This is a genomic window from uncultured Bradyrhizobium sp., from assembly GCF_947648125.1.
In the GTDB taxonomy this organism is placed as follows: domain Bacteria; phylum Pseudomonadota; class Alphaproteobacteria; order Rhizobiales; family Xanthobacteraceae; genus Bradyrhizobium.
The window spans coordinates 1-55,874 of sequence record NZ_CANSMR010000002.1; the positions used below are offsets into that span (position 1 = coordinate 1).

The window sequence follows — 55,874 nt, forward strand, 5'->3', positions numbered from 1 at the left end:
CGCTGCAGCGAAAGAGCCGCGGCGCTCAAGACCATGCGCCTCGTCGACGACACCGGCCGCCTGATCCGCGCGCCGGAGGTGCGGTTCTCCTCCGAGGAGATCGGCCGCGAGCAGTTCGGCTTCAACATCGACAATCGTTCGCTGGTCGCAGCCCTCGAGGACCGCGCCGGCGAGATGGCGGCGCTGACGCGGTTCGACGACGAGGCCGCCTCGGTGCAGCCGGACGAGGCTGCGGTCACCGTGGTGACGCGGCAGGGCCAGACGCTCTCGGCCCGGCTCGTGGTCGGCGCCGACGGACGCAATTCACTCTCGCGCGAGGCCGCCGGCATCGAGGTGGTCAGCCGCGAACTCGGCCAATCCGCCCTCACCTTCAACATCACCCATACCCGGCCGCACAACAACATCTCGACCGAGTTTCACACCGAGCATGGCCCCTGCGTGTTCGTGCCGCTCAGCGGCAACCGGAGCAGCGTGGTCTGGGTCTCGGCGCCCAGGGAGGCCGAACGGCTGAAGGCGCTTGGCGATGACGAATTATCCGATGCGGCCGAGCGACAGTCGCATTCGATTCTCGGCCGTGTCGAGGTCCAGGGCGGCCGTCACGTGTTTCCGCTCGCCATCGAGCGGCCCCGGCAATTCGCCAAGGACCGGATCGCGCTGGTCGGGGAATCCGCCCATGTGCTGCCGCCGATCGGTGCGCAGGGGCTCAACATGGGGCTGCGCGATGCCGCCGATATCGCCGAGATCACAGGCCAGGCGATCGGCCGCGGCGAGGATCCCGGCGCGCCGAATGTGCTGTCGCGCTACCAGGCGGCACGGCGTCCGGATGTCGCCAGCCGGACCTGGGCGATCGATATAGCCAACCGGTCGCTACTAAGCGATTTCCTGGGCGTGCAGACGGCGCGTGCTGCCGGCCTGCATCTGCTCGGCGCCTTCGGCCCGCTGCGGCGGCTGGCAATGCGCGAGGGCCTCGCGCCGTCATGGCGGCGATAGCCACTACCTGTCCTACGGAAACACCAGCCGTCCGCTCTGGATGAACCACATCACGCTGGTCAGCGTGACCACCGAGGCGAAGGTGCCGATCAGCACCGCGACCGATGCCGGCTCGATCCAGGTGTCGTTCTGGCGCGCGATCACGAACACATTGAGCGCCGGCGGCAGCGAGGCCATCAGCACCGCGGTCGCAGCCCAGGGCTGCGCGAACGGACCGAACAGCAGCATCAGTCCGAAGGCCAGCAGCGGATGGACCAGAAGCTTGATCGCAACCACGCCCGGCACCTCCCACGGCACCCGCTTGAACGGCCGCAGCGCCACGGTGATGCCGAGCACGAACAGCGCCGTCGGCGCGGCGGCGTTTTGCAGGAACTGGATGGTGCGGTCGAGCGCGACCGGAATCGGGATATGAAACGCCGCCACCAGCGCCCCGAACACCGCCGACATGATCAGCGGGTTCTGCACGATCTGCCGCAGCACCACGCCGAACGCGTGCAGCAGCGAGGGATGGTCGCGGTCGGTGAGTTCGATCAGGAGCGGCACGATCGAGAACAGGAAGATGCTGTCGCAGCAGAAGATCAGCGCCGTCGGAGCCGCCGCCTTGGCGCCGAGCACGGCGAGCGCGAGGCCAGGGCCCATGTAGCCGATATTGCCGTAGGCGCCCGACAGACCCGCAAGCGTGGCCTCGCGCAGCGACAGCCCTCCGATCAGTCTGCCTGCGACCATCGACAGGAAGAACGCGATGACGGTTCCGAGCGTGGTGGCGATCAGGAATGGCGGGTTGTTCAACTCGGCGAACGGTGTCTTCGACATGATCCCGAACAGCAGCGCCGGCAACGAAACGTAAAGCAGGAAGAAATTCATCCAGGCGAGCCCGCTCTCGGGCAAACCCTTGGCTTTTCCGCATGCGTAGCCGATGAAGATCAAGCCGAAATACGGCAACGCCAGATTGAGGATATCGATCATTCTGAAAGTAGTTTCTCGGCCGGATTTCGGGTCGTTTTGCACCGGCTAGAATCGGTAAACCGGGGGTTAATTCGAGGCTTAGCCCCTAGCATCGGCCACAATGTTGGTCTATCGACGAACCATGATCAAAGCGCGCACCGCCAAGTTTCAGATCGGGCAGATCGTCCGTCACCGGGTGTTCTCCTTCCGGGGCGTGATTTTTGATATCGACCCGGAGTTCAACAACACCGAGGAATGGTGGCTGTCGATCCCCGAGGACATGCGGCCGCACAAGGACCAGCCGTTCTATCATCTGCTCGCGGAAAACTCGGAGACCGAGTACGTCGCCTATGTGTCCGAGCAGAACCTGCTGCCCGACGATTCCGGCGAGCCGATCCGGCACTCGCAGGTGGCGGAGATCTTCATCAAGGACAAGTCGGGCGGCTACCGTCCGCGCAATCCCTCGCTGAACTGACGCGCGGCGTCTGTCCGGCGACGGACGCGACGGCGCGGCTTCCGGCCTGCTCATACCCCCTCACGCGCGGCCAGCGCCGCCGCAATCGCCCAGACCGCAAAACCCGCCAGCGCCAGTCCGGCGCCGACGAGGCCGGTCGAGGTCCAGCCGTAGCCGGCTGCAACGGCCATTCCGCCGAGCCACGGCCCCAGCGCATTGGCGACGTTGAAGGCGGAATGGTTGAGCGCAGCGGCGAGGCTCTGGGCTTCGCCCGCGACATCCATCAGCCGGGTCTGCAACACGGTGGCAAGCGCGCCACCCAGCCCGATCAGGAACACGTCGGCACTCAGCGTCCAGACATTGGCCGCCGCCAGCGGATACAGCGCCAGCGTCGCGGCCGACCACAGCAAGAGGCCGCCCGCGGTTGCCATCAGCGCGCGGTCGGCAAAGCGCGGCACGATGATGTTGCCGGCGGTGAGACCGGCGCCGAACACGCAGAGCGTGACGGGCACCAGCGCGGGCGAGGTGTGCGTCACTGCCAGCATGGTCGACGCCAGATACGTGTAGACCGAGAACAGTCCGCCGAACCCGATCGCGCCGATCGCGAGCGTCAGCCAGACATGCTTGCGCCCGAGCGCCGAGAGCTCGCGCAACGGGCTCGCATTGCTGTCGGCGACGTCACGCGGCGCGAAGATCAGGACCAGGATGGCGGTCAGGAGCGCGAGGCCGGCAACGATCGCGAATGCCCAGCGCCAGCCGATCGCCTGCCCGACGCCATTTGCCAGCGGAACGCCGATCGTCGTCGCAATGGTGAGGCCGAGCAGCACGCGGCCGACCGCCGCGGTGCGCTTGTCGATCGGGACCAGCGATGCCGCGACCAGCATGGCGATGCCGAAATAGGCGCCGTGCGGCAGCCCCGCGAGGAAGCGCAGCACGAGCATGGTGTGATAGTCGGGCGCGAGCCCGGAGAGCCCGTTCATCAGCGCAAAGAAGCCCATCAGCGCGATCAGCAGCGTCCGCCGCGTCATGCGCGCCGACAGCACGGCGATCACGGGCGCGCCCACCACGACGCCGAGCGCGTAAGCGCTGATCGCGTGGCCGGCCTGGGGCTCGCTGATGTGCAGATCGTGGGCGAAGAACGGCAGCAGGCTCATGGTCGCGAATTCGGCGATGCCGATCGCGAACCCGCCCATCGCCAGCGCGAGATGAACGATGCCCGGATGAAAGCTCCCGGGGGCGTTGTCCTGGTTGAGGCGCCCGCCAGCATCGACCGAAGCACGGCCGCTCGGCTGCTCCGAACGCCGGGAAAGCGGTTCCCGCCGCTGCGTGTTGACTCGCTGGGACATTGGGAGACTTCCATGAATGCGAACGACGGACGGGCTTGCGACCCAGGCAAGGTCCGTGCGCATCGCGCCATCAGGCTTCCGCACAGCGGCCAGGGTTCGCAGCGAACCACGCGCGCATTTGCGCATCGAAGGCGCGCGTTCCGCGCTTTCGTCTGGCCTCCCGTGACGGATTTATGATTGTGCTTCGACGCCGGACTTGTCCGGACAAGGCAATGACGATGCAGCTTGGCGCGATCGATTTGCCTTGCGCGACCATCGCACACGATAGGGACGATCACCAGCGCGGCAGGCTGCCATCAGCCAGTCTGTTTCGCATGACAAAAAAAGGCGCCCTTGCGGGCGCCCTTTGCTTGCGATGATCTCGCGATTTCTTGAACGCGCGATCGACGTTGTTACTTGGCCGCCGGATTGGCCGGAGCCGCCGGAGCGGCACCACCGCCCGCGCCTTCCAGCTTCTTGCGCTGTTCTTCGGCGCGCTTCTGCAGCTCTTCCTGCAGCTTCTTCGAGTTTTCCTCGAACACCTTCGGATCGGTCGGCGGGCCGTCATAGGCCTTGGCGAATTCGGTGTTGAGCGGCAGCGGCAGCGTCAGCGGCGCGCCGTTGGAATTGATCGCCTGGACCACGAGGTTCTGGCCCTTCTTCATATTGGCGATCAGTTCGGGGGTTGCTTCATAGTCGGACATGCAGCCGTTCTGGAAGCAGATCACATAGGGCGCCTGCTGCGGCGGGTTGCCGTCGACGATGATGCGGGTGCCGTGAACCAGCTGCATGCCGAGCGGCAGCGTGACGCGCAGGATCTTCTTCGGCTCGCCTTCCGGCTCGATGATCACGGCGGCAATGACGGGCTGGCCCGACTCGATGCGGCCGTCCTTGCCGGTGAAGCAAACCTGCTTGGCGTTGGCTTCCTGGCCCTTCAGGCAGAACTTGGTCCAGGGGGCGTAGATCAGCTGGATCTGCTGATCCTGGGGCGGCTGGGCGGCCGCGGCGGGCGCCTGACCTGCGGCCGGTGCTTGGGCGGCCGGTGCCTGGGCTGCCGGAGCCGGCGCCTTCGGAGCTGCCTTGGGTGCCGCCTTGGGCGCAGCCTTCGGTGCCGCAGGCGCCGGCGCTGCCGGCTGCTGGGCCTGAGCGGCAGGAACCAGGAGCGCTGCAGAGAATGCCGTCGCCGCCATCAGGGCAACAATTCGCCCATGCGGCCGGACCGGGGCGGCCAAGATACGGAAATTCATTGCGGAAAACCCTTTCTGAACGGCAGCGCCCGAAACCGCTGCAGGCGCCGACACATAGCCGTTTGGGCGGCTGTCTCCTAGTCAATTGAGGCGGATACGTGACAGGCGTTCCCGCCCTCGAATTGCACGCCTTCAATACAGCGGCGCGCGGAAAGATCAATGCCGACAAGCGCATTTGCGCACCTGTCACGGCGAGTTTCAGCGCCCTGTGATAAACCTTTGGGCGTGACGTTTCGCGAATCAAATCCGGCGCCTCATGCACGTGTTCCCGGTCACGTTTGGCGCACCGCGTCGGCCGCCATCTGGCTTGTCCTGGCATCCATCCTGGGATTCCTGACGACCGCACTTGCCCCTGCGGCCGCCACCGAGAGCCACGCCATCGCGATGCACGGCGCACCCGCGCTGCCTGCTGACTTTAGCCACCTGCCCTATGCCAATCCGGACGCCCCCAAGGGCGGCCGTCTTGTCCTGAGCCCCCGGGAGGGCACCTTCGACAGCCTCAATCCATTGATTGTCAGGGGTCTCGCCGTGCAGCAGCTCCGGGGCTACGCCTATGAGCGCGGCTATGTCTACGAAAGCCTGTTGGTGCGGAACAATGACGAGCCCTTTACGCTGTACGGCCTGCTCGCCCGCAGCGTCGAGACCGACGATGCCAGAAGCTATGTGACATTCCGCCTCGATCCTCGCGCGCGCTTCTCCGACGGGCACGAGGTCACGGCCGACGACGTGGTGTTCTCGCTCGAGCTGCTGCGCGATCACGGCCGTCCGCTGCATCACCAGTATTATTCGAAAGTCGCAAAGGCCGAGGTGCTCGACCCGCTCACGGTGCGGTTCGATTTCGGCGGCGTTGCGGACCGCGAATTGCCGCTGATCCTCGGCCTGATGCCGATCCTGCCGCGCCACGCCACCGACGTCTCCAAGTTTGAAGAGACGACGTTGGCGCCGCCGATCGGCTCCGGCCCGTACCGCGTGACGGCGGTCAAGCCCGGTACCAGCGTGACCTTCACCCGCAATCCGGAATACTGGGGGCGCGACCTCCCGGTGAACCGCGGCCTCTGGAATTTCGACGAGATCAGGCTCGATTACTACCGCGACGCCAATGGCCAGTTCGAGGCGTTCAAGCGCGGCCTCTATGACTTCAGGACCGAGCCCGAGCCGCTGCGCTGGCATGACGGCTACGACTTCCCCGCAGCGAACAACGGCGAAGTGATCCGCGACACCATCAAGATCGGCACGCCCGATCCGTCCGAATTCCTGGTGTTCAACACCAGGCGGCCGAAGTTTGCCGACGTCAGGGTGCGCCAAGCGCTGCTGATGCTGTTCGATTTCGAATGGATCAACCGCAATTACTATTTTGGACTCTACTCGCGCGCCGGCGGCTATTTCGCCGGCTCGGAATTGTCGGCCTACGGCCGCCCGGCCGATGACCGCGAGCGCGAGCTCCTGAAGCCGTATCTGTCGCATATCGCGCCCGACATTCTCGAGGGCCGCTATCGCCTCCCCGAGACCGACGGCTCAGGCCGCGACCGCACCATCCTTCGCGACGCGCTCAAGCTCCTGTCGGACGCCGGCTACGCGCTCGACGGCACGGTGCTGAAGCAGCGCTCGACGGGGACGCCGCTCCGGATCGAGATCCTGGTGACGACCCGCGAGCATGAGCGGATCGCCCTCGCCTATCAGCGCGACCTGAAGCGGGCCGGCATCGACGCCGCGGTCCGGGTGGTCGACGCGGTGCAGTTCGAGCAGCGCCGGGTCGCCTATGATTTCGACATGATCCCCATTCGCTGGGACCAGTCGCTGTCGCCGGGCAACGAGCAGTGGTTCTATTGGGGCAGCCAGGCCGCCGATGTGCCGGGCACCCGCAACTACATGGGCGCCAGGGATCCGGCCATCGACGCCACGATCGCCGCGCTGCTCGCGACGCGGGAGCGGCCAGCCTTCGTCTCGGCGGTGCGGGCGCTGGACCGGGCCCTGATGTCCGGCTTCTACGCTATCCCCCTATTTAACTTGGGAGAGCAATGGATCGCGCGCTGGAATCGGATAGAACGGCCTTCGGCCACGGCGTTGACGGGCTACCTGCCGGAGACTTGGTGGCAGAAGCCCGGCGCGCAATCCAATTGAGCTGCCAAGTTGAGCTACCAGTGATTTGCGACCCCACGCGGCATGGTCCGGTCTGATCGAAGCGATGCAACCGACGTTGAACCTGTGAATCAGTCGATCACCTCGCCCACGCTCGATACGCTGTTCAAGCGCACTTTGGCGCGGCAGCCCGAGGCGCTGGCGCTGGTCGACCCGATCAACAAGCAACGCGTCACCGGACAGACCCGCAAGCGCCTGACTTATGCTCAGGCCGACCGCGCGATCTCGGCGATCGCCGCCCACTTCGTCGAGAGTGGATTGCCGGCCAATACCGTGATCGCGGTTCAGCTTCCCTCGACGATCGAATTCGCCCTGACGGTGCTCGCCGCCCATCGGGTCGGCCTCGTGGTGGCGCCGTTGCCGCTGCTGTGGCGGCAGGCCGAGCTGACGTCCGTCCTCAACCGCACCGCGGCGCGGGCGATCGTCACCTGCGGCAGGATCGACGGCGTCTCCTACGCCGACATCGCCATGAACGCCGCGGCGGAAGCCTTTTCGATCCGCCATGTCTGCGGCTTCGGGAGCGATCTGCCCGAAGGCATGGCTTCGCTCGATGACGCGATCCTGCAGGACTCCCGGACCTCGCGCCCGATGATCCAGGACGGCCGCAAGCCGGCGCTGATCTCCTTCGACGTCACCAGCGAGGGTTTTCGTCCGGTGCCGCGCGCGCATTTCGGTCTGATCGCCGGCGGGCTCGCGATGTCGCTGGAGAGCGATCTGGCACAGGGCGCGACTATCATGTCGGCATTCGCGCCGATGTCGTTTGCCGGCATCTGCTCGTCGCTGGTGACCTGGCTGCTGTCGGGCGGAACGCTCGTCATGCATCACCCGTTCGACGAGGAAGCGTTCGAAACCCAGTTCAACGATCACGGCTGCGACACGCTGATCGTGCCGGCGCAGCTCGCGCTGCGGCTCGACGAGTGCGGCCTGTCGGAGCGCCTGCCCACGTTGCGCAACGCGATCGGCCTCTGGCGGACGCCGGAGCAGGTCGCCTCCAGTGCGCACTGGAGGTCGCGGCGGGTGACCATGACCGACGTCTATCTGTTCGGCGAGGCCGGGCTGTTCGGCGCCCGCCGTAACGCCGAGGATGGATCACCGGCCCCGATCAAGCCCGGTCCGCACAGCGCGCCGCGCGAGGCTGCCGGCGCATCGATCGCCGGCGAGATCCTGCTGACCCCGAAGGGCACGCTCGGCTTGCGCGGCCCGATGGTGCCGGTCGCCGCCTATGCGCCGCCGCCGCCGCCGGGCGACAACCTGATTGCGCCACCGCCACGTGATTACGTCGACACCGAATATGCCGCTCGGATCGACCGCGCGACCGGCGCCGTCAACATCACCGCCCCGCCGTCGGGGGTCATGACGGTCGGCGGCTACCGCTTTCTTGCCCAGGAGCTGCAGGAGTGGTCGCGCCGCCTCGGCCAGGGCGCATTGTTGACGGCACTGCCCGACCGCCTGAGCGGCCACCGGCTGGCCGGACGCGCTCAGGACAATGCGCGGGCCCGCGACGCCCTGACAGAACTTGGGCTTAACCCGTTGATGGTCGAAGCATTTCGCGACCGCAGCGGCACCGGAATGCCTTAAAATCTTATCATTGCGTTAGTCTTAGCATTGTGTTGACGCCGCATTAAGCCATGCCAACTAGCATCGTAACCGTTTGCAGATCTTAAGCATTGGTTTCGAGCGTTCGAATGTCTCAACAAGGTCCGGTCCTCATCGTATCGGCGTCGACAAAGCCGTCGTTCGCCGCTGTCCTCGATGAGACAAAACTGTTCCCGGTCGTGGTCACCGACTGGAACGAGGCCGGACGGGCCATTGAGCACGTCAAGCCGGCAGCGATCATCGCGGCCGCCGAGGGCGTCGACTTCGTCACCCTGGCGGGCCTGGCCAAGCGCGCTGCCGCCCGCGCACCCTATCTGCCGCTGATCGCGGTCGATCCCGCGACCACCCTGCCCGACACCGTGATCGCGTTCTTCCAGCACAAGGGCATGCCGGATCGCCTGCTCGCCCGGCTCAACGCGTCCTTACGCGTTCGCGCCTTGCATGCGACCGTGATGCGTCGCCTGGTGCCGCCCGCACCGATCGCTTTGTCCGATATCGATCCGGTCGGAGAGGCCACCGCGCTCCTGATCGGTCGCGGCGGCGCCTACCCGGCCCTGTCGGTCGCGCTCGGCGAACGCGCCGGCGTGGTTGGTGCGCTGAGCATCGAGGCGGCTGCAAAACATCTCTCCAACCGTGACATCGACGGCATCGTGCTGGCCGAAGGCTTCACCCCGCGCGTGATGGATGCGTTCCTGACGGTGCTGACCGAGGATGTTCGCTTCCGTCCGTTGCCGGTGATCGTCGCCTCTGGTGAGCTGACACCGCGTTACGAGCTGCCCAATCTCGAGATCGTCACGGCCGGGCCGACACGCGTCGGCGACATGGTGTTGCCCATGATCCGCCAGCATGCCTTCGAGGCGCGGCTCGGCCGCATGCTCAAGGCGATTGACGCCAAGGGCCTGATCGATCCCCGCACCGGCCTGCTCACCAAGGCAGCGTTCGAGCGCGACTTCGCGACCGCTGTCTACCAGACCGCGGAACGCGGCGGCGCGCTCTCGGTGGCGCGGTTCACCTTCGACAACACGCAACCGCGCGCGCAATTCGATGGCGCGCGGATCATCAGCCGGCTGATGCGCCAGACCGATTTCGGCGCCGTGCATGACGACCGCTCACTCGTCGTGGCCTTCGCCGGCACCGATCTGCGCAACGCGCAGGCGATCACGCGGCGATTGGCCAGCGTGATGCGCCACACCCAGAACGGCCGCCGCGACGTCCGCTCCGAGCCCGCCGTCAGCGTCGCAACGCTGATGCCGGGTGACTCCGCGATTTCCCTGTTGGGGCGCTTGTTCGGGACGCCGGAGCGCGCGGCGTCGTAACAAGCAATACGCCACCTTATAAGGTCGCAGATCTTTCGAGTATCGTCAGCAAATCACCGGGGAATCAGTAACCGGACGGCGGCTTAGCGGGTGCCCGGGTGAACACTGGTCGTAGCCCAGCATCGGGACCAAACGGACTTGGATAGACGTTCCGCGGGTCACAGAGCTGGCAACCGTTTGGCCCCCATGGCTGCGTGGCCGCTGCACCGCACAGCGGCAGCGCCATGCGGGCCGCGACAGCTGGCGGAACAGCCTGTTGACCGCCCTCGCAATAGTAGGCAACCGCAGTCTTGCTCGCCGATAGTGCAAGCAACGCTGCGACGAACAGAGTTCTCATGCTCGCCTCCAAGCTCTTCGGACCCAATCAGCAGAAAAGCAATTTGAGAATAGTTCGGGCCCGCGCAGCCGTATAGTCGCTCGTCGAGCCCGCCGGTGCGCCTCCCGCTCGCAGACCCTGACGGCCCGCCCACATGGAATAGACACACCACACCTGCGGGCGCCGCTACCGTCATCCACGCCGGCTCATATCTCGCTTCGCTCGCCATGAGCCTATCCCCGTCTCCGGGGGGCGGCCTACGCCGCCTTCTTGCTCTCCGCGAGATTGGCGAGCTGGCGCAGGATCTCGGTGGTGCCGGCGAGCCGCTCTTCCGGCGTATCCCAGTCCTGGAAGAACACCACCTTCATGTCGGGCCGCACCTTCGCGGCCTGGCCGTGCTGGCGGATGAAGGTCACCAGCCGCTCCGGATGCGCGAAGCTGTTGTCGCGGAACGCGATCACGGCGCCCTTCGGGCCGGCATCGACCTTCCCGACATTGGCCCTGCGGCAGTAGGCCTTGATCGCGGCGACCTTGAACAGATAGCGCACCTCGTCCGGCAGCACGCCGAAGCGGTCGCGCATCTCGGCGGCGAAACTGTCGATCTCGTCGTCGGTCTCGAGATCGGCGAGGCGCCGATAAAGCGACAGCCGCACGCTCAGGTCGTTGACGTAGTCCTCGGGGATCAGGACCGGCATGCCGATCGTGATCTGCGGCGACCAGCGGTCGGCGGCGGGCTCGGCGACGCCGGCCTTGAGGTTGACGATCGCCTCTTCGAGCATCGACTGGTACAGCTCGAAGCCGACTTCCTTGATGTGGCCGGACTGCTCCTCGCCGAGCAGGTTGCCGGCGCCGCGGATGTCGAGGTCGTGCGAGGCGAGCTGGAAGCCGGCGCCCAGCGTCTCCAGCGATTGCAGCACCTTCAGCCGGCGCTCCGCCTGCGCGGTGATCTTCTGCTGCGCCGGCAAGGTGAACAGCGCATAGGCGCGCAGCTTGGAGCGACCGACGCGGCCACGCAGCTGGTAGAGCTGGGCGAGACCGAACATGTCGGCGCGGTGCACGATCAGCGTGTTGGCGTTCGGGATATCGAGACCGGATTCCACGATCGTGGTCGAGAGCAGGATGTCGTATTTGCCGTCGTAGAACGCGGACATGATGTCCTCGATCACCGTCGGCGGCATCTGGCCGTGGGCGACCGCGACCTTCATCTCCGGCACGTTCTTGTCGAGGAAATCCTTGACGCCGGCGAGGTCCTCGATCCGCGGCACGACGTAGAACGCCTGCCCGCCGCGGTAGCGTTCGCGCAATAGCGCCTCGCGGATCATCAAGGGATCGTGCGGCGCGACGAAGGTCCGCACCGCGAGGCGATCGACCGGCGGCGAGGCGATGATCGAGAGCTCACGCACGCCGGTCAGCGCCAGTTGCAGCGTGCGCGGGATCGGGGTGGCCGACAGCGTCAGCACATGGACCTGGGCACGCAGCTGCTTCAGCCGCTCCTTGTGGCTGACGCCGAAGTGCTGTTCCTCGTCGACGATCAGGAGGCCGAGGTCCTTGAACTTGATGGCCTTGCCGAGCAGCGCGTGGGTGCCGACCACGATGTCGACGTTGCCGTCGGCGAGCCCCTTCTTGGTCTGGTTCAAATCCTTGGTCGACACCAGCCGCGACGCCTGCGCGACATTGACCGGGAAGCCTTTGAAGCGCTCAGTGAAGGTCCGTGAGTGCTGACGCGCCAGCAGCGTGGTCGGCACCACGACCGCGACCTGCCGGCCCTCCAGCGCCACGGCAAAAGCTGCGCGCAGCGCCACCTCGGTCTTGCCGAAGCCGACGTCACCGCAGATCAGGCGGTCCATCGGGCGGCCGATCTCGAGGTCGTTCAACGTCGAGGTGATGGCCCCTAACTGATCCTCTGTCTCCTCATAGGGGAAGCGCGCGCAGAACTCGTCATAGACGTGCGGCTGCAACGGGAATTTCGGCGCCTCGTGCAGCTGCCGCTCGGCGGCGATCTTGATCAGCTCGCCGGCGATCTGACGAATGCGGTTCTTCAGCTTCGCCTTGCGCGCCTGCCAGCCGCCACCGCCGAGCCGATCGAGTTCGACATTGGCGCTGTCGGAGCCGTAGCGCGACAGCAGCTCGATGTTCTCGACCGGCAGGAACAGCTTGGTCTCCGCCGCATAGTGCAGCTCGAGGCAATCATGCGGCGCGCCGGAAACTTCCAGCGTCTGCAAGCCGACGAAGCGGCCGATGCCGTGCTCGACGTGAACGACGAGATCGCCGGTCGCAAGGCTGGTCACCTCCGAGATGAAATTGTCGAGCTTGCGGCTCGCCTTGCGCGGCCGCACCAGGCGGTCGCCGAGAATGTCCTGCTCGCTGATGACCGCGAATTCGTCGGTCTCGAAGCCGGATTCCATGCCGAGCACGGCCAGCATGGTCTCGTTGCGCGGCCTGGCCTGCACGATCCGCCAGGTGTTGACGCTGGTGGTGTTGAGCAGCTTGTGGTCGCGCAGCATCGCGCCCATGCGGTCGCGCGAACCCTCGCTCCACAGCGCGACGATGACCTTCTTGCGTTGCGACTGCAACGCGCCAATGTGGCCCACGACGGCCTCGAACACGTTGACATTGCCGTCGGCGCGCTCCGGCGCGAAATTGCGGCCCTGCCGCGCGCCGGCGTCAAACACGTCGGGCGGGCCTTCCGGAACCGCGAACGGCGTCAGCCGCGCCAGCGGTGCATCGCCGAGCAGCCTGGTCCATTCGGCTTCGGTCAAATAGAGCTTGTCGGGCGGCAACGGCTTGTAGATCGCGCCGCTGCCGGGATGCTCCAGGGCCTCGCGCCGCGCGTCGTAGTAATCGGCGATCTGCGTGAAGCGTTCGCGCGCGGCGTCCTCGCCCTGCGGCTCGATCGCGATCGTCGCGCCGTCGAGATAGTCGAACAGCGTGTCCATCCGCTCCTGGAACAGCGGCAGCCAGTGCTCCATGCCGGGATGGCGCCGTCCTTCGGAGACCGCTTCATAGAGCTGGTCGTCGCGCTCCGGCGCGCCGAACGCGGCGACATAGCCCATGCGGAAACGGCGGATGGTTTCGGTCGTGAGCTGGAATTCGGAGACCGGCACGAGATCGAGCCCGCGCATATCGAGCAGCGTGCGCTGGGTCTCGGCATCGAAGGTGCGGATCGATTCGAGAGAGTCGCCGAAGAAGTCGAAGCGCACCGGCTGGTCGAGGCCGGCCGGAAACAGATCGAGGATGCCGCCGCGCACGGCGTATTCGCCGGGCTCGCGCACGGTCGACGAGCGGGTGTAGCCGTTGTGCTCCAGCCAGGCCACGACGGAGTCCATCGGCACGACGTTGCCGGGCGCAACGGACAGCGCCTGCGCTGCGACCTGCTCGCGCGCCGGCACCCGCTGGACGGCCGCGTTCACCGTGGTCAGCACGATCAGGGGCTTCTCGGAGCCGACCAGGCGCGGCAGCTTCGCCAGCGCGGTGAGCCGCTGCGCCAGGATGCCCGAATGCGGCGAGACGCGGTCATAGGGCTGGCAGTCCCAGGCCGGAACCTGCATCACGGCGATATCGGGCGCAAAGAACTCCAGCGCGCGGCCAAGCTGCTGCATCCGTGCGCCATCGCGGCACACCACAGCGAGGCTGACTGCCGGCCGCTTCGGCTGCGCGGCGATGGCGCGCGCCAGGTCGGAGATGACGAGCCCTTCAGCACCCTCGGCGACATTGGCGATGGTCAGCACCCGGCCGGGCGCGAGCATCGCGGCCGGCGATTTCATCGGCTGCTTCATGCGCTGGGATCCGCGACCCGGAACGCCTTGATGCGGGCAAACAGCGCGGTGGCATATTCGGCCGCCAGCACCTTGTCGCCGGTCAGCGCGGCATAGAGGTCGGGATCCGGTACCTCGATCAGGTGCTCCAGCTCGCCAATCTCCTGGTCGGAAAGGTCCGCGATGGTCGCATCGGCAAAGCGGCCGAGGATCAGGTCCATCTCCCGGGTGCCGCGATGCCAGCAGCGAAACAAAAGCCGCTTGCGGCGGTCATCGAGCCCGCTGCTCGATCGTGTCGATCCGGTCATGTTCAAGAATCCATCGAACGCCAAAAGCCCGGACGTGCCGGGCGGGGCTTGATATAGCGATGGGAACGGCCGATGTCAGCCCTCTTTCGCCGCGTTTTGGAGATGCTTTGGGCGCATGCCGTGATTGCCGGGCTTGACCCGGCAATCCATCCTCTTTTGAAGATGGATGCGCGGGTCATCCTCGATCGAGTCGAGGACAGGAGCCCGCGCATGACGTGAGTCGTGTGTACGAGGACACCGATGCGCCCCAGCCTGCTCAATCCGCTGTTTGCCCAGGTAACGACCCTCCAGGGTGTCGGCCCGAAGCAGGACAAGCTGCTGCGCTATCTGCTCGACCGCAGCGAGACGCCGCGGCTGGTGGATCTGCTGCTGCACCTGCCGGCGAGCGTGATCGATCGCCGCGCGCGGCCGAAGATCCGCGACGCCGCGGTCGGAACCATGGTCACGCTGGAAGTCACCGTCGACCGCCATCGCCCGCCGCCGCCGCGCAATTCGCGCGCGCCCTATCTCGTCTATGCCAACGACGACACCGGCGATGTCGTCCTGACCTTCTTCCGCGCCCAGCCCGGCTATGTCGAGAAGCTGCTGCCGGTCGGCGAGAAGCGCTACGTCTCCGGCACGCTGGCGATGTATGACGGCATCCCGCAGATCGTTCATCCCGACCGCGTCATCGATGAAGCCGGCTTTGCAAAGCTGTCCGGCATCGACCCGGTCTATCCGCTGACCGAGGGGCTTGCGATCGGCTCGCTCCGCCGCGCCATCGCGCAGGCGCTGACCAGGCTGCCGGACCTGCCGGAGTGGATCAGTCCCGAGGTGCTGCGCCGCTGCAACTTCCCGCCGATCAGGGAGGCGCTGACCCGCGTCCATGTTCCGGTCGAATTGACCGACATCCTGCCCGACGGCCCGTTCTGGTCGCGGCTTGCGTTCGACGAACTGCTCGCCGGCCAGCTCGCGCTGGCGCTGATCCGCGCCACGCTGCGCCGTCCCGCCGGCGTCCGCAATGCCGGCGACGGCCATCTGCGCAACCGGATCATCGACGCCCTGCCCTATGCGCTGACCAAATCGCAGCAGCAGGCGGTCGCGGCGATCACGGAGGATCTGCGCCAGCCGGTGCGGATGCTGCGCCTCGTGCAAGGCGATGTCGGTTCCGGCAAGACCGTGGTCGCACTGCTGGCAGCCGCTGCCGTCGCCGAAGCCGGCAAGCAGGCCGCGCTGATGGCGCCGACCGAAATTTTGGCGCGTCAGCACATCAAGACCATCGCGCCGCTCGCCGAGCGCGCCGGCATGCGCGTCGCCATCCTGACCGGCCGCGAGAAGGGCAAGGAGCGCCGCGAGCTCCTGGCCCAGCTCGAAGCCGGCGAGATCGATCTCTTGGTCGGCACCCATGCGCTGATCCAGGACGACGTGATCTACAAGGCGCTGGCGCTCGCCGTGGTCGACGAGCAGCATCGCTTCGGCGTGCGCGAACGGCTCGCGCTAACCTCCAAAGGCGAGGCGGTCGACGTGCTGGTGCTGAGCGCGACGCCGATCCCGCGCACGCTGGTGCTGACCTATTTCGGCGACATGGACGTCTCGGAGCTGCGCGAAAAGCCCGCCGGCCGCCAGCCGATCGACACCCGCGCGGTGCCGATGAGCCGGATCGAGGATGTCATGGACGGCGTCGGCCGCGCGCTCGGCGCCGGCAAGCTGGTGTACTGGATCTGCCCGCTGGTCGATGAATCCGAGGCCGAGGGCACCGAGCACCTCACCAACGCGACCGAGCGTTTCGAGAGCCTGCAGAAGCGGTTCGGCGATCGCGTCGGCCTGGTGCATGGCCAGATGAAGGGCACCGAGAAGGATCGCGTGATGGCGCAATTCGCTGCGCACGAGATCGGCTTGCTGGTCGCAACGACCGTCGTTGAGGTCGGCGTCGACGTGCCGGCCGCGACCATCATGGTGATCGAGAACGCCGAACGCTTTGGGCTGGCGCAACTGCATCAGCTGCGCGGCCGCATCGGCCGCGGCTCGGAGGCCTCGACCTGCCTGTTGCTCTACAAGGAGCCGCTCGGCGAGATGTCGAAGGCGCGGCTAAAGGTGATCCGCGAGACCACGGACGGCTTCCGGATCGCCGAGGAGGATCTGAAGCTGCGCGGCGAAGGCGACGTGCTCGGCATCCGCCAGAGCGGCCTGCCCGGCTACCGCATCGCGCGCTCCGAGGTGCACGGCCAGCTCATCACCCAGGCGCGCGATGAGGCGCTACGGATCATGAAGGACAATCCGAAGCTGAACGGCGAACGCGGCGAAGCACTGCGCTGCCTGCTCTATCTCTATGAGCGCGACGAGGCCGTGCCGCTGATTGGCGCGGGGTGATTCCCCAATCGTCATTGCGAGCGAAGCGAAGCAATCCATTATTCCGCATATGCGGAAGCGTGGATTGCTTCGTCGCTCCGCTCCTCGCAATGACGGTGTATGCTTGCGGCTGGGGGCCATCATGAAACAACCATGCGTCTACTTCTTCGCCAACAAGCGTCACGGCACCATTTACACGGGCGTTACCGCTAATCCGCCCAAGCGTGCGTTTGAACATCGCGAGGGATTGGTGAAGGGTTTCTCAGCGAAGTACGGCTGCAAAATTCTGGTCTGGTATGAGTTGCACCAAACCATGCACGATGCGATCACCCGTGAGAAGCAGATCAAGGCTGGCAGCCGGGCGAAGAAGATTGCGCTGATCGAGGCGCTGAATCCTGACTGGAACGACCTCTTCGACGCGCTGATCTAGCAGTAGGATCACCGGCCTTACCCCACCGTCATTGCGAGCGAAGCGAAGCAATCCATCGTTCCGCATGTGCGGAGCCATGGATTGCTTCGTCGCTTCGCTCCTCGCAATGACGGGGATGGAGTTGGGCCCCTACTCCACCTTCGCCGGCGCGGGCTGTGTGGCCGGCTGCAACGAGACCTGGTTGGCGACGCGCGCGGCGTTGGCCATGCCGGCGAGCGCCGCGGCGCGCTGTTTCTGATCGTTGGCGCCGGGCTGCACCACGCCGGCCGACATGATCAGCGTCGCGGCGTCCTCGGTGCTCATCTCGATCTCGATGATCTTGCTTCTCGGCACGTAGAAGAAGAATCCGGTGGTCGGGTTCGGCGCGCACGGCAGGAACACCGAGATGTGCTCCTCCTCGCCGGGCAGGCTGGCCGCGAGCTCGGAGCTCGGCGCCTGCGAGATCAGCACGATCGACCACATCCCGGGCGAGGGAAACTCGACCAGGCCGACGCGGCGGAAGCTCGATCCGTTGCCGGAGAACAGCGTCTCGAACACCTGCTTCAGACCGCGATAGATCGCGCGCACCGCAGGGATCCGTCCGAGCAGCCGCTCGCCGAGATCGACCAGGGTCCGCCCGATCAGATTGGCGGTGAGGAAGCCGAGCAAGGTCAGCGCGATGACGGCGACGATCAGGCCGGAACCGGGCAGCCCGAACGGCAGATAGGTCTCCGGCCGGTAGGCCGTGGGCACGAACGGCCGGACCAGGTTGTCGACCCAGTTCACGAACCACCAGGTCAGATAGAGCGTGATCGCAACCGGCCCGGCCACCACCAGGCCGGTCAGGAAATAGTTGCGGAAACGCGCCATCAGCCCGCGCGGGGCATCCGGGGGCAATTCACCCGTGACGGGAGGCACTTGGTTGGAGGTCATTGCGGTTCCAAGGTCGTCGAAGCGGCATCGAAGCGGCCGTTGCCCACCACCCAGCTAAGCCATTCTGACGCATTTTTGAAGGGGCCGTGTGACGGCCCGGCTTGCGGCTATTCGACCGTGACCGATTTGGCCAGATTCCGGGGCTGATCGACGTCCGTGCCCATGACAACGGCGGTATGATAGGCGAGCAGCTGCACCGGAACGGCATAGACCATCGGCGCGAAGGTCGCCCCCATGTCCGGCATCACGATCGTCACCAGCGACTGGATCGTCGCCTCCGCGGCGCCCTTGGCGTCGGTCATCAGGATGATCTTGCCGCCGCGGGCGGCGACCTCCTGCATGTTGGACACGGTCTTCTCGAACACCTTGTCGTAGGGCGCGATCACCACGACCGGCATGTGCTCGTCGATCAGCGCGATCGGCCCGTGCTTGAGCTCGCCGGCGGCGTAACCCTCGGCATGGATGTAGGAGATTTCCTTCAGCTTCAGCGCGCCTTCCAGCGCCAGCGGATAGCTGGTGCCGCGACCAAGATAGAGCACGTCGCGCGACTTCGAAATCTCGCGCGCCAGCTTCTCGATCTGCAGCTCGGTGGTCAGCGCCTCCGACATCAGACGCGGGATCTCGACCAGCCCATGCACCAGCTTGGCCTCGTCCGCATCGGAGAGCTCGCCGCGCGCCTTGCCGGCGGCAACCGCAAGCGAGGCCAGCACCATCAGCTGGCAGGTGAACGCCTTGGTCGAGGCGACGCCGATCTCGGGACCGGCCAGCGTCTGCAGCACGGTCTCGCTTTCGCGCGCGATCGTCGAGGTCGGCACGTTGACGACCGAGAGCGTGTGCGCGCCCTGCGCCTTGGCGTAGCGCAGCGCTGCCAGCGTGTCGGCGGTCTCGCCCGACTGCGAGATGAAGATCGCAAGGTCGCCCTTGCGCAGCGGCGCCTCGCGGTAGCGGAATTCGGAGGCGACATCGAGTTCGACCGGCAGCCGTGCCAGCCGCTCCAGCCAGTATTTTGCGACGAAGCCGGCGTAGCTCGCGGTGCCGCAGGCGGTGATCGAGATGCGCTGGATGTCCTTGAAGTCGAACGGCAGCTTGACCGGCAGGGCGACGCGCTCGGTCGCCATGTCGACGTAACGGGCGAGCGTGTGCCCGACCACTTCCGGCTGCTCGTGGATCTCTTTCGCCATGAAGTGGCGATAGTTCGCCTTGTCGACCAGAGCGGTCGCCGTCGTGTGCTTGATCGCCTCGCGATGGACGATGGCGTTGTCCTTGTCGAAGATCGTCGCGCCCTTGCGGGTCAGCACCACCCAGTCGCCGTCCTCGAGATAGCTGATCGTATCGGTGAACGGCCCAAGCGCGATCGCATCCGAGCCGAGATACATCTCGCCCTCGCCATGGCCGACCGCGAGCGGCGGGCCGTTGCGGGCGCCGATCATCAGATCGTCCTGGCCGGCAAAGATGAAGCCGAGCGCGAAGGCGCCGCGCAGTTGTGACAGCACCGCCCTCACCGCCTCGACCGGCGCGACACCGCCCTTGAGCAGATCGTCGACCAGATGCACCACGACCTCGGTATCGGTCTCGGTCGAGAACACCGCGCCCTTGGACTCGAGATGCTCGCGCAGCTCGCGGAAGTTCTCGATGATGCCGTTATGCACCACGGCGACGCGTTCGGTGGCGTGCGGATGCGCGTTGTTCTCGGTCGGCCTGCCGTGAGTGGCCCAGCGGGTGTGGCCGATACCGGTGTGGCCGCCGAGCGGCTTGGCCTCCAGCCGGACCTCGAGGTTCTTCAGCTTGCCCTCGGCGCGGCGCCGCGCCAGGGAGCCGTTCTCCAGCGTCGCGACGCCGGCTGAATCATAGCCGCGGTACTCCAGCCGCTTCAGCGAATCCACCAGTTGCTCCGCGACCGGAGCGCGTCCAAGAATGCCGACGATGCCGCACATGCGGTTCAATGTCCCCAAAAATCGCCGAAAATTTGCCAAAGCGGCGACACGGTCCCTTAACGGGAATCGCCAGCCGCAAGATACTCAATAATTATTGCCGATTGCGACAGTCTTAAACGGCAAGGTCGATGCGAAAGGCTGGTTAATCGGGGCTAACTATTTTGGCAAGAGCGCGTCAACGTCGCCTAACGCAGCGGTGTCCCCAAGCCTTCACTCCCCCAGCATCGCGCAGGTGAACAGGCCCACGAAGGTCCAAAATATCATTCCGCAGAACATCGCTACGAGGTCGTGCGGCCGTAGGCCAACCAGACCCCACAGCCCGCGGCCGGTCTTGGTTAGGAACGCATCGAACAACATTTCGGCCAGGCCGCGAACCAGACTATCGATCACGGTTCCCATCCCTGGGCCCGCAGCCACATTTCACGGCACGCCATCAGCATGCCGAGCAGTCCCATCTTGAGGAGATAGAGATTGAAACCGAACGCGAGCAGGAAGCCGACCCGATCGGTGCTGCAGGAGACGAAATCCGCCCCTCCGAACATTTTCCGATGCATCGCCAATTGGCCCGTCTCGGTCCACTGATAGAGTCGTTCGCCGCCGGCATAGGCAAGCAGACTGCAAAAGATTCCGAATAGAAAGACGGCGGCAATCTTGCGCATGAAGCATTATTAGCCGCTGCTGGCTAAGGAATATTTTCGTGCGCGGCAAGCCATTCCCGGGTGAACGCCTGCTGCACCGGCTGCTCGACAAGACGTACTACGCCCACATTCTTCCGCCGTTGCCCGAACCCGACTCCACGCGACGCGGCAATGCAGAGCGCGAACTGGCGGGACTTCTCGGCAAGGGCGATCAGGCGCTCGGCGCCATCATCGGTTGGCTGGAACGAATTCGAGAGAGCATCTCGACCCGCAAGGGCTAGCGCAAGCCGTCATCAGCGCGTCGCACGTCCGCGTCGATCGCAACACCGGCGTCCAGTTCCTGCCGGACGCCTCAGTGTTCGACCCGGTAGAGCCGCCAGCGCTCCGGCACGCCCTTGAGCTGGTGGGCGCCGCGATCCTTGAAACGGATCTCGGACTCCAGCATCAGATTCCTGACCGCGCTCGAGACCAGCACCTCGCCGGCACGTGCCTTGGCGGCGACGCGCGCACCAATGTGAAACGCGAGACCGATGACCTCCGCGCCGCTCACCTTGTATTCGCCGGCATGTAATCCCACCCTGATCTCGAGCCCGAGCGTGCGCACGGCCTTGACGATCGCGGTCGCACAATCGATCCCGGCAGCGGGCGCGCGGAACGTCGCCAGCACACCGTCTCCCGTCGTCACGACCTCCTTGCCGCGCAAAGCCTTCAGCTCGCGGCGGACGGCGGCGTAATAATGGTTCATCACCGTCGCCCAACGCGCGTCGCCGAGCCGCGCGGCTTTTTCGGTGGATCGGACGATGTCGACAAAGAGGATCGTGGCGAGCGCCTGTTTGAGCTCCGAGCCCCGGTCGGCGGTCCGGCGCCGGTTCGCAATATTTCCCGTCAGCGGTTCATAGCTATGGCTGCGCCGCCGCGCGATTGCGGCCTTGGTGTAGTCCTGGGCACGCGGCACCGTGCGGCAGCGAATGGTTTTTTCCTGCGGTGGAAACGTCCAGTAGACCTTTCGCCCGGCTCCAGCGCCCTGAACCTCCACGGCGCCCCATTTCAGGAAGACCGTCGAGCCGGCCCGTCGGATGCACCATGCCTTCGACGTGTATCCGGACACGTTCGATTGATGGACTCCGATGCGAAGGAATTTGGGCATGAGCGTCCGGCCGATCGAACGAGCGCCTGGGGGCAAACCTGGGATAAAGCGTAGCCATACATTTCCGCATTGGCAACGGTGCTCGTTTCCGCACCGATCAAAAGCGCCGGGCTCTGCAATGTCCGAGAATCAGCTCTTGGTCAGCTCCGGTATTCGCGCCTCTGCCCATTCGATACGGCGTCAGCGTCGACGGACAGAATTGCCCCGTCCTGCGCTTTCGTTGTCGGCTGTTCTTCATCGCTAAATCGGGCCGGGGTCAGCCGGCTGCGGTCGACCGTCATGCCAAAGATGTCGAAGCGATTGTAGTAGCCGACCACGTCGTGAAACTGCTTCGGCTCGACGCAGCGATTGAGATCGATCTCCGCGTAGGCGATCCCTTCCTGGTCCTGCAATTCATCGCCAAACACACCACCCGTCGGATCGACGAAGAAGCTCGCCGCACGCGGCGTCTGGTCGATCACGTCGGCGACGGTTCTGTCGCGTTCAATCAGGAAGGCCCGCATCGGCTGGTCCATGTAGCCGGCGGTGACGATCCCGAATACCTTGGCTTCGAAGCAGTGGGCGCTGGCCCGGATGCGGTTGGCGGCGACGTTGTCGAAATTGCCGCCGCCTGCCGGACGCCTTGTGGGCCACATCGGCGGCCAGCTCGAGATGTGCACCTGTTCGCCCTGCGCCATCAGTGCGAAGCGGGCCAATGGATTGGTGTTCTCGCCACAGATCAGCCCACCGATCCGGCCCTGCCGTGTCTCGGCGACCTTAAGGCCCGCACCGTCTCCCGACGACCACACCAGCTTCTCATAGAAGGTCGGAACCAGCTTGCGGTGATGGACCAGAATTTCGCCGGTCTCGCCGATCAACAGGTTCGAGTTCCACAGTCCGCCAACGCTGACGGCCGAACGCTCGCTGATGCCGATCGAGACGGTGACGCCGAGGCTGCGCGCCTCGGCGCACAGCCGCGCCACTTCCGGCCCGTCCACCAGCACGGATTGCGCCGCCATGCGCACGAACAGATCGTGATTGTCGATCGGCGGCCAGAGCGCGGCCCAGACCGGAAAGGCGGGAATGTAGGTTTCAGGAAACGCGATCAGCTCGGCGCCGGCGCTGGCTGCCTCGCGCATGATGGCGATCGCCTTTTCGGTGGTCGCCCGGCTGTCGAGGAAGACGGGCGCGGCGTGGACGGCAGCAGCCTTGAAACGAGGGAGCATGACGAAAATTCCGGCTAGGATGGGTGAGCGAAGCGGTATCATCCCTGCCTTCCCGGCATGCATGGGAATTGTCGCAAGGTCGGTTGCGAAGGATCGGAGCCATCACGCGTTGGAACGGGAATTGCTTTGCTGACAGGGGCCGTAAATCCGGAGGCAGGTCATGTTCGATACGATCAACTGGGACGATTTGCGGGTCTTCCTCTGCGCCGCTCGCGCCGGAAATTTGAGTCAGACGGCAAAGCGGCTGCGGCTGGATCATTCCACCGTGAGCCGGCGGATCGCCCAGATGGAAGCTTCCCTCGGGATTGCGGTGTTCGAACGCCACCGCACCGGGCTCAAGCTCAACGAAGTCGGCGAGCGCTTGCTGCGTCATGCCGAGCGGGTTGAGAGCGCGGTGATCGCCATTCGTGAGGAAGCCAGCGCCAGCGACACCCAGGGCCTCGTCGGGACCGTGCGGCTCGCCACCATGGAGGGGATCGCCTCGCTCTATCTGGCGCAACGCTTTGCGCACCTGCGGCGCACCGCGCCGCAACTCTCCGTCGAACTCGTCACATCGGCGCAGACGGTCTACGTGCACAAGCGCGAAGCCGATCTGTTCGTGTCCTTCTTCCGGCCACCCGGTCCGGGCCTGATCTCGGAGCGCATCGGCAAGTTCCGGCTCGGGCTATTCGCGAGCCAGAGCTATCTCGACCATCACGGCATGCCTGCAAGCCTTCGCGAGCTCGCCGATCATTGGTTCGTCTCCTATATCGAGGACCTGATCCAGGTCGATTCGGTACGCTGGCTCGCCGACGTCATCGAGGAGCCGAAGATCGCCTTCCACTCCAACAGCATGATCGCACAGATGAACGCCGCGGCGGGCGGCCTCGGCATCGTCATGCTGCCGAGCTTTGCCACCAACGACCGGCCCGACCTGATCCCCGTGCTGCCCACCCTCGCCGGCACCGTTCGCGAGGTCTGGCTCAACGTCCACAGCGACCTGCAATTTGCGCCCCGCATCCGCGCTGTCCGCGCGTTTCTGAAAAATACCTTGAAGCAGGACCCCGACATGCAGGTCTCGCTGGCCGATGCCGTGCCGCAGCCGCGCACGGCAGATTGCAAAAATCCATAGTTCCCTTCGCTCGGAGCCCGGCTGAAGCTCGCCCGATTGGCGCAAGGTAGCGCGCGCTGAAGTTTTGAGGGGGCAAACATGAACGTGGTTATTCCAGGCAAACCCGATCCGGCGCCGAGCGTCAGCGCCCTGGCCAAGAAACTGGCCAGGAAGCGGCTGATCGTCGCGCTTGTGCTCAGTGCCGCGATGATCGTGATCTATTTCGGCTTCATGGGGCTGTTCGCGTTCGACAAGCCGCTGCTCGGCACCATCCTGGTGCCCGGCCTGTCGCTCTGCATTGTGCTCGGCCCGCTCGTCATCATCTCCTCCTTCGCGCTCTGCCTGGTCTACGTGGTGTGGGCGAACCGGGTGTTCGATGCCGGCATCCGCAATCTTCGCTGAACGGGCAGAGAAAGATGGGCAACAGCACGCTCTCGATCGGGTTCTTCTTCGCCTTCATGGCGTTGACGCTGGCGATCACCTATTGGGCCGCACGGCGCACGCGCACCACCGAACACTTCTTCGCCGCCGGCGGCCAGGTCACGCCGTGGCAGAACGGTTGGGCCCTCGCAGGTGACTTCCTGAGCGCCGCCGCCCTGCTCGGAATTGCCGGCATCGTCACCTCAAACGGCTTCGACGGCATGATCTATTCGATCGGGTGGCTGGTCGGTTGGCCGATCATTCTGTTCCTGATCGTCGAACCGCTCCGCAACGTCGGCCGCTTTACCTTCGCCGACGTCGTGGCCTATCGGCTGCGCCAGCGCCCGGTGCGCCTCGCCGGCGCCGTCGGGACGCTGGCCGTCATCCTGTTCTACCTGATCGCCCAGATGGTCGCGACGGGATCGCTGATCAAGCTGCTGTTCGGCCTGCCCTACACCTGGTCGGTCGTCGTGGTCGGCAGCGTCATGCTGGTCTATGTGCTGTTCGGCGGCATGTTGGCGACGACCTGGGTGCAGGTGGTGAAGGCTGCGCTGCTGATGGGAGGCGGCATCCTGCTCGCTTTTCTCGTGTTGACCCATTTCGACATGAACCCGCTCAAGCTGTTCGCCGCGGCATCCGAGAAATACGGCACCAAGGTCCTGCAGCCGGGATCGAAGGTGGTCTCGGGCCAATGGGACGCGATCTCGCTCGGGCTCGGCCTGATGTTCGGAACCGCCGCGATGCCGCATGTGCTGATGCGGGCCTATACGGTGAAGGATGCCAAGGCCGCGCGGCTGTCGATCCTCTATGCCACCGGCCTGATCGGCGTCTTTCATCTCATGGTCTTCATCATCGGCTTTGGCGCCATGGTGCTGGTCGGCGCCGACGCGGTGGCAAAGGCCGGAGGCGGCGGCAACATGGCAGCGCCGCTGCTCGCGCTCACGGTCGGCGGCAATGCCTTCTTCGGCTTCATCTGTGCGGTCGCATTCGCGACCATGCTCGCCGTCGTCGCGGGGCTGACGCTGTCGGGCGTCGCCACGCTCTGCCATGACGTCTGGACCAATGTGATCCGCAACGGCACCGCTTCCGAGGCCGAGCAGCTCAAGGTCGCGCGTGTCGCGACCGTCATGATTTCGATCTTCGCGATCTTTCTCGGCATCGCGTTCGAGGGCCAGAACGTCGCCTTCATGGCGGGCCTTGCGTTCTCGATCGCCTGCGCCGCCAATTTCCCCTCGCTGGTGCTCGCCATCACCTGGCGCCGCTTCACGACGCCTGCAGCCGTGGCGAGCATCCTCGTCGGCACGCTGAGCTCGCTTGTGCTGATCTACCTGTCGCCGACCATCCAGGTCGACATTCTCGGCAAGCCGCTGGCCGCGATCGAGCATCAATGGTGGTTCGTGTCGCTGCGCAACCCGGCGATTATCAGCATGCCGCTATCGTTCGCGGTCGCGATCCTGCTGTCGCTGGTCACGCAGGAGAAGAACGCCGACCTCGCCTTTGACGAGATGCAGCGGCGCATCCTGCTCGGACCGGTTCAGCCGAACGCCAGCAAGCAGGGCGAGGTGAAGAGTGCGGCCTGAACCGCGGCGCGCAAGGCGAGATGTCGCGATAGCGCGGTAGCTCACATATCGTGCAACACACTCAGTGTCGTCCTGGCGAAAGCCAGGACCCATTACCCCTTACGCCAATTGCTGCGCGACGCTGGGGCCCCAATCCCTCTCACAATCACATGTAGTGGTTATGGGTCCTGGCTTTCGCCAGGACGACGATTGGGGAGATTGCGTGCTCAAATCTATCACCGTTCTGCCGGCACAATGGCGAAGCCGTTGCGTCGGCGTGACGACAATCACGCCAACCCCTCACTTCCCCTTCGCGGCCTTCGCCTTCAGCTTCGCGGCGCGGTAGCGCGCGGCGCCGCCTTCGCGGACCGACTGTTCGCTGCGCTCGAGCGCCATCGCGTCGTCGGGAACGTCCTTGGTGATGACCGAGCCCGAGCCGATATAGGCGCCCTTGCCGATCGTCACCGGCGCGACCAGCGAGGTGTTGGTGCCGACGAAGGCGCCCTCGCCGATCAGCGTCTTGTGCTTGAGGAAACCGTCATAGTTGCAGGTGATGGTGCCGGCGCCGAGATTGGAATTGGCGCCGACATGGGCATCGCCAACATAGGAGAGATGGTTGACCTTGACGCCGGCCTCGAGCACAGCGGCCTTGGTCTCGACGAAATTGCCGATCCGCGCGCCGTCGCCGAGCGAGGTGCCGGGCCGCAGCCGCGCATAGGGACCGACCGACACCTTCTTGCCGATGCGGGCCTCGACGATGTGCGAGAAGGAATGGATCACGGCGCCGTCGTCGATCGAAACGCCCGGTCCGATCACCACGAACGGCTCGATCACAACGTCCTTGCCGAATTTGGTGTCGGCGGCGAGATAGACCGTCTCGGGCGCGATCAGGGTCACGCCGGCCTCCAGCGCCTGCTTGCGCAGCCGCGCCTGCATCACGGCCTCCGCCTCGGCGAGCTGTGCCTTGGTGTTGATGCCGCGCACTTCATCTTCGCTGGTTTCGATCACGACGGCCTCCAGTCCCGATTCCCTGATGATGCCGACGGCATCGGTCAGATAATATTCGCCCTTGGCGTTGGCATTGCCGATCTTCTCGATGATCGCGAGCGCCCTGCTGCCGTCGAACGCCATCACGCCGGCATTGCACAGCGTGATCTTGCGCTCTTCAACGCTGGCATCGGCATGCTCGCGGATCGCAACCAGTCTGCCGTTCTCGACCACGAGGCGGCCGTAGCCGGTCGGGTCGGCGGCGTGGAAGCCGAGCACCGCAAGCGCAGCGCCCTCGCGCAGCGGCGCGCGCATCCGCGCAAAGGTCTCGGCCGAGATCAGCGGCGTGTCGCCGAACGCGACCAAGAGGTCGTCGGCGCCGCGGGCGAGCGCCTCGCGCGCCGCCAGCACCGCATGCGCCGTACCGAGCCGCTCGCGCTGCACGAAGATCTGCGCGTCGGGCCGCACCCGGCGCGCCTCGGCGGCGACCGCCTCGTGGTCGGGACCGATCACGACCGCGAGCTGCGAGCCCTCGCCGGCGGCTGCGGCATCGAGCACATGTGCCAGCAGCGACTGCCCAGCCACCGGGTGCAACACCTTCGGCAGCGATGAGCGCATCCGCGTGCCCTCACCGGCCGCAAGCACCACTGTCAGGCTCGATCGCGCAGTCATTCGGCATCCTCGACGGTTCGCGCAGTCCGCTGCGCAACTCTTTCTTCGAGGCCGTCTTTAATTGTTTTCCCCGGCAGAAGAAACCGATTCGCCTCCGTGGCCCCTCAGATTCAAGTTCCCGGTCCATTTCCTGTTAATCTTTGCCTCGTGATTCGGCGGGCCTTGAGGAGGGCCAAGCGGGCTTTGGCCAAAGATCCCGACAATCTGGCGGCGGATTTCGACACCGAAAGCACCACCGGCTTTTTGGCCGAGGAGGATGCTTTCGATCGCCGCATGCTGTGGCGGCTCGGCTCGTGGGGCGTGGCTGCGGTCGGCGCCGTCGCCATCGCCGTGATGGCCAACCAGTCGGCGCTGACGCTGCGGCGCGACCAGGTCGCTGCATCTGATATCGCGCGCCAGGCCCAGCAGCTGCAGACGCTGGCGAAGGAGAGCCACAATGAGACGCGCCGGCTGGCATCCGCGATCGATACGCTCAACGGCGACCGCGACCGGCTGTATTCGCGCGTCACTACGCTGGAACAGGGCCTCGACTCCGTGACCGGCACGATCGCGAAACAGCCGGTGGCGGCCGTGACGGCACCACCATCAACCTCGGCAGCGGCGCCTGCTACGCCGCCCGCCTCAGCCAATCCGTCGCCCGCAGTGGCGGCACCAGCCGTTGCCACCGTCGCAACGACGCCGCCTGCCGCATCGGACAAGCCAGTCGCGACCGACAAGGTGGTGGCATCCATCGACAGCAAGCCGGCACCGGCCGAGAAGCCGGTTGCTGCGGCCGAGAAGCCCTTGGCGGCCGACAAGAAACCGGCGGCCGCCGCGAGCAGGCCGCAGGTTGCCGCGGAGAAGCCGTCAGCCTCCGAGAGTTCGCCGCCGGTTACGGCCTCCGCCCCATCAGTTGCCAGTCCGATGAGCGCCGCTGCCGCGGCCAGCACCGAGGAAGCAAAAGCCGCCGCGCCGGTCGCGGACAAGCCGCTGATGGCATCGCGCGATCCCGCGCAGAACAAGGCAACCGAAGCGGCCAAGCCGCCGACCGCGAGCGATGTCAACGCCGCGCCGATCCCGCCGCTGGTGATCACCCCCGATCCGGACTCCGAAGTTGAAGAGGATGCGCCGAAGGCGCAGATCCAGCGCACCGAGTTCGGCGTCGATCTCGGCACGGCAAATTCGGTCAACGGGCTGCGCGCGCTGTGGCGCGGCCTCTTGAAGTCGAAGGCCAACGCGCCGCTGGCTGCGCTGCGGCCGATCATCGTCATCAAGGAGAACAGCAACGGGCTCGGCATGCAGTTGCGCCTGGTCGCCGGACCGCTGAACGACGCCGGGACCGCCGCCAAGATTTGCGCCGGTCTCAGCCTGGTGCAGCGGACCTGCGAGACGGCGATCTATGACGGCCAGCGGCTGGCCCTGAACGAGCCGCCTGCCGGCAGCAAGCCGCCGCAGCCGCATCGGCGGGTCGCGCCGAGGCGCACCGTCGCACCGCCGCAGCCGGTTGCTGAGGAAAAGAAGCCGGAAGGAACGACGATCTCCTCGATGTTTCGGCGAAACAGCCAATAATCATGTCCGGCAAGGGATTGCGGCCAAATTCTCAACCGATTTCGCTGCTTTGACCGAGCCTTGTCCGAAACCCCGTTCCCGACCATAGTGCCGCGATGACAAAACCTCCGTTCCGCCTTTCCCCCTATCAGGTCCAGTTCCTGATGGTCGTGGGCTTCGTCACCGTCGGTTACGCGCTGTACGTGCGCTATCTGGCGATCGAATTCTCGCCCGTTGCCCTGGCCTGCGACGCCGGCACACAAACCATGCTCTGCAAGGCCCGCGCGCTGTCGACCGTGCTGTTCAAGAACTCGGTGTTCGGGATCACCGCGCTGGTGATTGCGGTGCTGAACCTGACGCGGCCGTCGATCGTGCTGCTCACCGTCGGCTTGATCGCAGCCGGGCTCGGGATCGTGCTCTACAACGTGGTGCTGTCGGGGCTCGCGATCGGGCTGTTCATCATGGGTTTTGCGCGGCCCGCGCCCGCCACAGCGTAGCGGCGAGCAAGAGGTACATCACGCAGGTCCAGTCCGACTGCCAATTGATCGTGCCCTCGCTGTAGATCGTGAACAGCGCGGCGATCGCGAGCAGGCCGGCGAACACGGATTCCGCGAGCGGCCGGATGCCTTCCTTCGGGCGATTGAGCATGGTCAGCAGCGCGAACGGCACCACCGCCATGGTAAGCGAGGCATAGGGGAAATCGCGGTAGCGCGGATCGAAGGCGAAGCCGAGCGCGGTTTCGGCTGCGATCACCGTGGTGATGACCAGCACGATCGCCAGCAACGCGCCGATCGCACCCTTGCCGCGATAGTCGCGCGGCCCGGCCAGTTCCAGGAAGGTCGGCAGCGAGCGCCCGGCGATCAGCGCATGCGCGGTCAGCAGGGGCGATGCGATCGCGGCCGCCAGCAGCACGCTCCAATGCAGCCAGCCGCCGACGCCGTAGCTCTCGTAATACACCTTGTCGCCGGCGATCCCGAGCAGCGTCCCCGCCGTCGTCGCTGAAATGGCGACCGCGATCCAGGCCGACGGTCGCGGCGTCCAGGGCCGGCGGCGCAGCGTCAGCCAGGCCGCGAGGAAGGTGGCGATCGAGAGCGCCATACCGCCCGCCATCTGCAGCTTCCAGGTGGGATAATTGCTGATCGCAACGCCGGGCGGGTACTTCACCTGCCGCTTGACCGCATCGAACAGGCCCCAATTGCCGCCGACGGTGCCCTCGAGCTTGCGCTTCCAGGGCTGGTCATAGGCCTCGATCAGGTTGACGCGAAAACCCTCGCGCTTGGCGAGGTCGAGGATCTCGGACACCACCCGCGCCTGGTTGGTGCGTGACGGCAATGCGCCCTCCCGCATCCGTCCGGCGCTCGGCCAGCCGGTCTCGCCGATCAGGATCTCCTTGCCCGGGAACGTCACCGCCATCCGCTTGCGGATATCGTCGACATGCGCCGCGGCGTACTTCGCCTTGACCGGGATGTCCTCCCAATACGGCAGGATGTGAATGGTGACGAAATCGACCGCGTCGTAGATCTCGCGGTTCTTCAGCCAGTATTCCCAGACGTCGGCATAGGTGACGGGGAGATTGCCCGCCGCGGCCTTCACCGCGCGGATGTTGCCGGCAAGATCGGTGGCGGTCATCTCGCCGCGCAGCAGCACCTCGTTGCCGACGATCAGCGAGGTGACGACACCGGGATATTCCTTGGCGAGCCGGACCGCGATCGCGATCTGCTGCAAATTCTTGAAGCGGTTGCTGCTGAGCCAGATGCCCTGCATCACCTTCAGCCCGACCTTGGCCGCCACGCCGGGCACCTGGTCGAGGCCGTTCTCGATCGAATAGGTGCGCACGCAGTCGGTGACCTTGGCGAGATCGGCGAGGTCCTGTTCGATCTGCTCGACCGGAATCTGCGTGGTCGGATCGAGCGGCGTCTGGGCGCCGCGGAACGGCGTGTAGGACACGCATTGCAGCTTTGCGGCAGGATCAATCGGCGCACGCGCGAGAGTAATCGGCGTGGCGAGCCACCACCACACAGATGCAATCACAGCGAGCGAGATCAGGAGAAGCGCCAGCGGCGTACGAAGCGAAATCGGTTCCATCCTCCGGGGGACCGTCGAATTAGCCGGTCACAGCCCGTCTGCCAAGTCCAGGAATCGGTCAATACCATGGTTGTCCTGCGACAGTTTTGCGCTGGGTCGATAAAGTTGTGAGTTTGCTGGACAAAATACCAAATTCCAGTCATGGGATTCCGCCAGAGTCTCCGCCGCACTGGAGACCTATTTGGACGGCATCACGCGAGCCGTTAGGATGATCCCGCAGGGGCCGGAACATATCGGGGAATGCATGCGTCGACGGCTGCTTGAGTTGAAGAACACTGCTTTGCGCCATCTTGCCGTAACAGGCCTCGTCACAGCGCTCGCGCTCCTGAATGGAGCCGGCGGCGCGTTCGCCCAGAGCGGCACGCCGAATCCGCCTGATCAGGCCAAACAGCAGCCTGGACAGGCTGACGCCAATGCCAACGCCGTGCGGGAGGCCAACCAGCGCAAGGTCGAGGAATTCGTCGAGGCCCAGCAGGCCATCAACGGCCCGGCCGGCAACCCGGAATGCGTCTGGCTCGGCCGCCGCGTGGTCCGCCTGATGTGGAACGACGACCTCGATACCGCGTTCCGCCACCTTGACCTCTATGACCGGTTCGGCTGCCCCGGCGGCCACGTCCAGGCCGCCTTTCGCTGCCTGACCCGGTTCGGCGCCCAGATCGACGACAAGGTGCGCGGCAGCCTCGACGGCCGCATCCACGCCTGCTGGATCAACCCGGGGGCCCAGCCGCAGGCCGCGGCAGCCGCCGCCGCGCCCACCCCGGCGCCGTCGGCGGCCGGCAATGCCGCGCCTGCGCCGGCCGCCTCGCCCTCGCCTGCGCCGACCCCGTCGGCGACACCGGCGCCGGCATCGAAATAACCGCGTCGCTCGATCGGATCCGGCCGCGATTTTTTTCGCGGCTGGAACGGCTTGCGCCCTTAAAACGCCATCGCGGCACACCAGTTGTTAAATCGGATGGCGGAGATATCTTTCCCTCCGCCGCTATGTTGGTCGAACCCAGGGGACGGGTTCGCTTAGTCCTCAATCTCAGGCCCCGTATGGTTTAACCGCGATGCGCGCCGTCGTCGCCGTCCTGTTGCTTGTCACCGCCGCCCACGCCGCCCTGTGGGGTCTCTTCCAGGAGAAGCAGTCGGCGCCCGATTTCCGTGGCACATTGCCGAGCCTGTCCTACGCCCCGTTCGAGTCCGGCCACTCCGTCGCCGACATTGCCGCCGACACCGAGAAGGTGCGCACCGATCTGCGAAAGCTGTCGACGCTCACAAAAGCCGTCCGCCTCTATTCGTCGACCGAAGGCAACGAGCTGGTGCCGCCGGTCGCCGCCGAGTTCGGCATGAAGGTCACGGTCGGCGCCTGGATCGACAAGGACGCCAACCGCAACAATCGCGAGCTCGAAGCCGCGATCAACCTGGCCAAGCGCAACAGCAACGTCATCGGCATCGTGGTCGGCAACGAAACCGTGTTCCGCGGCGAGCAGGTCCCGCTGGAAAACCTCGGCTCGGTTCCGGAGATCGGAGTGCCGCCTGAGGAGTCCGAACGGATCCTCCGCGAGGAGGCGCAGCGCCTGCACGACGCGGAAACGCAGCCTGAGGACAAGCGGGCCGAAGCCGTCAAATGGGCGATCGCCGAAAGCAACGTGCATCGCCTGATCAAGGTGATCCAGCGTGTCAAGAAGTCGGTCAGCGTTCCCGTTACGACCGGCGAAATCTGGAACATCTGGCGCGACCATCCGCAGCTCGCCAATTCATCTGATTTCATCGCCGCGCACGTGCTGCCGTACTGGGAAAACTTCACCGACAAGCAGGCGGTGGATCAGGCGGTCGACCGCTACAATTTGTTGCGCGACTCGTTCCCCGGCAAGCGCATCCTGATCGCCGAATTCGGCTGGCCGAGCCAGGGCTACAATCTGCGCAGCGCCGAACCCGGTCCGTTCCAGCAAGCCACCGTGCTGCGCAACTTTGTCGCGCGCGCCGAAGCCATCGGCATGGACTACAACATCGTCGAAGCCATCGATCAGCCGTGGAAATTCTTTGAAGGCGGCGTCGGTCCCTACTGGGGCATCCTCAATGCCGACCGCGAGGCGAAGTTCGCCTGGACCGGCCCGGTCACCGATCTGAACTACTGGAAGATCGCGGTCGTCGCGGTGCTGGTCGGCCTCTTCATGTCGCTGCCGATCCTGCGGCTGGACCAGCCGACCGTGATGCAGGCGCTGCTGCTGTCGGCCGCAGCCAACGGCGTCGGCGCCTGGGTGGCAACCGTCTTTTCGTACTGGACCACGCACTACTTCGTCTGGGGTTCGGCCTTCGCGCTCAGCCTGGGCCTCGTGCTGCTGGTTCCGCTGGTCCTGATCGCGATGGCGCGGATCGAGGAGATCGCAGCGGTCGCATTCGGCCGCGGCCCGCGCCGGCTGATCGGCAAGAGCGAACCGCTCGCGCCGGCCACGATGGGCGAGAATGTGACGTTCCCGAAAGTCTCGATCCACATCCCGGCCTATTTCGAACCGGTCGAGATGCTGAAGCAGACGCTCGATGCAGTGTCGCGGCTCGACTATCCGAATTTCGAATGCGTCTGCATCATCAACAACACGCCCGATCCCGACTTCTGGCGGCCGATCCAGGATCACTGCCGCATGCTCGGCGAGCGCTTCAAGTTCATCAACGCCGAGAAGGTGCAGGGCTTCAAGGCCGGCGCGCTGCGGATTGCGATGGAGCGAACCGCCGCGGACGCCGAGATCATCGGCATCATCGACGCCGATTATGTCGTGCATCCGGACTGGCTCAAGGACCTCGTGCCGGCCTTCGCCGATCCGCGCGTCGGCCTCGTGCAGGCGCCGCAGGAGCATCGCGACGGCGACCGCTCGCTGATGCACTACATCATGAACGGCGAATATGCCGGGTTCTTCGACATCGGCATGGTCCAGCGCAACGAGTTCAACGCCATCATCGTGCACGGCACGATGTGCCTGATCCGCCGCGCCGCGATGGACAAGGCCGGCGGCTGGTCCTCCGACACGATCTGCGAGGACACCGATCTTGGTCTCTCGATCCAGCAGCAGGGCTGGCTCACCCACTACACCAATGTGCGTTACGGCGAAGGCCTGCTGCCCGACACCTATGAGGCCTTCAAGAAGCAGCGCCACCGCTGGGCCTATGGCGGCTTCCAGATCGTCAAGAAGCACTGGCGGCGCTTCCTGCCTGGCGCCAGCCGCCTGACGCCCGACCAGCGCCGCGAATTCTCGCTCGGCTGGCTCAACTGGCTAGGGGCCGAAAGCCTCGGCGTCGTGGTCGCGATCCTCAATCTGATCTGGGTGCCGATCGTCGCCTTCGCCGACATCGCGATCCCCGACAAGATCCTGACGCTGCCGATCATCGCCTCCTTCATCGTCTCGCTGATGCACTTCGTGGTGCTCTACCGGCTGCGGGTGAACATCAAGGCGGCCCAGATGCTGGGCGCCATGATCGCGGCGATGAGCGTGCAATGGACGGTGTCGCGCGCAGTCGCGCAGGGGCTGATCACCGAGCATCTCGCCTTCGCCCGCACCTCGAAGGGCGGCCTGTCGCGGATGTCGATCGAATTCCAGGCGTTCTGGGAGGCCGTGATCGGCGTGCTACTGCTGGTCGGCGCCATCGTGCTGGTCGTCACCAACGGCTACAAGCAGGTGCGCGAGATCTACATCTTCGCCGGCGTGCTGGTGCTGCAAAGCCTGCCATTCCTTGCCGCGGTCTCCATCGCGATCCTGGAGAATTCGCGGATCAACGAGTTCGCGTTCTGGCGCAACAGCGCGATCCGGACCGCGGAACTGATCGGGCTGCGCCCGGTCAGCCTGCCCTCGGTCGCCGCCCCGTCGCAGCCGGTCGGATCGGAAATCCGCCACGACAGCTGACTAACTTCAAGAAACCGGCCTAACCTGAGGCACCGGAACGGCAAATCCGCCCTCACGGTACACAATTGACCGCCCCTCGGCTATTGACCCGATGGGCCCTGCCCCCTACACAGCGCGGGCTGGAGCATGATCCGGAGCGGTGCGAAGCCTGCGTCCGGATCCGATGTTCAGGTGAGTGAGCGCGTAGCTCAGGCGGTAGAGCACGTGACTTTTAATCATGGGGTCGAGGGTTCGAGTCCCTCCGCGCTCACCAATTCCCCAGACTTCCGAGCTGTTTCAGAGGCTTCCCGCAGCAACATCCATTTGCCGTTGGTGCCGCACGTCATTTAAGCGCGGCGAGGGATGGCGATAGCTCGGCCTCATCCTGGAAGTAGCGTTTCACCAACTACGGTCCCCGAGAACTTTCCCGTTAGGCTTAGGCAGCTTGAGTTGGTCTCGCTGAGCACAGAGGCCGGCAATCTTGTCGAGCATCCGTTCAAGCAGCGCTTCGGTCGCGGCCGTTGGCCATCCCTCTTTCCATGTGCAAAATGCGATACCAGGAGCTAGCACATGAAACTTGCTGGGGCAGTCGCAGTTTGGGTCGTGCCCTGCGTACTTGCCGCAACTGCCAACGCACAGAGCTGCCTCACGGGCCCCATCAAAACGAAGGATGGCTCGCTGCAGACGTGGACTGTCGTCAATCACTGCGGCGCACCGGTAACAGTGCGCTATTCGCTGAAAGGTCCCCTGGGCAAAAATGCAAAAAGCGCAGTCGTCCCCGCTTGCAGTAGGCAGCGGATCGTTCAGACCTTCGAGACAGATCAGATCGATTTTCTAGAAACGGCATATGGTCCAGGCTGGGAGAAGATTTGCCCATCATTGGACGATGAGATTCGTCCCAAGAAGCGACCGGAAAAATCAACCAACGAAGCAGATCAGATCCCATTTCCATCCATAAGCCCTCCGCCCATTGGCCGGTCCAAGCCAATAGGGCCTGCGGGAGGCAAACCCATTCCCAAGGGATAGTCTGGGGATTGGTTTCTCAGTGCCCCTGCGACCCGCAACAGTCTGGATGCTCCCATAGCTGCGACTAGCTCAGCGTCGACCGAATTTCACGCTGTTCAAGATGACGGAGCCGAAGTTGCAGCCGTGCCCTCACTTCCCCAGCCGATCACAGATGCCGTCACCGCTACCCGCTCACGGGTCGACCGTCAGCGGCAACTCGCCCTGACCGTTCGTCCAGTCGATGATATCGAGCTGGAGCCCTCGCTTCAGCATCTCTGCCTCGAGACTCCCGGCGTGGCGTTTCCATTCGGGCGTCGCGCGGACGCGGAATTTGGGCTCTTCGCCGCTGGCCTCGAATTCATCGTCGGCCTTGAGCGCGCCGCGGATGGCTTCGTACATCATCTTCAGGCTGGCGTCGGTGAAGGCGCCGTAGTCCATCGGTCGTCTCCCTCAGCACTCTCGGAACGCAAAAGGCCGCCACGGAGCTTGTCGTGGCAGCCTCCTGCATAGCGGCCCATCCGGACGGCCCAGCGAGAGCATGGGTGAGTCGGGTTAATGAAACCTTGTCGGTGCGGCGGCCGCCCCCTTTGATGGAGCTCGCCGGCAAAGCCGACAAAGAAGGGCCCCGCCGAAGCGAGGCCCTCTTGGTTACGCGTGGTGCGTCCGGCACCCGTTAGTCGTCATCCCAGTCACGACCACGGATCACGACGCCACGGTCGCGGTAGTAGTCCCGGTGGTGGTACCAGCCGCGGTGCCAACCGCGGTCGTGATCCCGGTACACGATGCGCGGACCATCATATCGATCGCCGTAGTAGCCGTGGCCGCTGCCGACATAGACGCCCACACCCTGCGCGCTGGCAATGGTCGGTGCCGCTATCGAGAGTGCCGCAACCGCGGCAAGAGCGTAAGTAACCTTCGTCATGGCATCCTCCTTTTCAGTCCCCCGTGATAACGACCGGCGTCCGCGCATGTTGCAGGAACAAGTTTGGAACTTTCCTGAACGCCTGTTCAACATCGTGGTGAGTTCGATGCGATCCACGGTGCGATGTCGAGGAACCTCGACGCGTTCCAATCACCGAGACCGCAGACGCTGGCAGCGCTCAGATCATGATGCGGTCGAAGTCGTTGGCTAGCCGGCTATTCGGGAAGGTCCCCGTCGCCTCCACCAGAACGTCCTCGTCCGGGTAGCGGCCCGAGATGTGTGTGAGGACGAGCTGCTTGACCGCGCTCCGCGCCGCAAGCGCGGCTGCTTCCGTGGCCGTCAAATGCCCGTACTCCCGCGCGATGGCCGCGTCGCGCGCGAGAAACGTCGCTTCGATCACCAACACGTCGGCGTCTCTGACGTGGTCGTCCAGCCCCTCGGTGGTTTCGGTATCGCCGACAATGACGAGCTTCCTTCGTCCCTGGGCGGGACCAAGCACCTGCTCCGGATCGATGGTCCGGCCGTCGTCCAACCTCACCTGCCTTCCGTCCGCGAGCTCCCGGCGAACGGGCCCATCAGGAACGCGCAGCGCCAGCAGGCGGTCCGGGAGGAGATGCCGGCGGATCGCGCTCTGAAAGGAGAAAGCGAAACTGTCCGTGTCCCGGTGGCGGACCGGAAAACAATCGATGGTGAATTCGCCTGCGTCGAGGACTCGTCCCTCGGTCAATGGCGCGAGATCAAGCGGGATCGGCGCTCGGCCTTCGCCCCAAAGCCCTGCCAGCATGCGGACGACGACATCGAGCGTGCCGAGCCCGCCATGAATTGTCATCGCATCCGAACTTTGCCGCAACCGTAGGGTCGAAAACAGCCCGGGAATGCCGAGCACATGATCGAAATGCCCATGCGTCAGCAGCAGGTGATCAAGCCGTCGAAAGCCGGCGCCACTCCGCAGCAGCTGACGCTGCGTTCCCTCGCCGCAATCGACCAGGATACGACTGCCGCCTGCCTCAACGAGAGTGCCAGGGTGGTTGCGTTCGGGCGACGGCACGCTTGCCGACGTTCCCAGAAAAGTCAGCGCGAACATCGCAACACCTCTTGGACTGCCGACGGCTCCATGCCCCCAGATTGAGCTTCTGATGGCAGCCTCGTCCGGCGCGTTCAAGCGCTCGATGTTGGCGACAATGGCGGGACCACGGTCGTCCCGAAGCCGGCGCGCTCAGCGATCTCACGGCCGCCGTGGCCGAGCAAGCCGGCTGCTTCGCAAGCGGTCGCGCCGCGCCCTTGCCAGCCTCTCAATCGGATCACAGCCTCAGGCATCGAAACAATTGGGCGAGCGCCGTGTTGGCAGATTGGGCGCGCCGTTCGAGGATTTCGGCAGCTGTAGCGTAGTTGCGCGCCAGGATCTGGAGCGCGCGTCGAGCATCCGGCAGCGTGGACTGCCTGGCCATCTCCAGGCACTGATGCTCGAAGTAGCGAAGCTCCTCAAGTTCGGTCATTGCGATTCGTCCGATTTCATCTGCATCTTCGAACTCAGTGCGCCAACGGCCTAGTGAAAGTTTGGCAGGATTGTTGCGGACGAGGGATGATCTGGTCGGAGTGTTGCCGGATGCATGATTTGATAATCACTGCTCCGTGACCAGCACGGGTGCGTGCTGCGCGGATCGACAAGCGCGCCCGATCGCTTCAGTATGCGTGAGTCTTGCTTCGGACGCAGCAACGTCTTGACCGCAGCGCGGGGCATCCTCGCGAGGATTGCGGTGGTGGGGCATTTGGTGGACTTGTTGCGGTAGGCCATGGCCGGCGCATCCTTGAGTTGGCTTTGTTGAACCCGATGAAGAAACGCGATTGGGCCTTTGTGGCCGCCTGTGTGGCCGGCGCGCTGCTGTTCGGTATCTGGAGTTTCCAGATGGGTGTCGCGTTTCATCGCTCCCGGCAGGGCCCAATCGATCTCTCCAGCTCGCACCGGCGCGGCCGATGACAGCGACGAACAGGCCCGACAGCCGCGATAGCTGGCGCAATTGCGTTCCTCACCGCCGCATCGCCTCGATCTAAGCCCACGCCAGGCCCGCGACGACAGCGGGCTCATCATCGTCGGTCCTTGCACCGGTGAGGCGCCGGCGGCGCGCGCTGTCCTTGGCGCGACGATGACGCGTGTCAAACCGGCGTAGCGCCATCGGCACACGCCGCGCGAGGCCTTGAGCGAGCTCGACGGCCTGTCTGACGACGGCCATGACGGTCGCCACGCGCGTGAACAGCCCGATCAGGAAGACCATCGAGAAGATGTCGATATAGGCCAGCATATCGCCGACCAGCATCAATTCGGGAGGAAGCGGAATCCGGTGCAGATAGGCACCGATCACGATGACGACCGGGATCAGCGCGATCAGCTTCCGCAACGTCAGCCGATCCAGCAGGGCAGCGAGCTCAACGACCAGTACGAGCCAGAGCCAGTCGCCAAGCGCGGCCGGCCTGTCGATCGTCCAAATCCGCCAGAAGGTCTGCCACAGTTGCCGCCAGTTCCGTTTCCCCATCGCCGCGTCCACATCCTCTCGAGCACAACACCGGTGGCTACGGCTTCGACGACGCCTCGCTGCCGTCGCCCTCGACCGCGGCACCTTGCACGTCAGCCGAATCGGCCGACGGAAAGATGCGCTCGTAGTTGGCTCGGGCCTCGCGAATCAGACGCGCACGCTCGCGTTCGGACTTCGAGATGAACCTGATGATCTCGCCCATGTGCTCTCCAACGCAGGGGGAATTATCCGACCATCGGCAATGCAACCATCATGCCTGATGGTCGCCCGGCCGATAGGCTCACGGCGCTTACCGGGTGGTTACCCGCGGCGCTCTCCGTTGCTGGCTGAACGCGACACGCGGATTGATGCCGCAATAGGCATCGCGGCCTGACGCCGATGCCTGGCACTGCTCGTAGGTCTGGTAGCCGCAATAGCCGGGATATCCCTCATCCCTGCCCTGGATGCACCAGGGATAATCATAGGGATCGGCCGCCGCCGGCTGTGCGGAACCGACAATCCAGCTCGTCCCGAGCGCCGCGAACGCCAGAATTGCCAAATTCGACCTGCGCATGATCCTGCTTCCTTCCTCGATCGGCACCCAACCGCTGATTTAGGTACGCCGGGAAGATCTGCGAGGTTTCCGCTCACCGCCTCAAGAAGGTGTGACCCGAGCGCGAGGGAGCGCGCATCGGAAGCCAGGGCGCCCTGGATGGGCGCGGGGCCACACAAAAAACACGAGGCCCGGTGTGCCTAGGAGCCCGGGCCTCGTGTCTGATGTCCCCCGCCTCAGTGGCGGATCAGGTGTTGTGGTTACGCGAGCTTGCCCGCGCGATCCATCCCGGATGACTACGGGGTCAAGCGCGCGCAGATTTCACTTGCTGTAGCTGTAGAACCCCTGCCCGGTCTTGCGGCCGAGATGGCCGGCATCGACCATCTCCTTCAGCAGCGGCGCCGGCCGGTACTTGGGATCGTTGAAGCCGGTGTAGAACACCTCCATCACCGACAGCATGGTGTCGAGCCCGATCAGGTCGGCAAGCGCGAGCGGGCCGATCGGATGGTTGCAGCCGAGCTTCATGCCGGCATCGATCTCTTCCGCGGTCGCAATGCCTTCCTGTAGCGCGAAGATCGCCTCGTTGATCATCGGGCACAGGATGCGGTTCACGGCAAAGCCCGGGCTGTTCTTCGCGGTGATCGCGACCTTGCCGACACGCTTGGCGAACGCCTCGGCCTTGGCGACCGTGTCGTCCGAGGTCTGCAGGCCGCGGATCAGTTCGAGCAGCGCCATCACCGGCACCGGATTGAAGAAGTGCATCCCGATGAAGCGGTCGGGACGATCGGTCGAGCCTGCAAGGCGGGTGATAGAGATCGACGAGGTGTTGGTCGCGACCAGCGCGCTCGGCTTCAGTCCGGCGCAGAGATCCTTGAGGATCTTGACCTTCAGCTCCTCATTCTCGGTGGCCGCTTCGATCACGAGATCGCAGGCGGCAAGCTTGGACTTGTCGGTCGTCGCGTTAATCCGCGCGAGCGTCGCGTCGCGATCGGCCGCCGTCATCTTCTCCTTGGAGACCAGGCGATCGAGACTGGACCCGACCGTCTTCAGGCCGCGTTGCACCGCCGCGTCCGAGATATCCACCATGGTCACGGTAAGCCCCGCCGCCGCGCAGATTTGCGCGATGCCGTTGCCCATGGTTCCGGCGCCGATGATGCCAACCGTCTCGATCATTGTGTTCGTCCTTCCTGTCGCTTGCGCCGCCTCGCGGCCGCATCGTCAAAAACGGCGGACCCTTAGGGGCCGCAGATGGCGCATGCATAGCAGTCCGGCTGAACGGCCGATACAGGAGACGATGGTATTCTGGTGAGGTCTATTCCACGCGCGGCGGGATGGGTCGCCGTGGCGGAACGGCGGTGCGCGGCGGCAATTGAGTGCGCGGCGGCTCTGCCGCGCGCGACGGCTCGAGCACGCGGTTGAGCCGCACGATCCACCAGGCGAGCCGGCCGTAGCTGCGGCGCAGCGCCGACCCAAATCCCTCGTCGATGTCCTGGTCCCGATCCATGCCGCTCTCGTTAACGCCGATCCTTGAAGGAACGGTGTGACGCAATCACGCGCTGCGCCGGCCGTCGTTAGGAATTTGGCAACCATCGGCGCGCACGCTGAAGTCTTCGGCGCCGGTAATTTCCCGGATTGCACAGGGCAGACCCCGCGCCGCAGCATCGCCATGGCGGCGCGACTCGCTTTTAGTTGATCGAATTTTCCGCCGCGCGCGGCGACATAAGGACATTAAACGACGAGGGCTACGCCCATGCTTTCTGAAAAATTCTTTTTGGTTCTCGAGACATTGCTCAACGGCCAGACCCATTCCGACGGAAGCCCGCGTGTGGTGAGCACATCGCCCCACATCCCGGTCAAGCTTCCGCAGGAGGGCCAGCCGGAACGCAGGCCGCCTCGCTAGGTCTCTTGCGGGCAGCCAGCCTGATCGAACACCGCGACGCGCGAAGCCGGTCGGAAGGCGCGCGCCCGTGATCCAGCTCATAGTCGGTGAAGGTGAGCCACGCTACACCACTCCCGCAACGAAGTGGTGCCGCCATGGACGGTAAGACCGACAGCAAGACCGATTTCGAGAGCATCGCCGTCGCGATCTGCGTCGCCGCCTACACAGCGATCATGCTCGCCTATCTCGCCCAATACGATCTCGGGCTGACCGCCGCGCAAACGCGCCATCTCTCGATGGTGGCGGCGCTGTTCCTCGCGCTGCCGATCGCCCTGGATTTCCTGCGCAGCGGCCCCGGCAACGTCCGCTGACGCGGACAACGGCGCGCCCGCCGCATCTGATCTCCCCTGCCGTACACGCGCCTGCGCAACATAGCGCTAGGTGAAGCGACGCGAATCAGCGTTACTTTGCAACTGATCACTTCGTGGGATTTGGCTGCATGACCCAGCCCAGCGTCCTGGATCAGAAGACTTTGGATCAGAACATTCGCGAGCTGCAGGAATGGCTCCGCAACGCCTGGCAACAGCTCGCGGACCCCTCGCTCACCGCCTTCTCCCGCCGCGAGCTGCGCAACCAGATGAAGCAATGCAACGCCGATTTGCGCGTGCAGCTGCAAGCCGCTTCCAAACAGATGCTGAGTCAGCCGGCGGCATCGGGCAAGACGTTCGTCAGGCCTGAGCTGCGGATACTCGCCTAGCAGCGTTGTCCACCGAAGCCGATTCCGACCTCGCGTGAAGGAAACGCGCCGGTGTCACAATCACCAGCGCGCCAAAATGCAGCGATCTCCTGCTGCATACGCACCCTCTGCTTGTGCAGGGACGCCCGGCAAGGCACAGCAAAACGGCCCCGGTATGCCTATATAGGGCGTCGCAAAGCGGCTCACGCCGCCAAACCTCAGGGACTCCCGTGTTATATCTGGAACTTGCGATCGTGGCGGTCTTGATCGTCGTCAACGGTCTGTTGTCGATGTCGGAGCTCGCGATCGTCTCCTCCCGCCCGGCGCGCCTCGCCGCGCTGGTCGAACGCGGCGTCAGCGGCTCGCGCCGTGCGCTTGCGCTGGCGTCCGATCCCGGAAAATTCCTCTCGACGGTGCAGATCGGCATCACGCTGATCGGCGTGCTGTCGGGCGCCTTCTCGGGCGCGACGCTGGGCCAACGGCTGTCGCAATGGCTGTTCGAGCTTGGCGTGCCGGCCAACGTCGCCGACGCCACCGGCGTCGGCATCGTGGTCGGTGTGATCACCTATGCCTCGCTGATCGTCGGCGAGCTTGTGCCGAAGCAGATCGCGCTGCGCGATCCGGAGGCGATCGCGGTGCGGGCCGCTCCCGCGATGACCGTGATGGCAAAACTATCGCTGCCGGTGGTGTGGCTGCTCGACCGCTCCGGCAAGTCGTTGCTGTGGCTGCTGGGCCATCGCGAGGACGCGCAGGACCGCGTCAGCGAGGACGAGATCAAGACGCTGGTGGTGGAAGCCGAAAACGCCGGCGTGCTGGAGCCCGGCGAAAAGGAGATGATCGCCGGCGTGATGCGGCTTGGCGATCTCCCGGTCGGCGCCGTCATGACGCCGCGCCACGAGGTCAGCCTGATCGACCTCGCCGCGCCCGTGGCCGAGATCCTGGCGACGCTGCAAAAGAGCAGTCACTCGCGCTGCGTGGTGTTCGACGGCAATCGCGACCATGCGCTCGGCATCGTGCAGGCCAAGGACGTGCTCGACGTCTACCTCGCCGGCCAGACGCCCGACATCCGCGCGCTGACGCGCGATGCGCCGATCATTCCGGAGACCGTCGACGCCCGCGACGTGGTCGCGATCCTGCGCGACTCCGCGGTGCATATCGGCCTCGTGCACGACGAATACGGCACCTTCCAGGGCGTCGTCACCAGCGCCGACATCCTCGAGGCCATCGTCGGCGCCTTCCATACCGAGGAGGGTCCGGCCGAGCCCGCCTATGTCAGGCGCGACGACGGCTCCTATCTGATCTCGGGCTGGATGCCGGCGCTCGAATTCAGCGAATTGCTCGGCATCGTGCTGCCCTCGCCGCGGCCCTACCAGACCGCCGCCGGCTTCCTGCTGCATGCGTTCGGCGCGATCCCCGACACCGGTGCGAAAACCACTGCGCAGGGCTGGGACTTCGAGATCGTCGATCTCGACGGCCGGCGCATCGACAAGGTGCTGGCGAGCAAGCAGCCGGCCGCCTGAGGTTGCCAGCCGGCCGGCCTGTTGATAACGGGCAGGACAACAAAACAGGCGACCGCGGTGTGCTATCGGCATAGCGGCAGCCAAAGCAAATCCCGCGTAACCCTCCACGGAATTGATCCCATGCGCCTTACCCTCGTCGGTTCCCGCCATTTCGGCGTGACGACCTTGAACATGCTGCGCGAGCACCACGTCACGCTGGTCAGGGTGGTCGTCCATGACGGCGAGGACCGGCTGGCGGCAGCGGCCAGGGCGGCCGGCATCGAGGTCGTTGTCCAGGCCGATCCCAAGCTGGTGACGGCCGCCGAGATCGCGCCGGGCACCGACCTGATCGTGACCGCCCACAGCCACGCCCGGGTCAGCAAGGAGGCCCTTGCCGTGGCCAAGCTTGGCGGCATCGGGTACCACCCGTCGCTGCTGCCGCGTCACCGCGGCATCGCAGCGGTGGAATGGACCATCAAGGAAGGCGATCCGATCGCCGGCGGCAGCATCTATCACCTCGCCGACCGCATGGACGCCGGCGCGATCGCCGCCCAGGACTGGGTGTTCGTCAAGAAGGGCGAGACCGCGCGAGAGCTGTGGGAGCGCGCGCTGGCGCCACTCGGGCTACGTCTGCTCGCCGAGGTCATCGACTACGGCAAGGTCAACGGCTCGCTGCCGGCCAAGGTGCAGGATGAGCAGTTTGCGACCAAGGCGCCTAACCTCAGCCCGGGCAAACACTAATTCGCAACCACGGTATCAAGATACCTCGACCTCAAGGAGCAGGAACAGATTCTTCGTTTCCTGATCCGGAACCGAATTCACCATGATGTGTTTGAGTTCACAGGAACATCTGGGGTCTCTTGCGACGCAGCAAATTTTGAACACATTGTGACAGGATAAGCCGCGTCATCACACGAAATGACAGGGATTTGATTCATGCGTTCGATCCGCATTCGCGACCTGATTTTGGTCACTTCGGTCGCTTCGGCTGCCGCCCTCACCGCTGCTCCCGCCTCCGCCCAGCAGCCTTATGACGGCCTTTGGAGCGTCACTGTCGTCACCAAGACCGGCAGCTGCGAGCCGTCATCCAGTTCGACGGTGAATGTCATCGACGGAAAGATCTCAGCACAGGGCGCGGCGATCTCCGGCACCGTCGGCAGCGGGGGCCTTGTGCGAGTCTCGATCAATGGTGCATATGCGAACGGACAACTCAGTGGCAACTCCGGATCGGGGAAGTGGAATGGGGCATCAGCTGGCGTACCGTGCAGCGGCCGATGGGAAGCGTCCCGTCAGTAAGATCACCAGCGTATCGAATTTGTTCGCCATCGCGCGGCGGCCAGCATTTGCAGCCGCCGCGTTTTTCGTGACTGCATTGGCAAGCACCGCAGGCCATGCCCAGTCCAGCCCGTTCGCCGGCATGGCGGGCACCTGGTCGGGCGCCGGCTCGGTCACCCTCGACGACGGTTCAAGCGAGCGCATCCGCTGCCGCGCGACCTACCACGTCGGCGGGCCCCGGATGACCATGAGCCTCACCTGCGCCAGCGACGCCTACAAGTTCAACCTGGCAGCCGACGTGCAGGCCGAGGGTAGCGCGGTGACTGGCTCCTGGAGCGAGTCCAGCCGCAACGTCAACGGCGATCTGCGAGGTCGCGGCGGCGGCGGCAACTTCCAGGTCGTTGCCAGCGCGCCCGGCTTCAATGCCGACATCGCGATGCGCACCGCCGGCAACAAGCAGTCTGTCACGATCAGGGCCGACAGCCAGTTCCGCGGCGCCAACATCACGCTGTCGAAGTAATCAATCGATACGCCGACGAGAAAAGCCCTCGGGTCATCCCCGAGGGCTTTTTGTTGCGCGCGCGGCAACCACCGCGCACATCTCAACGCGAGATTCCTGTGTTGACGCGTTTTCCTTACGCGAACCGGTATCCACTTCGCTCGAAAACGCTCTATGCGGCAGGCACGAACGCGGTGACCTCGATCTCGACCTTGGCGCGCTGATCGACCAGTCCGTCGATATAGAGCAGCGTGGACGGCGGGAAAATGCGTCCGAGCGTCTCCTTCCACGCCGCGCCGATACCGGCGCCTGCGGTCTCGTATTCGCTGCGGCTGGTCAGGTACCAGGTCAGGCGGACGATGTGCTCGGGACCTGCGCCGGCTTCGTTCAACAGCTTGATGATCCGCTTCAGTGCCGTGCCGACCTGGGCAGCCATCTCGGGCGCGTACTCGCCCTTCTCATCGCCGCCGGTCTGCCCTGCCAGCACGATCCATTTGCCGGGCGCGTCGAACGCGACGCCGTGCGAGAAGCCGCGGGGTTTCGACCACTCGGCCGGTTGCAAGACACGCATGAGCAGATCCTCCTGATGTGATTAGTCCCGCCCTGCTTAGCAGAGATCACGCGGTTGACGCACCACGCATCGGCAGAATTGCGCGTTGCAAATTCATATCGGCTCGCCGATACCGGGAATCCCTCCTCATCTCGTTCCGATCATGGATCGCACGCCCTCAAAGACTCGCGCAGCACTATGGATGTCCGGTTGGCTCGCGCTGATGCTGATCGTGGCGGTGGCCGGCCGCGAGGCGACGCGCGAGGTCAACGTCTTCCAGCTGATGGCCGTGCGCGGCGTGCTCGGCTTCGTGATGCTGTATCCGCTGGTCCACATCATTGGCGGGCTTGCGATCGTGAAGACTGCGCGCGTGCACGTCCACATCGCGCGCAACCTGATCCATTTCTGCGCGCAGCTTGGCTGGTTCTATGCGCTGACACTGATCCCGATCGGCCAGGTGGTCGCGATCGAGTTCACGATGCCGATCTGGACCGCGATCCTTGCGGCGGGCTTCCTCGGCGAACGGATGACATCCTGGAAGATCGTCGCGATCGTGCTTGGCCTGGTCGGCGTCATCGTGATCGTGCGGCCGGCGACCGGTGCGATCAATCCGGGCCAGTTGATCGCGCTCGCAGCAGCAATGGGCTTCGGAGTCTCGATCGCCGTGGTCAAATCGCTGACGCGAACCGAGCAGGCGCTGACGATCATCTTCTGGATGCTGGTGGTGCAGTCGCTCGCCAGCATCGGGCCTGCGCTCTATGTCTGGACCTGGCCGCCGCTGTCCACCTGGGGCTGGCTTGCGGTGATCGCATTCTGCGGCACCTTCTCGCATTACTGCATGGCGCGCGCCCTGCTCCATGCCGATGCGACCGTCGTGATCCCGATGGATTTCGTCCGCGTCCCGCTGACCGCGATCGTCGGGTGGCTGATTTATGCCGAGCAGCTCGACGCTTATACGGTACTTGGCGCCGCCATGATTCTGGCAGGCAACCTCCTGAACCTGATGCCCGGTGCAAAGGTGCCGGCGCGCGCAAGATGACCGCTGCGCAGCGCTATACCGATGCGGCACGACCACAAAGCCCGGGGATCATGCCGGGCTTCGAAAGCGCGCTACTTCCCGGCGGCCTTGCGCAGCGCCGCGTTGATGCGGTCCTGCCAGCCAGGGCCGCCTTCCTGGAAATATGCCAGCACGTCCTGATCGATCCGCAGCGTGACCTGCTCCCGGACGCCGGGGACCGGGACGGCCGCAGTCTTTGGCAGTGCATCCGCGACCTTGGTGGTGGCCCGTTTGAACGCCGCCTCGGCTTCGCTACGGGCATCGTTCAAGGTTCGCGGTCGTCTCGGCTGGTCGGCCATGTCCTGGATCCTGTGTCTCAAATTCCTTCAAACAGCACTGTTGAGAGATAGCGCTCCGAGAACGACGGCACAATCGCCAGGATGGTCTTGCCCGCAGCCTCCGGCCGCTTGCCGATCTGCAAGGCGGCGGCGATCGCGGCTCCCGACGAAATACCGCCGGGGATGCCTTCGTTGCGCGCCAGCCCGCGCGCGGTCTCGATCGCGGTCGCGCTGTTGATCTTGACGATCTCGTCGATCACCGAGCGGTCGAGGATGTCAGGGATGAAGCCGGCGCCGATGCCCTGGATCTTGTGCGGCGTATGCTGGCCGCCCGACAGCACCGGGCTCTCCTCCGGCTCCACCGCGACGACGCGCAAGGACGGCTTGCGCGGCTTCAGCACCTGCCCGACGCCGGTGATGGTGCCGCCGGTGCCGACGCCGGCGACGAAATAGTCGATGTTGCCGCCGGTGTCGTTCCAGATCTCCTCCGCCGTGGTGCGGCGATGGATTTCGGGATTGGCGAGGTTCTTGAACTGCTGCGGCATGACGGCGTTGGGGGTCGTGCGCACGAGTTCTTCCGCGGTCGCGATCGAGCCCTTCATGCCCTGCGCCGCCGGGGTCAGCACAATCTCTGCGCCGAGGAAGGCGAGCATCCGCCGCCGCTCGATCGACATCGACTCCGGCATCACGAGCTTCAGCCGATAGCCGCGCGATGCCGCGACATAGGCGAGCGCAATGCCGGTGTTGCCCGAGGTCGGCTCGATCAGCACGGTGTCGGCGTTGATGATGCCGGCCTGCTCCATCGCCACGATCATTGCCGCGCCGATGCGATCCTTCACGCTGGCCGCCGGGTTGAAGTATTCCAGCTTGGCGAGGATCGTGGCGTTGACGCCGCTTGCCTGCGGCAGTCTGCGCAGCCGCACGATCGGCGTCGAGCCGATCGCATCGACGATGGAGTCGAAGACGCGGCCGCGTCCGGGTTGCACTGCACTCGTTGTCGACGGCGCGTCCATCAAGCGGCTCCTGTTGGGGGATATGCTGGAAATATGCGGTCTTCTCTCATTAGAAGCAGCGCATCATGGCGCGCAAGTGAGAAACCGCCGAGACGCAAATTCGTTGCATCGCAAAAAACTAGAACCTGCGCAAATAACGTAAAACCTACGCATTTGTGTTGCGACAAGGTCAAACAAGTGCGTCTATATACCTTGGTAAGGTGAAGCTCAGAACGCAAAGGAGGTCACATGCCAGCTCTCGCTGAAGTTCTGTCGACCGCAGCGTCCAGGCCCGATCCGCGCGGCAGCGATTTGCCGACCTGTCCCGTGTGTGCTGACTCCATGGTCGCGGCAGAAGCGTCCGCGTACCTGTTCGACAATTTGATCAGCTATCTCTGGACCTGCGACAATTGTGGTTACGGGTTCGTGACCAAGCACTCGGTGAAACCGATCGTGTGCAACTGATCACTTAGGCTCACCTCGGAGCGATGTCACCGCGCGCCCAACCGGCGCGCGTTTTCGTTTTGAAATCCTCGAAGGTGCCGTTTGCCACCGCGTCGCGGATGCCCTGCATCAGCTCTTGGTAATAGGCGACGTTGATTTCGGACAGCAGCATTGCCCCAAGTGTTTCGCCGGCGCGCACCAGATGGTGCAGATAGGCGCGCGAATAGCTGCGCGCCGCCGGCCACGTGCTCTCTTCATCGAGCGGACGCGGATCGTCGATGTGCCGGGCATTGCGCAGGTTGATCTGCCCGAACCGCGTGAACGTCATGCCGTGGCGTCCGTTCCGTGTCGGCATCACACAGTCGAACATGTCGACGCCACGCGCCACCGCCTCCAGAATGTCCTCCGGCGTGCCGACGCCCATCAGATAGCGCGGCCGATCGGACGGCAGCGCCGGCGCGGTCTCCTCGATCATCGACAGCATCACCGCCTGCGGCTCGCCGACCGCCAACCCGCCGATCGCATACCCGTGAAAGCCAATGTCCGTCAGCCCGTGCGCGCTGGCGTGGCGGAAATCGGGGATGTCACCGCCCTGGACGATGCCGAACAGCATGTAGCCGTCCGGCGCGCTCTCGAAGGCACGCTTCGAGCGTTCGGCCCAGCGCAGCGACAGCTGCATCGCGCGCTCGATGTCGGCGCGCTCGGCCGGCAGCCGCACGCACTCGTCCATCTGCATCGCAATGTCGGAGCCGAGCAGCCGTTGCACCTCGATCGAGCGCTCCGGCGACAGCTCGACTTTGGCGCCGTCGATATGCGAGCGGAAGGTCACGGCCTTCTCGGTCACCTTGCGTAGCTCGGAGAGCGACATCACCTGGAAGCCGCCGGAATCCGTCAGCATCGGTCCGCCCCAGCCGGTGAAGCGCTGCAGGCCGCCGAGCGCTGCGATCCGCTCGGCGCCCGGCCGCAGCATCAGGTGATAGGTGTTACCGAGCACGATATCGGCGCCGGCATCGCGCACCTCGCGCCAATGCATGCCCTTCATCGCCCCGGCGGTACCGACCGGCATGAATGCGGGCGTCCGGACGAGGCCATGCGGCGTGGTCAGGCGCCCGGTGCGGGCGGCGCCGTCAGTCGCCAACAATTCGAAATGATTGGGAAGATTCATGCCGCTGCTTATTGCGTGTCGCCGATGCCCGATCAACCCGTCGGGTAACGGCTCCCGCGCGACTTCGTGAACGCCAACGGCTGGACGGACGCTTGCCTTGAAGCGGTCCTTCCGTTAAACAAAACGAAACCGTATCGTTTTATGTCAAGAATATGGCGGCGGAAATGTTCCGCCGCGACGGCAATCCGCGTGAAACCTGACTGGCCGAGATGTTCCCACCCTCCAGCGCCCGGCCTGACGGCGTCCGCCATCGGATGACACCCGCTCATGCGATCCGGCAAGCGGTGCTGCTGTGCGGGCTCGCCTTCGCGCTGGCGGCCTGCAGTTCGCTGCCGCGCATGCCCTACACGGCTGCCGACGCCGCCAATTCGCGGGTGCTCGATCTCGACGGGCTGCGCCGCTATGCCGACGAGCCGGCTTCCAAATTCAAACTCGAGAAGGACAACGTCGCCCCGATCAAGACCTATCTCGCCCTCTCCGGCGGCGGTGCCGACGGCGCCTATGGCGTCGGTGTCCTCAACGGCTGGACCGCGGCCGGCAACCGCCCGAGCTTCTCGGTCGTCTCCGGTGTCAGTACCGGCGGACTGATTGCGCCCTTCGCATTCCTCGGCCCGCGCTACGACGACACGCTGAGGGAGGTCTACACATCAGGCATCGCCGAAAGCCTGCTGCAGGACCCGAGCCTGATGCGGGTGCTGTTCGGCTCGGGCCTGTTCGGCAACAAGCGGCTGCGCGAGCTGGTGGCGCGTTACGTCGGCCAGGACATCCTGAGCGAGGTGGCGCGCGAAAACGCCAAGGGCCGAAAGCTCCTGATCGTCACCACCGATCTCGACACCCAGCGCACCGTGATCTGGGACATGGGACGGATCGCCGCCGTCGGAACGCCCGAGGCGCTGCAGCTGTTTCGCGACGTGATGGCGGCCTCCGCCAGCATTCCGCTGGTGTTTCCGCCGATCATGATCGACGCCGAGGGTCAGGGCCGCCGCTTCCAGGAGATGCATGTCGACGGCGGCGTGACCGCGCCGGTCCTGACGCTGCCGGACGCACTGCTGTTCCGCGAGCGTACCTGGCCCGCCAACGGCCGCATGAACATCTACATCCTCGTCAACAAGAAGCTCGAGGGTAACTTCGAGCTGGTGTCGAACTCCACGATCGACGTCGCCTCGCGCAGCATTTCCGCGATCACGCAGGCGCAGACGCGCTCGGTCATTCTCTCGACCTATGATTTCGCCCGCCGCAACCGGCTGGACTTCCATCTGTCCTACATCGAGCGCGACTATCCGGCGCCGGAGACCCAGGGCTTCGACACCGCCTATATGCGCGCGCTCTACCAGCACGGCTACGAGAAGGCCGCCGCGGGGCAGGCCTGGACCGCGACGCCGCCCTGAGCGGGCCAGCTCCCGGTACCGCCGAATGGACGAATCCGCATTGCGCGGGTTATAGACCGGACAGACCCGTCCGAACGCACAACGAGATGAATGGGCAATGGGATTGACGGCAACCAAGGCCAAGACGGCCAGGCGCGGCGTGATCAAGTCACGCGGCGGCCGGCCGACCCGGGATGCTGCGATCGAGCGCGACCAGCGGCTGATCGAGGTCGCCACGCGCCTGTTCCTTGAGCGCGGCTTCGATGCGACGTCGATCGACGCCGTGGCCGAGGCCGCCCGCGTCAGCAAGCCCACCGTCTACGGACAGTATGGCGACAAGCGCGGCCTGTTCACCGCGGTGCTCAGGCGCGAAATCGAGCGCTGGCTTGCCCCGCTCGCCGCCGCGGCGGCCGAAGCGCAGGCCGGCGGCAGCTGCGATGGTTCGGTCGAGGAACGGCTGATCGAGCTCGGGCGCCAGCTGCTGGTGCTGAACTGCAGCGCCGACTCCATCGCCTTCAGCCGGATCCTGACCGCGCAGGCGATCAATTTCCCCGAGGTCGCCAAGCTTGCCGTCGACGAAGGCTGGTCGAAAGCGGTGTCGACGACGGCGGATTTCTTCGACCATCTGGTCGACAATGGCGCCCTCGACCTCGAGGACACGACGATCGCGGCCGAGACCTTCCTCAACATGGTGGTCGGCCACACCCACCGGATGGCGACATTCGGGATTGTAATCGACATGAAGGCCGCCGTGACGCGGATGGAAGTCTCGATCCGGCTGTTCCTTGCCGGTGCCGTGGGACCGCGGGACCGGCTGCGCGACGCCGCCAAGGCACGTCGCCGGCCGGCGCGCTGACCGTTTTTATAGGATCGTTTCGTCGTCTTACACGTTGCTGTGATGAACCTTGAATAAACAGAACGAAACCGTATTGTTTAGTTGCAAAGAGACGCTGGGCCCGGATCAGCCCCCCAAGGGTTTTGCGTCGCCTTGTAAACTTCGACCGTCACGACGGAGCTGCCGCCATTGCTCCGCCTGAACGTTCGGCGGCCGACCTGTGACCAACAAAGGTCGGCCGCACCTTTCTCGGCCCGCCTCCTCGCTCTGCGGGCGCGGGTCATGCGCGTGCACATGTTCAATACAGGTTCGACGATGAGGACAGGACGATTGCGCGCACTGAGGTATTGGGCATTAGGAACGCAGCTGCTGGCGACCGCGCTGCTGGCCCTGCCCTTCGCGTCGCCGGCCCATGCGATCTCGAGCTCGGCTGCCGCCGCGATCACCCCGCAGGACAGTGACAGCGCGCTCGACGTGCATGCGGTTCGCCGCGAGCTCGACAGCTTCCAGTCCGCCCAGATCTCGCTGCGCAAGGCGATGGCGATTGCGGAGGCACTGCACGCCGGTTCGATCACCGCCGACATCAGCTTCGACGGCGCATCGGAGCCCGCGGTCTACCGGGTCAAGACCATGCAGCAGAACCGGATCTGGCAGCATGCGATCGACGCCTCGACCGGCCAGGTGGTCGGCGGCGAGCCGCCTTCGCCGCTGGCCTCGCTCGGCGCCGAAGACCGCGACAACCTCGTCGTGCTCAGGGCGCTCCGGCATCGGCTCGCCGATGCGGTGCGTGTCGCCGAGCACACGACCTCGGGCAAGGCGATCAGCGGCGGCTTGATGCGCGAGGGCGGCAAGCTCAATTTCGTCATCGTGGTGCTGACGGGCAGCGATCTGAAAGAGGTGATCCTCGAGCCGCCCGGCGCGCGCAGGCGCTGAGCTCGGCGCGGGCGCCGCCAGGTTCTCCCTTGCCAAGTTTTCGCCCAAAAGCCGTTGACGGACGCCGATCTCTGCCGCATAAGTCCGCACCATGATCACCGCGACCAAACGCACCACCAAAACCACCAAGCCCTCTGGGGCCTCGGGAGGCGTGCGCGCGTAGTCGGTCGTACAGCATAATCTCTACCCGAAGCCCCGCCTGATGAAGGTCCGGGGCTTTTTTGTTGCCTGCGTCATGCTCAAATTCGAATGGAGGACAAAGTGAGTAACGATCCCGTCGTCGCGATTGTCGGCGTCACCGGCGCAGTCGGCGCCGAATTCATCGCCACCATGGACAAGCGCGGCGTCCGCGTCGGCAAGCTGAAGGCGCTGGCGAGCGCCCGCTCGGCCGGCAAGACCGTCAGCTTCCGCGGCAAGCCGGTCGTGATCGAGGAACTGACCGAGCGCGCCTTCGAGGGCGTCGACATCGCGCTGTTCTCGGCCGGCAGCGGCATCTCGAAGAAGTTCGCACCTGTTGCCGTGAAGTCCGGCGCCGTCGTGGTCGACAATTCGTCGGCCTTCCGGATGGATCCGAATGTGCCGCTGGTGATCCCCGAGATCAACGCCAACCGCATCCGCGACCACAAGGGCATCATCGCCAATCCAAACTGTGCCGCCATCACCGCGCTGGTGCCGCTGTGGCCGATCCACCAGAAGAACCGCATCAAGCGCGTGATCATCTCGACTTACCAGGCCGCGAGCGGCGCGGGAGCAGCCGCGATGGAGGAGCTCGTCGAATCCACCCGCGCCAATCTCAACGGACAGGTCTACACCCCAAAGGTGATGCCGCACCCCTACGCCTTCAACCTGTTCAACCACAACACGGCCATCGATCCGGAGACCGGCTACAACGACGAAGAGACCAAGGTCATCAAGGAGACCCACAAGATCTTCGAGGACGACAAGATCGCGGTCGGCGTCACCTGCGTGCGGGTGCCGGTGCTGCGCGCGCATTGCGAGGCGATCACCTTCGAATGCGAGAAGCCGATCACCGAGGACCAGGTGCGCGCGATCATGGCGCAGGCGCCGGGCGTCAAGATCGTCGACGATCGCGCGAAGAACTACTTCCCGATGCCGGTCGACGCCTCCGGCCAGGACGACGTGCTGGTCGGCCGCATCCGCAAGGATCTCAGCGACCCCAGCGGGCACTCGATCTCGATATTCGTCGCGGCCGATCAGCTGCTCAAGGGCGCCGCCTTGAACGCGGTGCAGATCGCCGAGCTGCTGCCCGAACGCGCGATGGCGTGAGAAGACGAACTGCGCAGTTCGTAGGGTGGTTAGCGAAGCGTGACCCACCCTACGCCTTTGCCCGGAACAGCAAACACGCATCGCCGTACGAATAGAACCGGTAGCCGTTGCTGATCGCGTGCGCGTAGGCGTTCTGCATCGTCTCGAGGCCGGAGAAGGCCGAGACCAGCATGAACAGCGTCGAACGCGGCAGATGGAAGTTCGTCAGCAGGATATCGACCGCGCGGAAGCGATAGCCCGGCGTGATGAAGATCGAGGTTTCCGCCGCAAACGGCTGGATGGTGCCGTCGGCATTTGCGGCACTCTCCAGCAGCCGCAGCGATGTGGTGCCGATCGCGACGATCCGGCCGCCCTTTGCGCGCGCGGCGTTCAAGGCAGAAGCGGTCTCGGCGCTGATGCAGCCCCATTCGGCATGCATCTTGTGTTCGGAGGTTTCGTCCACTTTGACCGGCAGGAATGTCCCTGCCCCGACATGCAGCGTCAGGCGATGCAACTCGACGCCGCGGCTCTTCAGCGCGGCTTCCAGCGCCGGCGTGAAATGCAGCCCCGCCGTCGGTGCTGCGACCGCGCCTTCATTGGCGGCGAACATGGTCTGGTAGTCGCTGACGTCCTTCTCGTCGGGCGTGCGCTTGGAGGCGATGTAGGGCGGTAGCGGCGTGGCGCCGACATCGGCGATGGCCTGGTCGAGCACCGGACCATGGAACGAGAATGACAGCGTCACCTCGCCCTCCTGCCCCTTAGCTTCGACCTCTGCATCGAGATTGCCGAGCAGGCAGACCTTGCCCTCATTGCCGAAGCGGATGGTGTCGCCGGGCGCAAGCTTCTTCGCCGGCTTCACCAGCGCCTGCCAGCGCGAGCCGTCGAGCCGCTTGATCAGGGTCGCCTCGATCTTCGGCTCGGTCTCGC

The 55,874-nt window shown here is 65.1% G+C and carries 55 protein-coding genes, 1 tRNA gene and 1 pseudogene (1 of these 57 running past the window's edge); 29 read left to right on the top strand and 28 right to left on the bottom strand.

The genetic code is table 11. The features are described 5' to 3' along the window. A partial coding sequence (locus Q0030_RS03535) for a UbiH/UbiF family hydroxylase (protein ID WP_298363233.1) occupies positions 1-990 on the top strand: 990 nt, incomplete at its 5' end. Between the two features lie 12 nt (positions 991-1,002). Here Q0030_RS03535 and Q0030_RS03540 read toward each other — a convergent pair. Next, on the bottom strand, positions 1,003-1,956 hold the full coding sequence (locus tag Q0030_RS03540; RefSeq protein ID WP_298363234.1) for an AEC family transporter: 954 nt from the start codon (positions 1,954-1,956) through the stop codon (positions 1,003-1,005). A gap of 121 nt (positions 1,957-2,077) precedes the next feature. Between Q0030_RS03540 and hspQ the strand changes: the two genes are divergently transcribed. After that, positions 2,078-2,410 (top strand): heat shock protein HspQ, encoded by a 333-nt coding sequence (hspQ, locus tag Q0030_RS03545; protein ID WP_050406639.1) that lies wholly within the window; start codon positions 2,078-2,080, stop codon positions 2,408-2,410. Between the two features lie 50 nt (positions 2,411-2,460). On the opposite strand, the gene Q0030_RS03550 is transcribed toward hspQ, so the two are convergent. Then, positions 2,461-3,735 (bottom strand): MFS transporter, encoded by a 1,275-nt coding sequence (locus tag Q0030_RS03550; protein WP_298363235.1) that lies wholly within the window; start codon positions 3,733-3,735, stop codon positions 2,461-2,463. Between the two features lie 392 nt (positions 3,736-4,127). Then, positions 4,128-4,961, bottom strand: a complete 834-nt coding sequence (locus Q0030_RS03555; protein ID WP_298363236.1) for an invasion associated locus B family protein — start codon at positions 4,959-4,961, stop codon at positions 4,128-4,130. Positions 4,962-5,345: 384 nt separating this feature from the next. Between Q0030_RS03555 and Q0030_RS03560 the strand changes: the two genes are divergently transcribed. The 3 genes from Q0030_RS03560 (at position 5,346) to Q0030_RS03570 (ending at position 10,012) form a co-directional block, all read left to right on the top strand. After that, positions 5,346-7,082: an extracellular solute-binding protein gene (locus Q0030_RS03560; RefSeq protein WP_298364545.1), complete on the top strand. Its 1,737-nt coding sequence runs from the start codon at positions 5,346-5,348 to the stop codon at positions 7,080-7,082. A gap of 84 nt (positions 7,083-7,166) precedes the next feature. After that, positions 7,167-8,678: an AMP-binding protein gene (locus Q0030_RS03565; protein ID WP_298363237.1), complete on the top strand. Its 1,512-nt coding sequence runs from the start codon at positions 7,167-7,169 to the stop codon at positions 8,676-8,678. A gap of 107 nt (positions 8,679-8,785) precedes the next feature. Then, complete coding sequence (locus Q0030_RS03570) at positions 8,786-10,012, top strand: GGDEF domain-containing protein (protein ID WP_298363238.1); 1,227 nt, start codon at positions 8,786-8,788, stop codon at positions 10,010-10,012. A 573-nt stretch (positions 10,013-10,585) separates the two neighbouring features. On the opposite strand, the gene mfd is transcribed toward Q0030_RS03570, so the two are convergent. Together mfd and Q0030_RS03580 are read right to left on the bottom strand one after the other, a co-directional pair. Continuing rightward, entirely contained in the window at positions 10,586-14,104 is a 3,519-nt protein-coding gene (mfd, locus tag Q0030_RS03575; RefSeq protein WP_298363239.1) for a transcription-repair coupling factor, read from the bottom strand. Beyond that, positions 14,101-14,391 (bottom strand): succinate dehydrogenase assembly factor 2, encoded by a 291-nt coding sequence (locus Q0030_RS03580; protein WP_298363240.1) that lies wholly within the window; start codon positions 14,389-14,391, stop codon positions 14,101-14,103. Before Q0030_RS03580 ends, mfd begins: the two co-directional genes overlap by 4 nt. Positions 14,392-14,463: 72 nt before the next feature. On the opposite strand from Q0030_RS03580, the gene Q0030_RS03585 reads away from it, so the two are divergent. The 3 genes from Q0030_RS03585 (at position 14,464) to Q0030_RS03595 (ending at position 17,149) form a co-directional block, all read left to right on the top strand. Further along, positions 14,464-14,610 carry a hypothetical protein gene (locus Q0030_RS03585; RefSeq protein WP_298363241.1) on the top strand — a complete coding sequence of 49 codons (147 nt, stop codon included), beginning with the start codon at positions 14,464-14,466 and terminating at the stop codon, positions 14,608-14,610. Between the two features lie 21 nt (positions 14,611-14,631). Then, on the top strand, positions 14,632-16,740 hold the full coding sequence (recG, locus tag Q0030_RS03590; RefSeq protein ID WP_298363242.1) for an ATP-dependent DNA helicase RecG: 2,109 nt from the start codon (positions 14,632-14,634) through the stop codon (positions 16,738-16,740). Positions 16,741-16,861: 121 nt separating this feature from the next. After that, positions 16,862-17,149: a GIY-YIG nuclease family protein gene (locus Q0030_RS03595; protein ID WP_298363243.1), complete on the top strand. Its 288-nt coding sequence runs from the start codon at positions 16,862-16,864 to the stop codon at positions 17,147-17,149. Positions 17,150-17,278: 129 nt separating this feature from the next. Here Q0030_RS03595 and Q0030_RS03600 read toward each other — a convergent pair whose 3' ends face one another. From Q0030_RS03600 to Q0030_RS03615, 4 genes are all read right to left on the bottom strand, one after another. Further along, a complete protein-coding gene (locus Q0030_RS03600; RefSeq protein WP_298363244.1) occupies positions 17,279-18,061 on the bottom strand; it encodes a DUF502 domain-containing protein in 783 nt (260 codons plus the stop codon). 107 nt (positions 18,062-18,168) lie between these two features. Next, positions 18,169-19,995, bottom strand: a complete 1,827-nt coding sequence (gene glmS, locus Q0030_RS03605) for a glutamine--fructose-6-phosphate transaminase (isomerizing) (protein ID WP_298363245.1) — start codon at positions 19,993-19,995, stop codon at positions 18,169-18,171. Positions 19,996-20,205: 210 nt separating this feature from the next. Next, positions 20,206-20,385, bottom strand: coding sequence for a hypothetical protein (locus tag Q0030_RS03610; protein WP_298363246.1), 180 nt, complete (start codon positions 20,383-20,385; stop codon positions 20,206-20,208). After that, on the bottom strand, positions 20,382-20,654 hold the full coding sequence (locus Q0030_RS03615) for a hypothetical protein (RefSeq protein ID WP_298363247.1): 273 nt from the start codon (positions 20,652-20,654) through the stop codon (positions 20,382-20,384). The genes Q0030_RS03610 and Q0030_RS03615 overlap by 4 nt, the downstream gene beginning before the upstream one ends. Positions 20,655-20,701: 47 nt before the next feature. On the opposite strand from Q0030_RS03615, the pseudogene Q0030_RS03620 reads away from it, so the two are divergent. Continuing rightward, positions 20,702-20,914: pseudogene (locus tag Q0030_RS03620) on the top strand (oleate hydratase); the annotation flags it as partial. Positions 20,915-20,985: 71 nt separating this feature from the next. Here the strand turns inward: Q0030_RS03620 and Q0030_RS03625 are convergent. Beyond that, positions 20,986-21,780 (bottom strand): adenylate/guanylate cyclase domain-containing protein, encoded by a 795-nt coding sequence (locus Q0030_RS03625; protein WP_298363248.1) that lies wholly within the window; start codon positions 21,778-21,780, stop codon positions 20,986-20,988. 140 nt (positions 21,781-21,920) lie between these two features. After that, positions 21,921-22,985 carry a carbon-nitrogen hydrolase family protein gene (locus tag Q0030_RS03630; protein ID WP_298363249.1) on the bottom strand — a complete coding sequence of 355 codons (1,065 nt, stop codon included), beginning with the start codon at positions 22,983-22,985 and terminating at the stop codon, positions 21,921-21,923. Positions 22,986-23,145: 160 nt separating this feature from the next. On the opposite strand from Q0030_RS03630, the gene Q0030_RS03635 reads away from it, so the two are divergent. The 3 genes from Q0030_RS03635 (at position 23,146) to Q0030_RS03645 (ending at position 26,075) form a co-directional block, all read left to right on the top strand. After that, on the top strand, positions 23,146-24,096 hold the full coding sequence (locus tag Q0030_RS03635; protein ID WP_298363250.1) for a LysR family transcriptional regulator: 951 nt from the start codon (positions 23,146-23,148) through the stop codon (positions 24,094-24,096). 78 nt (positions 24,097-24,174) lie between these two features. Then, on the top strand, positions 24,175-24,477 hold the full coding sequence (locus tag Q0030_RS03640; RefSeq protein ID WP_298363251.1) for a DUF485 domain-containing protein: 303 nt from the start codon (positions 24,175-24,177) through the stop codon (positions 24,475-24,477). Positions 24,478-24,491: 14 nt separating this feature from the next. Then, entirely contained in the window at positions 24,492-26,075 is a 1,584-nt protein-coding gene (locus tag Q0030_RS03645) for a cation acetate symporter (RefSeq protein ID WP_298363252.1), read from the top strand. Between the two features lie 279 nt (positions 26,076-26,354). Here the strand turns inward: Q0030_RS03645 and glmU are convergent, their stop codons facing one another. Further along, complete coding sequence (gene glmU, locus Q0030_RS03650) at positions 26,355-27,713, bottom strand: bifunctional UDP-N-acetylglucosamine diphosphorylase/glucosamine-1-phosphate N-acetyltransferase GlmU (protein ID WP_298363253.1); 1,359 nt, start codon at positions 27,711-27,713, stop codon at positions 26,355-26,357. 183 nt (positions 27,714-27,896) lie between these two features. Here glmU and Q0030_RS03655 point away from each other — a divergent pair, with 183 nt between their 5' ends. Beyond that, positions 27,897-29,261, top strand: a complete 1,365-nt coding sequence (locus Q0030_RS03655; protein WP_298363254.1) for a hypothetical protein — start codon at positions 27,897-27,899, stop codon at positions 29,259-29,261. A gap of 95 nt (positions 29,262-29,356) precedes the next feature. Next, positions 29,357-29,737, top strand: coding sequence for a hypothetical protein (locus Q0030_RS03660; protein ID WP_298363255.1), 381 nt, complete (start codon positions 29,357-29,359; stop codon positions 29,735-29,737). Here the strand turns inward: Q0030_RS03660 and Q0030_RS03665 are convergent. Further along, on the bottom strand, positions 29,700-31,325 hold the full coding sequence (locus Q0030_RS03665; protein ID WP_298363256.1) for a beta-(1-6) glucans synthase: 1,626 nt from the start codon (positions 31,323-31,325) through the stop codon (positions 29,700-29,702). The two genes, Q0030_RS03660 and Q0030_RS03665, sit on opposite strands and share 38 nt — an antisense overlap. A gap of 244 nt (positions 31,326-31,569) precedes the next feature. On the opposite strand from Q0030_RS03665, the gene Q0030_RS03670 reads away from it, so the two are divergent. The 3 genes from Q0030_RS03670 (at position 31,570) to Q0030_RS03680 (ending at position 35,456) form a co-directional block, all read left to right on the top strand. After that, on the top strand, positions 31,570-32,181 hold the full coding sequence (locus Q0030_RS03670; RefSeq protein WP_298364547.1) for a beta-1-3, beta-1-6-glucan biosynthesis protein: 612 nt from the start codon (positions 31,570-31,572) through the stop codon (positions 32,179-32,181). Positions 32,182-32,374: 193 nt separating this feature from the next. Beyond that, entirely contained in the window at positions 32,375-35,203 is a 2,829-nt protein-coding gene (locus tag Q0030_RS03675) for a glycosyltransferase (protein ID WP_298363257.1), read from the top strand. Between the two features lie 177 nt (positions 35,204-35,380). Continuing rightward, positions 35,381-35,456: transfer RNA gene (locus Q0030_RS03680), tRNA-Lys, on the top strand. Positions 35,457-36,379: 923 nt separating this feature from the next. On the opposite strand, the gene Q0030_RS03685 is transcribed toward Q0030_RS03680, so the two are convergent. From Q0030_RS03685 to Q0030_RS03730, 10 genes are all read right to left on the bottom strand, one after another. Beyond that, positions 36,380-36,625, bottom strand: coding sequence for a hypothetical protein (locus Q0030_RS03685; RefSeq protein ID WP_298363258.1), 246 nt, complete (start codon positions 36,623-36,625; stop codon positions 36,380-36,382). 235 nt (positions 36,626-36,860) lie between these two features. Further along, positions 36,861-37,109 carry a hypothetical protein gene (locus Q0030_RS03690; protein WP_298363259.1) on the bottom strand — a complete coding sequence of 83 codons (249 nt, stop codon included), beginning with the start codon at positions 37,107-37,109 and terminating at the stop codon, positions 36,861-36,863. 178 nt (positions 37,110-37,287) lie between these two features. Then, the gene (locus tag Q0030_RS03695; RefSeq protein WP_298363260.1) at positions 37,288-38,193 is read right to left on the bottom strand and encodes a ribonuclease Z; all 906 of its coding nucleotides are present in this window, start codon (positions 38,191-38,193) and stop codon (positions 37,288-37,290) included. A 217-nt stretch (positions 38,194-38,410) separates the two neighbouring features. Next, on the bottom strand, positions 38,411-38,605 hold the full coding sequence (locus Q0030_RS03700; protein ID WP_223975152.1) for a hypothetical protein: 195 nt from the start codon (positions 38,603-38,605) through the stop codon (positions 38,411-38,413). 50 nt (positions 38,606-38,655) lie between these two features. Next, entirely contained in the window at positions 38,656-39,033 is a 378-nt protein-coding gene (locus Q0030_RS03705) for a hypothetical protein (RefSeq protein WP_298363261.1), read from the bottom strand. A 124-nt stretch (positions 39,034-39,157) separates the two neighbouring features. Then, positions 39,158-39,640, bottom strand: coding sequence for a hypothetical protein (locus Q0030_RS03710; protein WP_298363262.1), 483 nt, complete (start codon positions 39,638-39,640; stop codon positions 39,158-39,160). A 37-nt stretch (positions 39,641-39,677) separates the two neighbouring features. Next, entirely contained in the window at positions 39,678-39,842 is a 165-nt protein-coding gene (locus tag Q0030_RS03715; RefSeq protein ID WP_173643509.1) for a hypothetical protein, read from the bottom strand. An 87-nt stretch (positions 39,843-39,929) separates the two neighbouring features. Then, on the bottom strand, positions 39,930-40,193 hold the full coding sequence (locus Q0030_RS03720; RefSeq protein ID WP_298363263.1) for a DUF3551 domain-containing protein: 264 nt from the start codon (positions 40,191-40,193) through the stop codon (positions 39,930-39,932). Between the two features lie 300 nt (positions 40,194-40,493). After that, positions 40,494-41,345, bottom strand: coding sequence for a 3-hydroxybutyryl-CoA dehydrogenase (locus Q0030_RS03725; protein ID WP_298363264.1), 852 nt, complete (start codon positions 41,343-41,345; stop codon positions 40,494-40,496). Positions 41,346-41,484: 139 nt separating this feature from the next. Further along, positions 41,485-41,676 (bottom strand): hypothetical protein, encoded by a 192-nt coding sequence (locus Q0030_RS03730; RefSeq protein ID WP_298363265.1) that lies wholly within the window; start codon positions 41,674-41,676, stop codon positions 41,485-41,487. Positions 41,677-42,206: 530 nt separating this feature from the next. On the opposite strand from Q0030_RS03730, the gene Q0030_RS03735 reads away from it, so the two are divergent. The 6 genes from Q0030_RS03735 (at position 42,207) to Q0030_RS03760 (ending at position 46,081) form a co-directional block, all read left to right on the top strand. Then, a complete protein-coding gene (locus Q0030_RS03735; RefSeq protein ID WP_298363266.1) occupies positions 42,207-42,422 on the top strand; it encodes a hypothetical protein in 216 nt (71 codons plus the stop codon). Positions 42,423-42,550: 128 nt separating this feature from the next. Next, positions 42,551-42,808: a hypothetical protein gene (locus Q0030_RS03740; RefSeq protein WP_298363267.1), complete on the top strand. Its 258-nt coding sequence runs from the start codon at positions 42,551-42,553 to the stop codon at positions 42,806-42,808. A gap of 209 nt (positions 42,809-43,017) precedes the next feature. Further along, positions 43,018-44,307 carry a hemolysin family protein gene (locus Q0030_RS03745; RefSeq protein WP_298363268.1) on the top strand — a complete coding sequence of 430 codons (1,290 nt, stop codon included), beginning with the start codon at positions 43,018-43,020 and terminating at the stop codon, positions 44,305-44,307. Positions 44,308-44,427: 120 nt separating this feature from the next. Beyond that, positions 44,428-45,027 carry a formyltransferase family protein gene (locus Q0030_RS03750; protein WP_298363269.1) on the top strand — a complete coding sequence of 200 codons (600 nt, stop codon included), beginning with the start codon at positions 44,428-44,430 and terminating at the stop codon, positions 45,025-45,027. 195 nt (positions 45,028-45,222) lie between these two features. Then, positions 45,223-45,582, top strand: coding sequence for a hypothetical protein (locus tag Q0030_RS03755; RefSeq protein ID WP_223975167.1), 360 nt, complete (start codon positions 45,223-45,225; stop codon positions 45,580-45,582). Further along, positions 45,527-46,081, top strand: a complete 555-nt coding sequence (locus tag Q0030_RS03760) for a hypothetical protein (protein WP_298363270.1) — start codon at positions 45,527-45,529, stop codon at positions 46,079-46,081. The genes Q0030_RS03755 and Q0030_RS03760 overlap by 56 nt, the downstream gene beginning before the upstream one ends. A 151-nt stretch (positions 46,082-46,232) precedes the next feature. Here Q0030_RS03760 and Q0030_RS03765 read toward each other — a convergent pair whose 3' ends face one another. Further along, positions 46,233-46,631 carry a RidA family protein gene (locus Q0030_RS03765; protein ID WP_298363271.1) on the bottom strand — a complete coding sequence of 133 codons (399 nt, stop codon included), beginning with the start codon at positions 46,629-46,631 and terminating at the stop codon, positions 46,233-46,235. Between the two features lie 142 nt (positions 46,632-46,773). Between Q0030_RS03765 and Q0030_RS03770 the strand changes: the two genes are divergently transcribed. Then, the gene (locus tag Q0030_RS03770; protein WP_298363272.1) at positions 46,774-47,649 is read left to right on the top strand and encodes a DMT family transporter; all 876 of its coding nucleotides are present in this window, start codon (positions 46,774-46,776) and stop codon (positions 47,647-47,649) included. Between the two features lie 71 nt (positions 47,650-47,720). Here Q0030_RS03770 and Q0030_RS03775 read toward each other — a convergent pair whose 3' ends face one another. After that, the gene (locus Q0030_RS03775; protein WP_092114100.1) at positions 47,721-47,966 is read right to left on the bottom strand and encodes a BrnA antitoxin family protein; all 246 of its coding nucleotides are present in this window, start codon (positions 47,964-47,966) and stop codon (positions 47,721-47,723) included. A 17-nt stretch (positions 47,967-47,983) separates the two neighbouring features. Then, positions 47,984-48,958, bottom strand: a complete 975-nt coding sequence (gene cysK, locus Q0030_RS03780; protein WP_298363273.1) for a cysteine synthase A — start codon at positions 48,956-48,958, stop codon at positions 47,984-47,986. A gap of 228 nt (positions 48,959-49,186) precedes the next feature. Here cysK and Q0030_RS03785 point away from each other — a divergent pair, with 228 nt between their 5' ends. Then, complete coding sequence (locus tag Q0030_RS03785; RefSeq protein WP_298363274.1) at positions 49,187-49,402, top strand: hypothetical protein; 216 nt, start codon at positions 49,187-49,189, stop codon at positions 49,400-49,402. 10 nt (positions 49,403-49,412) lie between these two features. Here the strand turns inward: Q0030_RS03785 and tgt are convergent, their stop codons facing one another. Then, positions 49,413-50,546, bottom strand: a complete 1,134-nt coding sequence (gene tgt, locus Q0030_RS03790) for a tRNA guanosine(34) transglycosylase Tgt (protein WP_298363275.1) — start codon at positions 50,544-50,546, stop codon at positions 49,413-49,415. A 254-nt stretch (positions 50,547-50,800) separates the two neighbouring features. Between tgt and Q0030_RS03795 the strand changes: the two genes are divergently transcribed. From Q0030_RS03795 to Q0030_RS03810, 4 genes are all read left to right on the top strand, one after another. Further along, the gene (locus tag Q0030_RS03795) at positions 50,801-51,934 is read left to right on the top strand and encodes a patatin-like phospholipase family protein (protein ID WP_298363276.1); all 1,134 of its coding nucleotides are present in this window, start codon (positions 50,801-50,803) and stop codon (positions 51,932-51,934) included. 97 nt (positions 51,935-52,031) lie between these two features. After that, on the top strand, positions 52,032-52,769 hold the full coding sequence (locus Q0030_RS03800) for a TetR/AcrR family transcriptional regulator (RefSeq protein WP_298363277.1): 738 nt from the start codon (positions 52,032-52,034) through the stop codon (positions 52,767-52,769). A 309-nt stretch (positions 52,770-53,078) separates the two neighbouring features. Beyond that, positions 53,079-53,681, top strand: coding sequence for a PepSY domain-containing protein (locus tag Q0030_RS03805; protein WP_298363278.1), 603 nt, complete (start codon positions 53,079-53,081; stop codon positions 53,679-53,681). A 249-nt stretch (positions 53,682-53,930) separates the two neighbouring features. Further along, entirely contained in the window at positions 53,931-54,968 is a 1,038-nt protein-coding gene (locus Q0030_RS03810; RefSeq protein WP_298363279.1) for an aspartate-semialdehyde dehydrogenase, read from the top strand. Positions 54,969-55,017: 49 nt separating this feature from the next. Here Q0030_RS03810 and queA read toward each other — a convergent pair whose 3' ends face one another. Then, positions 55,018-55,874 carry the 3' portion of a tRNA preQ1(34) S-adenosylmethionine ribosyltransferase-isomerase QueA gene (queA, locus tag Q0030_RS03815; RefSeq protein ID WP_298364549.1) on the bottom strand. The gene runs 220 nt beyond the window's last position, so 857 of the gene's 1,077 nt are visible here — the last part of the coding sequence; its start codon lies beyond the right edge, outside the window; the stop codon is at positions 55,018-55,020.

Excerpts from the sequence above, each read along its gene's own strand:
- Q0030_RS03540 (WP_298363234.1), bottom strand. The coding sequence starts at position 1,956 with ATGATCGATATCCTCAATCTGGCGTTGCCGTATTTCGGCTTGATCTTC.
- Q0030_RS03685 (WP_298363258.1), bottom strand. The coding sequence starts at position 36,625 with ATGGACTACGGCGCCTTCACCGACGCCAGCCTGAAGATGATGTACGAA.
- hspQ (WP_050406639.1), top strand. The coding sequence starts at position 2,078 with ATGATCAAAGCGCGCACCGCCAAGTTTCAGATCGGGCAGATCGTCCGT.
- Q0030_RS03715 (WP_173643509.1), bottom strand. The coding sequence starts at position 39,842 with ATGGGCGAGATCATCAGGTTCATCTCGAAGTCCGAACGCGAGCGTGCG.
- Q0030_RS03695 (WP_298363260.1), bottom strand. The coding sequence starts at position 38,193 with ATGTTCGCGCTGACTTTTCTGGGAACGTCGGCAAGCGTGCCGTCGCCC.
- glmS (WP_298363245.1), bottom strand. The coding sequence starts at position 19,995 with ATGTGCGGCATCGTCGGCATTCTTGGACGCGCTCCGGTCGCGGAGCAA.
- Q0030_RS03755 (WP_223975167.1), top strand. The coding sequence starts at position 45,223 with ATGCGTTCGATCCGCATTCGCGACCTGATTTTGGTCACTTCGGTCGCT.
- glmU (WP_298363253.1), bottom strand. The coding sequence starts at position 27,713 with ATGACTGCGCGATCGAGCCTGACAGTGGTGCTTGCGGCCGGTGAGGGC.
- Q0030_RS03795 (WP_298363276.1), top strand. The coding sequence starts at position 50,801 with ATGACACCCGCTCATGCGATCCGGCAAGCGGTGCTGCTGTGCGGGCTC.
- Q0030_RS03665 (WP_298363256.1), bottom strand. The coding sequence starts at position 31,325 with ATGGAACCGATTTCGCTTCGTACGCCGCTGGCGCTTCTCCTGATCTCG.
- Q0030_RS03630 (WP_298363249.1), bottom strand. The coding sequence starts at position 22,985 with ATGCTCCCTCGTTTCAAGGCTGCTGCCGTCCACGCCGCGCCCGTCTTC.
- Q0030_RS03770 (WP_298363272.1), top strand. The coding sequence starts at position 46,774 with ATGGATCGCACGCCCTCAAAGACTCGCGCAGCACTATGGATGTCCGGT.
- Q0030_RS03595 (WP_298363243.1), top strand. The coding sequence starts at position 16,862 with ATGAAACAACCATGCGTCTACTTCTTCGCCAACAAGCGTCACGGCACC.
- Q0030_RS03800 (WP_298363277.1), top strand. The coding sequence starts at position 52,032 with ATGGGATTGACGGCAACCAAGGCCAAGACGGCCAGGCGCGGCGTGATC.
- Q0030_RS03760 (WP_298363270.1), top strand. The coding sequence starts at position 45,527 with ATGGGGCATCAGCTGGCGTACCGTGCAGCGGCCGATGGGAAGCGTCCC.
- tgt (WP_298363275.1), bottom strand. The coding sequence starts at position 50,546 with ATGAATCTTCCCAATCATTTCGAATTGTTGGCGACTGACGGCGCCGCC.
- Q0030_RS03560 (WP_298364545.1), top strand. The coding sequence starts at position 5,346 with ATGCACGGCGCACCCGCGCTGCCTGCTGACTTTAGCCACCTGCCCTAT.
- Q0030_RS03725 (WP_298363264.1), bottom strand. The coding sequence starts at position 41,345 with ATGATCGAGACGGTTGGCATCATCGGCGCCGGAACCATGGGCAACGGC.
- Q0030_RS03765 (WP_298363271.1), bottom strand. The coding sequence starts at position 46,631 with ATGCGTGTCTTGCAACCGGCCGAGTGGTCGAAACCCCGCGGCTTCTCG.
- Q0030_RS03720 (WP_298363263.1), bottom strand. The coding sequence starts at position 40,193 with ATGCGCAGGTCGAATTTGGCAATTCTGGCGTTCGCGGCGCTCGGGACG.
- Q0030_RS03660 (WP_298363255.1), top strand. The coding sequence starts at position 29,357 with ATGACAAAACCTCCGTTCCGCCTTTCCCCCTATCAGGTCCAGTTCCTG.
- Q0030_RS03600 (WP_298363244.1), bottom strand. The coding sequence starts at position 18,061 with ATGACCTCCAACCAAGTGCCTCCCGTCACGGGTGAATTGCCCCCGGAT.
- Q0030_RS03675 (WP_298363257.1), top strand. The coding sequence starts at position 32,375 with ATGCGCGCCGTCGTCGCCGTCCTGTTGCTTGTCACCGCCGCCCACGCC.
- Q0030_RS03810 (WP_298363279.1), top strand. The coding sequence starts at position 53,931 with ATGGAGGACAAAGTGAGTAACGATCCCGTCGTCGCGATTGTCGGCGTC.
- Q0030_RS03640 (WP_298363251.1), top strand. The coding sequence starts at position 24,175 with ATGAACGTGGTTATTCCAGGCAAACCCGATCCGGCGCCGAGCGTCAGC.
- Q0030_RS03750 (WP_298363269.1), top strand. The coding sequence starts at position 44,428 with ATGCGCCTTACCCTCGTCGGTTCCCGCCATTTCGGCGTGACGACCTTG.
- Q0030_RS03705 (WP_298363261.1), bottom strand. The coding sequence starts at position 39,033 with ATGAAACGCGACACCCATCTGGAAACTCCAGATACCGAACAGCAGCGC.
- Q0030_RS03635 (WP_298363250.1), top strand. The coding sequence starts at position 23,146 with ATGTTCGATACGATCAACTGGGACGATTTGCGGGTCTTCCTCTGCGCC.
- Q0030_RS03645 (WP_298363252.1), top strand. The coding sequence starts at position 24,492 with ATGGGCAACAGCACGCTCTCGATCGGGTTCTTCTTCGCCTTCATGGCG.
- recG (WP_298363242.1), top strand. The coding sequence starts at position 14,632 with ATGCGCCCCAGCCTGCTCAATCCGCTGTTTGCCCAGGTAACGACCCTC.
- Q0030_RS03775 (WP_092114100.1), bottom strand. The coding sequence starts at position 47,966 with ATGGCCGACCAGCCGAGACGACCGCGAACCTTGAACGATGCCCGTAGC.
- Q0030_RS03785 (WP_298363274.1), top strand. The coding sequence starts at position 49,187 with ATGCCAGCTCTCGCTGAAGTTCTGTCGACCGCAGCGTCCAGGCCCGAT.
- Q0030_RS03570 (WP_298363238.1), top strand. The coding sequence starts at position 8,786 with ATGTCTCAACAAGGTCCGGTCCTCATCGTATCGGCGTCGACAAAGCCG.
- Q0030_RS03670 (WP_298364547.1), top strand. The coding sequence starts at position 31,570 with ATGCGTCGACGGCTGCTTGAGTTGAAGAACACTGCTTTGCGCCATCTT.
- Q0030_RS03585 (WP_298363241.1), top strand. The coding sequence starts at position 14,464 with ATGTCAGCCCTCTTTCGCCGCGTTTTGGAGATGCTTTGGGCGCATGCC.
- mfd (WP_298363239.1), bottom strand. The coding sequence starts at position 14,104 with ATGAAGCAGCCGATGAAATCGCCGGCCGCGATGCTCGCGCCCGGCCGG.
- Q0030_RS03700 (WP_223975152.1), bottom strand. The coding sequence starts at position 38,605 with ATGACCGAACTTGAGGAGCTTCGCTACTTCGAGCATCAGTGCCTGGAG.
- cysK (WP_298363273.1), bottom strand. The coding sequence starts at position 48,958 with ATGGACGCGCCGTCGACAACGAGTGCAGTGCAACCCGGACGCGGCCGC.
- Q0030_RS03580 (WP_298363240.1), bottom strand. The coding sequence starts at position 14,391 with ATGACCGGATCGACACGATCGAGCAGCGGGCTCGATGACCGCCGCAAG.
- Q0030_RS03615 (WP_298363247.1), bottom strand. The coding sequence starts at position 20,654 with ATGCGCAAGATTGCCGCCGTCTTTCTATTCGGAATCTTTTGCAGTCTG.
- Q0030_RS03735 (WP_298363266.1), top strand. The coding sequence starts at position 42,207 with ATGGACGGTAAGACCGACAGCAAGACCGATTTCGAGAGCATCGCCGTC.
- Q0030_RS03555 (WP_298363236.1), bottom strand. The coding sequence starts at position 4,961 with ATGAATTTCCGTATCTTGGCCGCCCCGGTCCGGCCGCATGGGCGAATT.
- Q0030_RS03625 (WP_298363248.1), bottom strand. The coding sequence starts at position 21,780 with ATGCCCAAATTCCTTCGCATCGGAGTCCATCAATCGAACGTGTCCGGA.
- Q0030_RS03550 (WP_298363235.1), bottom strand. The coding sequence starts at position 3,735 with ATGTCCCAGCGAGTCAACACGCAGCGGCGGGAACCGCTTTCCCGGCGT.
- Q0030_RS03740 (WP_298363267.1), top strand. The coding sequence starts at position 42,551 with ATGACCCAGCCCAGCGTCCTGGATCAGAAGACTTTGGATCAGAACATT.
- Q0030_RS03710 (WP_298363262.1), bottom strand. The coding sequence starts at position 39,640 with ATGGGGAAACGGAACTGGCGGCAACTGTGGCAGACCTTCTGGCGGATT.
- Q0030_RS03690 (WP_298363259.1), bottom strand. The coding sequence starts at position 37,109 with ATGACGAAGGTTACTTACGCTCTTGCCGCGGTTGCGGCACTCTCGATA.
- Q0030_RS03730 (WP_298363265.1), bottom strand. The coding sequence starts at position 41,676 with ATGGATCGGGACCAGGACATCGACGAGGGATTTGGGTCGGCGCTGCGC.